This window comes from Streptomyces sp. NPDC053367, assembly GCF_044545925.1.
In the GTDB taxonomy this organism is placed as follows: Bacteria; Actinomycetota; Actinomycetes; order Streptomycetales; family Streptomycetaceae; genus Streptomyces.
Genome location: NZ_JBITYN010000008.1, coordinates 339,027 through 393,745, shown reverse-complemented (window position 1 = coordinate 393,745; position 54,719 = coordinate 339,027). Strand labels below are relative to the sequence as shown.

The window sequence follows — 54,719 nt, the reverse complement described above, 5'->3', positions numbered from 1 at the left end:
CCGGCCGGCACCGGCGCGCGCTGCTGTCGGCCGCGGAGGAGCTGGGTGCCCGGCTGCGTGCCGTCGGCAAGGTCTGCCGCTCCCTGACCCTCACCGTGCGGTACGCCGACCGGTCGGCCACCACGCGCGGTCGCACGCTGAAGGAGCCGACCGCGCATTCCGTGGAGCTGACCCGGGCCGCGTACGGCATGTACGAGGCGCTGGGCCTGCAGCGGGCCCGGGTGCGGGCGGTCGTGCTGCGCGCGGAGGGGCTCGCGCCCGCCGAGCAGGCCTCTCATCAGCTCACCTTCGACCCCGTGGACGAGAAGGTCCGGCGGATCGAGGAGGTGGCGGACCGGGTCCGGGCGAAGTTCGGGCCCCGGGCCGTGATGCCGGGGTCGCTGGCGGCGTAGGCGGGACGGCCGGGTCAGTTGGCCCACGGCGGCGTGATGACGCTGCCGTCGGCCATGGTCGCCTCCAGGCCGACGGACGTCGTGACCCAGGTGAGCGCCGTGTGGGCCGTCGGGTTCTCCACGGACAGGGTCGCGCCCGGGTTGATGATCACGGTGTCGCCCGCGGTGAGGCGCTCGGTGACGCCGTCGAGGGTGATCAGCAGCTCGCCGATCAGCAGATGGAGGATCTCCTCGCGGTTGACGGTGTGGGCGGGGGCCTTCGTCCCCGCGGGGATCTCGCCCCGCCATGCGCAGAGCTCCTTGCTGCCGCTGAGCGGGGTGGCGTACGAGACGAAACGGGCGCCGTGGATCTCGTGGGTGACGGCGTCGGACGAGCGGATGACGGGCATGGCGGCGGCCTCCGGGGCTCAGTTGGTCAAGCTGCTTGACTATATGGTCAAGCAGCTTGACCAACTCGTCAAGGGTGTTTCAATGGCGGACGTGCAGAACTCCGACGCCATGGCCCTGACCGCCGCCCTGCTCGCCGTCGCGGGTGAACTGACCCAGCGCATCAACGACGGGGTCGTCGCCCGCGGCTTCGAGGGGATGCGGCCCGCGCACGGGTTCGCCTTCGCCCGGCTCGCGCCCGGCGGTGCGACGGTCACCGAACTCGCCGCGCACCTCGGGGTCACCAAACAGGCCGCGAGCCAGCTGGTCGACGAGATCGTGCGCAAGGGCTACGCCGAGCGGCGGCCGCATCCCGGGGACGCGCGGGCCCGGCTGATCGTGCTCACCGAGCGGGGGCGGGAGTGCACCCGGGCCGCCGAGGAGGCCGCCGCGGAGGCGGTGCGGGCCTGGGCCGGGGTGCTCGGCGAGGAGGAACTGCGGGGGCTGTACGGCCGGCTGGTGCGGATCGCGCCCCAAGGGCCCGTCCGGCCCGCCTGGTGACGGCGCGTCAGTCCGCGCCGACAGTTTTTACCGACGCGTAACTTCCTTCTTCGACTACTCGTCCGTAACTTGACGAGTGAACAGCATCCCGTGATCCGGATCACAGGTGTAAGGCAGTCGCCCCACTTCCCGTGAGCCGCAAGGAGATCCCCCGATGCTGCCCTGGAAACGCCTGCTCAGATCCGTCTCCGCCCTGCTGATGGCCGCCGCGGTCGCCACCGTGCCCGCCGCCACCGCCCACGCCGAATCGAGCTCCAGCGGCTGGAACGACTGGACCTGCAAGCCGTCCGCCGCCCACCCCCGGCCCGTCGTGCTCGTACACGGCACGTTCGGCAACTCCGTCGACAACTGGCTGGGCCTCGCGCCCTATCTGACCGCGCGCGGCTACTGCGTCTTCTCCCTGGACTACGGCCAGTTGCCTGGCGTCCCCTTCTTCCACGGGCTCGGCCCGATCGACAAGTCCGCCGAGCAGCTCGACGCGTACGTCGACCGGGTGCTCGCCGCCACCGGCGCCGCCGAGGCCGACCTCGTCGGGCACTCGCAGGGCGGCATGATGCCCCGCTACTACCTCAAGTTCCTCGGCGGGGCCGCCGAGGTGAACGCCCTGGTCGGCATCGCCCCCGACAACCACGGCACCACCCTGGGCGGCCTGACCAGGCTGCTGCCCTACTTCCCGGGCGCCGAGGACCTGTTGTCCATGAACACCCCCGGCCTCGCCGACCAGATCGCCGGCTCCGCCTTCCTCGCCAAGCTCAACCAGGGCGGCGACACCGTGCCCGGCGTCCGCTACACCGTCATCGCCACCAAGTACGACGAGGTCGTGACGCCGTACAGCAGCGGGTGGCTGCAAGGTCCGGACGTACGCAACGTACTGCTGCAGAACCTGTGCGCGGTCGACCTGTCCGAGCACCTGGCCATCGGGCTGTTCGACCGGATCGTCTTCCACGAGGTGGCCAACGCGCTCGACCCGGCCCACGCCACCCCGTCCACCTGCGCGTCGGTCTTCAGCTGAGCCCCGTCAACCGGTGTACGCCGGGGCCCGACCGGCCTGAGCCGCCGGTCGGGCCCCGGAAGGCCGGCTGGTCAGCGACCGTGCCGTACGCCGCCCGCCGAGCGCCGCCGGGCCGTGGCGAACAGCACCGCCGAGCCCAGCGCGAGGGTGGCCGCGCCGCCCATCGCGACATACGCCGTGCGGGCGTCTCCGCCGGTCTCCGCGAGGCTCTGTCCGGCCCCGGCGGCCCTGGGCCGGTTGGCGCCGGCGGAAGCGTCGGCGGCGGCGACCGGCTCGGCGGCGGGTTCGGCCGAGGTGTGCGCGTCGGCGTCGCCGTGGCCGTGGTTCTCCACCGTCGACCTGTCGGCGCCGGCCTCGATCTGCTCCTCGGTGGGCGCGGAGGCGCTCGGCGCGGGGGAGGCGCCCCCGGCCGGGGCGCTTGCCGGGCTGGCCGAACCCTCCGTGCCGGCCGGGTCCCCAGAGCCGGCCGGGTCCGCCTGGGCGGCGCCGCCGAAGTCGACGTCCGAGCAGGAGTAGAACGCCTCGGGGCTGTCCGAGCGCTGCCACACCGCGTACAGCACATGCCGGCCCGAACGCTCGGGGAGCGTGCCGGGGAACGTGTAGAAACCGCCCTGCGCGGCCGGGTTCGTCACCGTGGCCACCGGGTTCGCCAGGTCCAGGTCGCCCCAGGCCAGCGGCTTCGCCGGGTCGAAGCCCGGCTTCGTGAGGTACACCTTGAAGGTGCCCCGGTGCGGGGCCGTCACCCGGTACTTGAAGGTGGACGACCCCGCGCGCACACTCGTCGCCGGCCAGTCGGCGCGGGCCAGGTCCAGCCCCTTGAACTCCTCGCTGCCGGCGCTGCACAGCTTCCCGTCGGGGATCAGCTCCTGGTGCCGGCCGGCCGCGTCGCCGATGCGGATGCCGTTCCAGTCGTAGAGCGCCTGGGTGCCGCCCGCGGCGACGGCCGCCTTGCAGGCAGCCGACCTCGGGTTCTCCGGGCCCTCCGCGTAACACTGCGACACCCGGCTGACCGGGTCGCCCATCGAGCCGTGCGCGGCCGCGGGCGCGGCGGACAGCGCGGTCAGGGCGAACGGGGCGAGACCGAGGGCGGTCACGGCGGCGGCGGCCTTCAGACGTGCGGCGGCCTTCTGGCGTACGGGCATCGCGGATCTCCTCATGTGGGGGTCGGCGATCAGAAGCTAGCCCCACCGCACCGCGGAAGGGCCTGCTGGAAGGCCCTTCCGGAGATCCTTATGCCGGCTTTAAGGCAGTGCTCAGACTGCGATCAGGTAGATAGCGTTCAGGCCATGACGCACGACGACATCCGGCCCGCGCAGGCCGCCGACACCGCCGCCGTGAAGGCGGTCACGGACGCGGCCTACCACCACTACATCGCGCGCATCGGCGTGGTGCCGCAGCCCATGGAGGCGGACCACGCGGCGGACGTGGCCGCGGGGCGGGTGTTCGTCACCGGCGAACCGGTCGTGGGAGTCGTCGTGCTGGACGCGTACGACGACCATCTGTTCCTCGACAGCATCGCCGTCCACCCCGACGCCCACGGGCAGGGCGTGGGGGGACGGCTGCTGCGGTTCGTCGAGGCACGCGCGCGTGCGCTGGGCCTGCGGGAGGTCAGGCTCTACACCAACGCGATGATGTGGGAGAACCAGAAGATCTACCCCAGGTACGGCTACGAGGTGGTCGAGCGGCGGGTGGACGGCCCCTACGACCGGATCCACTACCGCAGGCGTCTGGACTGACCGGGTCTCACGGGCCCTCCGGCCACCAGACGCGTGCGATGTCCTTGCGGACCTCGGGACGCTCCCCGGGCCGGTCGTCGGCCTCCTCGCGGATCCGGCGGGAGTTCGGCTTCTTCAGGGGCTTCTGCAGTGTCGCTCGGCGCATGGCTGCCTCCTTCAGTGCCTACCGTGTTCCGCGTTCTCACGGAGGTAGACGCTTTCGGTGAGAGTTCCTCATCACGCCTGGTCTGTCAGTGGCGCCCGTCACCCTCCGCACTGTCAGTGGCTGCTGACACTCTGGGGTCATGAGCGACGACGGTGACCGCGTGACTGCGGAACGTATGAGCGACGCCGACTGCCCGGACGACGTGGACGACGTGGGCGGCGTGGACGACGTGGCCGGCGCGGGCGGTGTGGACTGGGACGCCGAGGCCGCGTCCTTCGACGACCAACCCGACCACGGCCTGCGTGACCCCGAGGTACGCCGGGCCTGGGCCGGCCGGCTGCGCGGCTGGCTGCCCGGACACCCCTGCGACCTGCTCGACCTCGGCTGCGGCACCGGCAGCCTGTCGCTGCTCGCGGCCGAACAGGGACACCGGGTGACCGGCGTGGACGGCTCGCCGGCCATGGTGGCCCGCGCCCGCGCCAAACTCGCCGGACATGACGCGGTGTTCCTGCCAGGTGACGCCGCCGCACCACCGGTGGGGGAGCAGCGCTACGACGTGGTGCTCGTACGGCACGTCCTGTGGGCCCTGGCCGACCCCGGCCGCGCCCTGCGCCACTGGCGGGGGCTGCTGCGGCCGGGAGGCCGGCTGGTGCTGGTCGAGGGCGTGTGGGGGACCCTCGCGCCGGTCGGCATACCCGCGGACCGGCTCACCGCCCTCCTGGCGCCGCTCGCCGCGCAGGTCCGCGTGGAGCGGCTGTCTCAGGAGGCGGTGCTGTGGGGGAGGGCGGTGACGGACGAGCGGTACGCGGTGGTGGCGACGGTATGAGGGGCCCTCAGGCGAGCAGCGACTCCAGCCCGCCCTCGGCGGTGGCCAGCGCCTCCAGCTCGTCGAGGGCGGCCACCGCCGCGGCGGCCGCGGCCGGGTCCCGCTCGGCCAGGCCGCTGTCGGCGAACTCGTCCTCGTCCAGGCGGCGTACGTCGCTGCCGTCGGCCGAGCGCCACAGGTCCAGGTCGAGGTCCTCGACGACCAGCTCGCCGCCGGACAGGGTGGCCGGGCGGGTGACGTCGCAGTACCAGCCCTTCAGGGCGCCCTGCGCGTCGCGGACCTCCTTCACCGAGTACCAGCGGTCCCGCCAGTAGTACTCGGTGAAGACGTCGCCCGGCTCGAACCGCACGAACCCGAAATCGCGCACGCCCTCACCCGCCCACGGCGCGCGTACGGCGACCCGGGTGCCGTCGTCGGCCAGCAGGGCGGCCCCGTAGCGGATCTTCGTCCGGCCCGCCTTGACGAGGACCACGTCGACCCTGCGCACCTCGCCCGCCGTTTCAGCCGAGTTCACGGACATAGCGCACCTCCGTCGCGCAGACCTCGTACCCGAACCACTTGTTGATGGCCAGCATCGGACCGTTGCCGGTGTCGTTGCCGGTGAACGCCTCCGTGTACCCGGCCGCGCGGGCGCGATGCAGGGAGTGGTTCTTGACGAGCTTGGCCAGGCCCCGGCCGCGGAAGGCGCGGGCCGTGCCGGTCATGCCGCTGCCGTAGTGGCGGACGCCGTCCGTGCGGGCCGCGGTGAACGCGGCCGGCCGGCCGTCGACGACGGCCACGACGGTCAGGTCCAGATCGATGAGCGGGTGCCGCCACGTCTCCTCGAGCCAGGCCTCGTAGTCCGTCAGCTCCGCGCCCGCGTCGCTGGGTTCGTCCGCGGTCGTCTCCGCGTCCAGCGCGAACAGCGGGCGCGGGTCGTCCGCGAAGTCGGCGGCCGTGCGCAGCTCGACGCCGGGCGGCGGGTCCTGCAGCGGCGGCAGCGTGCCCTGGGCGAGGTCCAGGCGCAGGAAGTGCGCGGAACGGCTCGCGCGGTAGCCGTGCGCCTCCGCGAAGGCGCGGTTGCCGGGCGTGTCCAGGACCCAGGACAGCAGCCGGGTCGCCCCCTGCGCCGCCAGGTACTCCTCGGCGGCGCGCACCAGCAGCGTGCCCGCGCCGCGGCGGGTGGCGTCCGGGTGCACGTACACGTTGACGAAGGCCTGGCCCGGCTCGGGGGCCTCGTGGATGAGGCCGACCTGCGCGGAGCCGATGATCCCGCCCCTGCCCGCGCTCTCGCTGCTCTCGCCCTCGGCGTCCTCCCTGTCCTCCCTGTCCTCCCTGTCCTCCCTGTCGTCCCCGTCCTCCCCGTCCTCCACGTTCTCAGCGAGGAGCGGCCGGTAGCGGGCGTCCGGATGGAAGTGGGCCATGTCGTAGGCGAGGGAGTCCGCGGTGATGAGGTGGAACGGCAGGGCGCCGTGGCGTACGGCGGCGAAGCCCTCCAGGTCGGCACGGACGTCGGGCCGGATCTCCCGCACGATGACTGTCATGGGCCCGCACGTTACGTGCGCGGCCCTTCCTCCTGCCGCTCATTTTCTGGGCCCGTGCGGGACAATCGGCCTGTGACCTTGAAGATCCGGATCGACGACAGCGCCGTGCCGCCGTACGAGCAGGTGCGGGCGCAGATCTCCGAGCAGGCACGGTCGGGGGCGCTGCCGGTCGGTTACCGGCTGCCGACCGTGCGGGGGCTCGCCGAGTCGCTGGGCCTCGCCGCGAACACCGTCGCCAAGGCGTACCGGGTGCTGGAGGGCGACGGGGTGATCGAGACGCGGGGGCGCAACGGCACGTTCGTCGCCGCGGCGGGGTCGGCCGCGTCGAGGGAGCTGGCGTCCGAGGGGCGGGCCTACGCGCAGCGGGCGCGGCGGCTGGGGATGTCGCAGGAGGAGGCCCTGGCCGCCGTACGGGACGCGCTGCGGGCGGCGTACGAGGGCTGACGGACCGCCGGTGACGGCTGAGGGCTGAGGGACGGTCAGGGAGCGAGGGACGGGCCGGGTGAGGGACGGTCAGGGCGTGCGGGTCACCGGCAGGTCCCGGGCCCGGGCCGCCCCGGCGAAGACCTTGGCGTCCTCCACCGCGGCCCCGTTCGGGTCGTTGTTGAAGTACACGTACACGTCCTCGGCGTCCGGCCAGGTGTCCGCGATCCGGTCCGCCCACGTCCGCAGCGACTGCCTGCCGTAGCGCGGCCAGTCCTTGGCGCGTCCCTGGTGGAAGCGCACGTACCCCCAGTCCGCCGTGCGCCACAGCGGGGCGACCGGGCGGGCGCGGACGTCGGCCCAGCACAGGGCGGCGCGCCGGTGCTCCAGGATTTCGCGGACCTCGGGCGTCCACCAGGTGTCGTGGCGGGGTTCGACCGCGACCCGGGTGGAGGGCGGGAAGCAGGACAGACAGGCGTCCAGCAGGGCGGGGTCGGCCTTGAGGGTCGGCGGGAGCTGGAGCAGGACCGGGCCCAGGCGGTCGCCCAGTCCGGCCGCGTGGGTCATCAGGCGCCGCACCGGCTCCTCGGGGTCCTTCAGCCGCTTGATGTGGGTGAGGTAGCGGCTCGCCTTCACCGCGACCACGAAGTCCGGCGGGACGCGTTCCCGCCAGGCCTCGAAGGTCTCCCGGGACGGCAGCCGGTAGAAGGCGTTGTTGATCTCGACGGTGGCGAAACGGGCCGTGTACTCCTCCAGCCACCGCCGCACCGGCACGTCGGCCGGGTACAGGCGGCCGCGCCAGTCCTTGTACTGCCAGCCGGACGTGCCGACGTACAGGGTCATGCCTCCATGAAAGCACTCACAGGTAAAGGCCCGCGTCCGCGCCGTCCCGCGGCTCGGGCAGCGCGTTCGGGGACGTGCCCCGGCGCAGCGCGTACAGCTCGGCCAGGGTGGCCCCCTCGCGGCCGATGCCCTCCTCGGTGCCCAGCCAGGTCACGGCCTCCTCGCGGGTGAGCCGGCCCACCTCGATCCGGGCCAGGCAGCGGCCGGGCCGGACGACGGCGGGGTGCAGGCGCTCCAGGTCCTCGTTGGTGGTGACGCCGACCAGGACGTTGCGGCCCTGGCCGAGCAGGCCGTCGGTGAGGTTCAGCAGCCGGGACAGGGCCTGGCCCGCGGTGTGCTTGGCCTCGCCGCGGATCAGCTCGTCGCAGTCCTCCAGGAGCAGCAGCCGCCAGCGGCCCTTGCCGGTGGAGTCGTCCTCGCCGATCGCGATGTCCATGAGGTAGCCGACGTCGGAGAACAGCCGCTCGGGGTCGAGGACGCAGTCCACCTGGCACCAGTCGCGCCAGGAGCGGGCGAGGGTGCGCAGCGCGGAGGTCTTGCCGGTGCCGGGCGGGCCGTGCAGCAGCAGGAGCCGGCCGGCGATGTCCTCCGGGGTCGTCTTCATCAGCCGGTCCATCGCGTCCGCCACGGGCGCGGTGTAGTTGGGGCGGACCTCGTCCCAGGTGCCCGCGGAGATCTGCCGGGTGGTGCGGTGCGGGCCGCGCCGGGGGGAGACGTACCAGAACCCCATGGTCACGTTCTCCGGCTGCGGTTCGGGCTCGTCCTCGGCGCCGTCGGTGGCCTTGCCGAGGATCTCGGCGGCCAGTTCGGCGCTGGTCGCGGTGACCGTGACGTCGGCGCCGCGGTTCCAGCGGGAGACCAGCAGCGTCCAGCCGTCGCCCTCGGCGAGGGTCGCGCTGCGGTCGTCGTCGCGGGCCACGCGCAGCACCCGGGAGCCGGGGGGCAGCAGGGTCGCGCCGGACCGTACGCGGTCGATGTTCGCGGCGTGTGCGAACGGCTGCTCGCCCGTCGCGAAGCGGCCGAGGAACAGCGCGTCGACGACGTCGGACGGTGAGTCGGAGTCGTCGACGTTGAGCCGGATCGGCAGGGCGTCCTGCGGGTGAGCTGACATGCCGCCATGATCTGCCACAACTGTCCGCCGTGCACGCGGTTTCGGGCGTGGCGCGGTGGCTCAGGGCACCGTCGCGGCCCCCGGGACGGTGTGGCCGGCCGCCCCGGAAGAGCCGTGCGAGAGCCGCTGGAAGGGCCCCGGGGAAGCCCTGCGGGAACTCCGGGGGAGCCGTGGAAGGCGCGGGCGCGGACGTTCGACTACCGGAACTCCCACCGGGCACGGGCCGCCGCCAGGCCGTGCGGACGCGTGTTCCCCGGAGCAGTGGGGGCCCCGGGGAACACGCGGGTCATAGCCCTCGCGGGGAGGTCACGGGACGATCCTCAGCAGCCGGTTGGGCGATCCGGTCCCGGGGCTGGTGACCTTGCCGGTGGTGGCGCCGTTCACCAGGGCCGTGGCGACCTGGGCCGGGCTGGCCGAGGTGTGGTTCGCGAGGTAGACGCCCGCCGCGCCCGCGACGTGCGGGGTCGCCATCGAGGTGCCGGAGATGGTGTTCGTGGCGGTGTCGGAGGTGTTCCAGCCTGCCGTGACGGAGGAGCCGGGCGCGAAGACGTCCAGCACCGAGCCGTAGTTGGAGTAGCTCGCGCGGGCGTCGGTGCTGGTGGTGGCGCCGACGGTGAGGGCCTCCGTGACGCGGGCGGGGGAGAAGGAGGAGGCGTTGGAGTTGCTGTTGCCCGCCGCGACCGCGTAGGTCACGCCGCTGGCGATGGAGTTGCGTACGGCCGTGTCGAGCGCGGTGGACACGCCGCCGCCGAGGGACAGGTTGGCGACGGACGGGCCGCTGTGGTGCGCGGTGACCCAGTCGATTCCGGCGACGACGCCCGCGGTGGTGCCCGAGCCGTTGTTGTCCAGCACCCGGACGGCGACGACCCGGGCCCGCTTGGCGACGCCGTACGTCGATCCCGCGATGGTGGTGGCGACGTGCGTGCCGTGGCCGTTGCCGTCGGAGGCGGTGGTGTCCCCGTCCACGGCGTCGTAGCCGTAGGAGGCCCGGCCGCTGATCTGGGAGTGGGTGATGCGCACACCGGTGTCGATGACGTACGCCGTCACGCCGCTGCCCGCGGAGTCCGGGTAGGTGTACGTGCCGGACAGCGGCAGGGACGTCTGGTCGATCCGGTCCAGGCCCCAGGGCGGGTTGGTCTGCGTGGTGTCGGAGGCCCGCACGACCCGGTCCTGTTCCACGGAGGCCACCGAAGGGTCGGCCGCGAGCCGGCGCGCCTCGGCGGCGGAGAGGGTGGCGGCGTAGCCGTTGAGCGCGGCGCCGTAGGTCCGCTTCACGGTGCCGCCGTACTTCTTGATCAGGCCCTTGCCGGACGCCGAGGACGCGGCGAATCCGGCGTCCCTCTTGAGGGTGACGATGTAGCTGTTCCCGACGGCGTCGGGTGAGCCGGCCGCCAGCACTCTGCCCTCGGCCGGGGCGGCCTGGGCGGGAAGGGCGGCCGACGCGCCGACGAGTGCGGCCGTCGCCAGACCGGTGAGCGTGGCGAGCCGGGCCTTGTTGCTCCGCAGTCGTGCCATGACGAGGGAGTCCTCCTGGGTGGGGGGCGGTGGGGTCGCGCATTACGAGCGTTGACCAACAACCCGGTCCCCACAAGGGAGTTGACGACAAGTCAACAAGCCTGACATGAACACGCAATCGAACGCCCGCCGCACCCTGTTCGACACTCCCGTCCGGTTCTACTGAAAAGTCATCATCTTTTTTGGCATGGACACTTCCCGTCAACACGCGTAGTTGCTACGACAGATAAGGCAGAGATCCTGCTAAAGGGAGGTTGCATGAGACGTTCCCGAATTGTCGTCTTCGTCAGCTCGGTTCTCCTCGCCGTCGGCACCGCCCTCACCGGGGCCGCCGCGGCGCAGGCGTCCGAGACAGCCGCCACCTCGTACGTGGCGCTCGGCGACTCCTACTCCTCCGGCGTCGGCACCGGCAGCTACATCAGCTCCAGTGGCGACTGCAAGCGCAGCACCAAGGCCTACCCGTACCTGTGGGCGACCGCCAACTCCCCCTCGTCCTTCAGCTTCAACGCCTGCTCCGGCGCCCGCACGGGCGACGTCCTCGCCGGCCAGCTGGGTTCACTGAACTCCGGCACCGGCCTGGTCACGATCAGCATCGGAGGCAACGACGCCGGCTTCGCCGACGTCATGACGACCTGTGTGCTGTCGTCCGACAGCGGCTGCCTCGACCGCATCAACACCGCGCGTGCCTACGTCGACTCCACGCTGCCCGGCAAACTCGACAGCGTGTACTCGGCGATCCGTACCCGTGCCCCCTCTGCACGGGTCGTCGTCCTCGGCTACCCCCGCTTCTACAAGCTGGGCACCACCTGCCTCGGCCTGTCGGAGACCAAGCGGTCCGCCATCAACGCCGCCGCCGACCATCTGAACAGCGCCATCGCCACCCGCGCCGCCGCGCACGGCTTCGTCTTCGGCGACGTACGCACCACCTTCACCGGCCATGAGCTCTGCTCCGGCAGCGCCTGGCTGAACAGCGTCAACTGGCTCAACATGGGCGAGTCCTACCACCCGACGGCCTCCGGCCAGTCGGGCGGCTACCTGCCCGTCCTGAACAGCAACGACTGACCGTCAACCGGAGGGTGACGCAGTGGGGGAGGCCCCGTCCGTCGGGGTCTCCCGCACACAGGTGACCGAGAACGGCACGGAGCCGGACGAGGTCTCCACCGGTCCGCGCACCTCGACCCCGAGGGCGTCACGGATCGTCCCCTCCTGCGCGTACGTCGTCAGCACCACCGTGTCCCGCCCCGACCGCGGGCCGCCCTCGGGCAGCGACAGCGTCTTCCAACCGCCGTCCAGAACCTGCCCGTTCGCCGTCACCCAGCGGTAGTCCACCTCCGCCGGCAGTCGCCCCACCGTGAACGTCGCCGTGAACGAGGGCGCCTGATCCCGCGCCGGCGGACACGTGCCCGTGTAGTCCGTCCGGGTGCCCGCCACGCTCACCTCCACCGACTGCGGCGGCGTGCTCGACGGACTCGCGCCGCTCGTGCTCGGCGTGGGGGACGGCTCGTCGGTGTGCGACGGCTCGCGCGACTCGCTCGGCGTCGGTGTGGGCGTGGGAGCGGGAGTCGGGGTGGCGGCCGTCCGGCTTGGCGTGCCACCTCCCGCGGTGCCGCCGCCGTCGTCCCGGTTCAGCAGGGCGTACACCAGCCCCGCAAGCGCCAGCGCCAGCACGAGGAAGCCGGCGACCAGCGCCAGGGCGGCCCGCCGGTTGCCGCGCCGCGGCTCCTCGTCCCGCACGGCCGTCGCCGCCGTACCGGCCGGGGCGGCGTACACCCGGGTCGGCCCCTCGCCCCGCGGGTGCGCGACCGTCGGGGCGTAGGCGTCCGCCCGTACGGCGCCCGCGCGCGGGGCGCCCCCGGCGCTCACCAGCCGCAGCTCCCGCTCCGCCTCCTCGGCCGGCAGCCGCTCGGCCGGGTCCTTGCGCAGCAGCCCCGCGATCACGGGCGCCAGCGGCCCGGCCCGGCGCGGCGGCGGCAGCTCGTCGTCCACGATCGCGCGCAGCGTGCTCAGCGGCGTGTCCCGGCGGAACGGCGAGCCGCCCTCGACCGCCGCGTACAGCAGCACGCCCAGCGACCACAGGTCGGACGCCGGCCCCGGGGTCCGGCCCAGCGCCCGCTCGGGTGCCAGGAACTCGGGCGACCCGACGACCTCACCGGTCATGGTCAGCGCGGAGCTGCCCTCCACCATGGCGATCCCGAAGTCGGTCAGCACCACCCGGTTGTCGTTCGCCAGCAGCACATTGCCCGGCTTCACGTCCCGGTGCAGCACCCCCACCTCGTGCGCGGCGCGCAGCGCGGACAGCACCTCCGCACCGATGTGCGCCGCCCGCTGCGGCGACAACGGGCCCTCCGCGTCGAGGAGTTCGGCGAGCGTGATGCCCCGGATCAGCTCCATCACGATCCAGGGGCGGCCGTCCTGCGCCGCCACGTCGTACACCGTCACCACATTGCGGTTCGCCACCCGGGCGGCCGCCCACGCCTCGCGCTCCAGCCGGGCGTACAGCCGCTCCACGTCGGGGGCCGGCAGCCCGGCGGGCGCGCGCACCTCCTTGACGGCGACCTCGCGGCGCAGCACCTCGTCGAGGGCCCGCCACACCGTCCCCATCCCGCCCTCGCCGAGCGGGGACAGCAGCCGGTAGCGGCCCGCGATCACGCGCTCACCGCCCGGTGATCCAGACACGGGCACCTCCTCGTCGCAGCCGCGGGCGCCCTGCCCCGTCCGCTGTGGTCCCGTCCGCCGTGGTCCCGTCTGATTTCTCCCCAAAAGTAGCTCAGCCGAATGCCGATGCCGCCCCCTTGAGCAGCAGACCGGCCCCCAGCAGCACCACGACCCCGGCCGACACGAGCGGCAGCGCCCCGCGGGCCGCCACCACGAGCGGCCGGGCCGTCCAGCGCGGCCGCCGCTCCAGCGCCCGTACGGCCCTCCCGCCGAGCCGCACGACCGCGAACCCGGCCGCGGTGAGGGTCAGCGCGAGCCCCGCCCCGTAGGCGACGACCAGCAGCAGCCCGAACCACGCGTGCCCGAGCGCGGCCGCGCCGACCAGCACGACGACCGCCGAAGGACTGGGCACGAGGCCCCCGGCGAAGCCGAGGAGCAGGGTGCCGCGGAGGGTGGGGGCGGTGGGGTGGGAGTGGGTGACGCCGTTGTGCGCGTGGGAGTGGGTGTGGGTGTGCTCGTGTTCATGGTGATGGTGATGGTGATGGCCGTGCGCCCCCACCAGAGCCGGGACCCGCTCGGGCGCCTGGTGAGGCCGGTGCGTGTGCCGCCGGGCCCGCCACGCCTTGCGCACGAGGCTCAGGCCGGCGCCCGTCACCAGAGCGCCGCTCGCCAGGCCCAGCCAGGTGATGACCGAGGGCGCCGCGGCGGAGCCGGCCGTGACGAGGAGACCGAGGGCGACCACGCCGAGGGTGTGGGTGACGGTCACGGACGCGGCGAGGGGCAGGACGTCCCGAGGCCGGGCCCGGCCGCCGCGGGCCGCGGCCGTCGCGGCCATCAGCGTCTTGCCGTGACCCGGCGCGAGCGCGTGCAGCGCGCCGAGCGCCACGGCGACGAACAGCGCGAGCACGGCGAAACCGAACGTGAGGTCCTGCCGGGCCACCAGGGCCTCCAGCGCGCGGGTGAACCGGTCGGCCCCGCGCGGCAGAACCGAGGCGCCGGGCGCGTCCTGCCGCGCGTCCGTCAGGGCCGGACCGCCCGGCCGGACGGACAGGGAGGCGGCGGAGGTGTCGGCGGGGGAGGACAGCAACTCCCCGGGATACTCGGTGAGTTCCCTCGACAGGGAGGCGCTCGGCACGTCCGAGGCCGTGAGCGTCATCCGGTCGCCCCGCGCGGTCACCTCCCGCCACCCCGGCCCGGACGAGGCCGCCGCCGCCCGGAACCCGACGCGGAACGGCTTGTTCTCCGGCAGCGGCGCCGTCAGCCGGCACTCCACCCGCAGGGTGCTCAGCCCCGCCTGTCCGGGCAGCACGCGCGCACGGCTCGCGGCCACCGTGAGGCCGACCGTACGGCCGTCCACCCGGACCTCGCTGTCCCGCCCGGCCCGCGCACAGCGCTGCCGGGCCCACCGCGCCGGGCCGCCCGCCCGGGCGATCTCCGGCCGCGCCTGGGTCGCCGGGATCTCCGCGAGGTCCTCCACATGGCCGACCCGCAGCTCGCCGGGGGCCACGACGAGCCCGTCGTAGCGGTTGACGGTGAAGTTGCCCAGCGGGTGCGCGCCCGCCGTACCGGCGGGCAGAAGGGCGAGGGCGCAGGCGGCGGTGAGGACGGCGGCCGAGGAGGCGAGCGCGCGGCGCGGGGTCATCGGGCCGCCTCCAGTGCCGCACGGGCCTCGCGGGCGCCGAGAGGGGAGAAGCCGGGGTTCAGCCTCAGCGCCGCCGCCAGACGTGTACGGCCCTCCCGCCCATGGCCCGTGGCCAGCTCGATCACACCCCTGTGGTGGAGGAAGGCGGCGTTGCGGTAGCCGGTGGAGGTGGCGCGGCGGGCGTACGGCAGGGCCTCGGTGTCGCGGCCGTTGACGTGCAGTGCCCAGGCGAGGGCGTCCGCCGTGTGCACGGTGCGGCGGCGGGCCCACTCGGCGCGGGCCGCGCGCAGTGCGAGGGCCCGGTCCCCGTGGTCGGCAGCTGCGAGGGCGGTGTCGAGGTCGACGTCGACCCCGCCCGCCCGCGCGAGGGCCGTCCACGCCTCCACCAGGGCGTACTGCTCCCGCGCCCGGGCCCGGTCGCCCCGTGCCTCGTACAGCTCGCCCAGCGCGACGAGCGGCCCGGGCAGCGCGGCCCTGGCGACGACCTGCTCCAGGCCCCGCACCGCGGCCGCGCCGTCACCCTTCGCGGCCTGGGCGCGGGCCCTCCCCTCCAGCGCGGGGAGGTACCCGTCGTCCGCGGCCAGGGCCCGCCCGTAGTGCCGCAGGGCACTGTCGTACCGCCCCTGGTTCCAGGCGAGCCGGCCCAGCTGCGTGGCGACGTACGCCACGTCTCCCGGGGAGGTCGCCCCGTGCAGGGCCTGCTCCAGCACCCGGCGTGCCGTGCGCACGTCCCCGCGCAGCTCCCGGACATAGGCGTACCGAGTGAACACCGGAATGCCGGGCCGCCGTTCGTCGGCCGTGTCGGCGGCCTTCGCGGCCTCGCCGTACCGGCCGAGCTCGACGAGCGCGTCGATCCGTGTGCACAGCGCCCGCTCGCTGTAGGGGTTCGCCCGCAGTGCCCGGTCCGCGTCGGCGAGGGCCCCCGCGAAGTCGTGCCGGGCGGCGGCGAGCGCGGCCCGCCCGGCGAGGGCCTGGTCGTTGCCGGGCGCCAGCTTCAGCGAGCGTGCCAGCGCTTCCCCGGCCTTCGGGTAGAGCGACGGGTCGCCGTCGACCCTGGCCTGCTCGACATAGGCCAGACCGAGGGTGGCCCAGCCGCTGAAGTCCGCCGGCTGGGAGCGCAGATGAGCCTGCAGCCCGCCGACGCCCGCCGCTCGCGGAGCCGTGGCGACATCGACGCGCGGCGACTCCCGTACGGAGCCGAGAGCGATGGACCCCGCGGTGAGGGCGACCGCCAACAGGACGGAGCTGAGCCCGAGATGCAACTTGCTGGAGGACATCGCCCTCTCCTAGATCAGTGGGTGCAGGGAAGTTCCCCGTGGGCGCGGGCTGTACCGGCGTGCGGCTCCGCCGCGGGGGCGCGACGGGCCGCGTACGGCCGCGGCACCAGTACGTACGCGCCCCGCCCGATGCTCAGTAGGCCCGCCCCCTCATCCGCCGCCACCACACGAGCCCCCCGCCGATCAGCAGGATCCCGAGCGCCCCGGCCCCGGCTGACGCGGCGATCAGCGAGGTGTCGCCGGACGAGCCCCCCGAGCCCACCGGCTGCAGCGCGTCCCCGAGCTGGCTGCGCACGTCGGCGGAGCCGGACGTCCCCTTGGCGAGCGGCCCGCGCGACCCCTCCGTCGGCAGGGCGACATACGGGAACGCCTTCTCGAACGCCTTGTCGTTCTTGTCGACCGCGTCCCCCAAGTCGTTCTTCGCACCGAGCAGTTCGCCCTCGACGACCTGGAGCGAGGCGTCGATCACGTCGTCGGTGAGCCGGCGCCCGTTGGGGAAGCCGGCCTTGTCGCCGTCGAGCACGCCCAGCCGCTTGGGACTGTGGGCGGGCGGGATGGACGTGTTGAGGCGCAGCACCTCGGCGGGACGCACGTGCGGGGGCTGGTTGAGGCCGTCGACCCCCTTGAGGAACACGTCGACGAGGTCGTTGCGCGGCTCGGCGGGTGCCTTGATCTTGTAGATCGCCTCGATGAGCTTGGGCAGCTCCGGGTTGGTGACGTTCTTCAGGAACCGGGCGTCGTCCCAGGGCGCGCTCGCGTTGAACACGTCCTTGTCGCCGACCGGGTTGACGACCTCGTTGACGAGCGGGTTGCCCAGCCGGGACACCTGCATGAAGTGGCCCTGGGCGTTCTTGCGCTGGGTCGTGGACCAGATGCCGACGACGGGCTGGTGGGCGGACTGCCGGATCATGTGGTTCGGCACCTGGAGGGCGATGGAGTTGACGTTGTAGCCCTTGAGGGTGTCGTTGCCGACCTCGGAGAGGTTCCCGCCGTACAGCAGGTCGAAGACGCGCAGGTCCAGGAAGAACGGGTCGTCGGCCTGCCCGGCGAACGACGTGGCCCCGCCCGCCAGCCGGTGCACGGCCTCGGCGCGCAGCTTGGCGTAGTCGGGCATGGACGCCTTGCCGACGTTCGACGGCGCCACCGGCACGTCGTCGGCGATCTTCGTGCGGGACAGCGCGTGCTGGTCCTTCAGCCGCAGCAGCTCGATGTCGTAGGTCTGGGTGATGTTGAGGTCCGGGTCGTGGAGGCTGTCCACGGGGCCGGTGTTGTAGAGGAAGGTCCGCTTGTTCTTCACGTGCGTCGAGAAGGTGAAGCGGTAGAGCAGGTCGCCCTGGGCGTCGCCGTCGTTGTCGATGTGGATGTCGTACTGGGCGTCGTCGGCGAACGGGAAGAAGTTGGGTCCGCCGGCGGGTTCCTCGAAAGGGATCCAGTTGGCGATGACGGTGGTCGTGTCCGGCTTGTCCGGGCTGACGAACGCGTACACGTCCGTGTTGTCGTACTGCGGCTGCCCCGAGATCAGCGGGGCCTCCCGGTGGCTGGAGGCGGAGGCCGCCTCCGGTTCCAGCGCGGTCACACCGGCGGCTGCGAGCCCCCCGGCGGCCAGCGCACCACATATGAGGGTCGTGAGGCCCTTGCGTCCCGACCCGTTCCTGGAGATAGCTGTCATGCCGTCCGTCCTCCGTGCCTTCTTGCCTGACGCCGGGGGATTCGGAGCGCGGCGCGGACCGGATTGGTGGATCCGCAGAACTTCTTTCGCTGCCGCCGGACCCGCGTTTTCGCCGCCGTGATCCGTATCCACTCCGGAGGTGTGTGCGGTGCGAGTGCCTGGTGTGGCGGGTCGGGGCGGGTGCCGTCGGCGAGAGGGGGACCGGATGCAGGCGGACGAGCTGCTGCTGCGCGTCGCGCGAGGCGACCAGCTGGCGTTCGAGGAGTTGTACGCGGTGGTGGCCGGGCCGGTGTTCGGACTGGTCCGGCGGGTGGTGCGGGACCCGGCCCAGTCGGAGGAGGTGGCGCAGGAGGTGCTGCTCGAACTGTGGCGCTCCGCGGGCCGGTTCGACCCCGGCCGGGGCAGCGCGCTGGCCTGGGTGCTCACCCTCGCCCACCGCCGGGCCGTGGACCGGGTGCGCAGCGCCCGCGCGGCCGGCGAACGCGAGCAGCGCGAGGCCCTGCGCTCCGGCGGGCCCGCCTTCGACCAGGTCGCCGAGGAGGTGGAGGCGGGCCTGGAGCGCGAGTGGGTGCGCCGCTGCCTGGACCGGCTGACCGCGCTGCAACGCCAGTCCGTCACCCTCGCCTACTACGACGGGTACACCTACCGCGAGGTCGCCGAGCGGCTGAGACTCCCGCTCGGCACGGTGAAGACCCGTATGCGCGACGGCCTCACCCGCCTCCGCCACTGCCTGGGAGGCGCCGCATGAGCCTGTTCCGCCGACTGCTGCGCGGCGAGGACCCGCACTCGCTCGCCGCCCCCTACGCGCTCGACGCCCTCGACCCCGGGGAGCGGCGGCGGTTCGAGAGGCATCTGGCGGGCTGCGACCGCTGCACGGCCGAGGTGCGGGACCTCGCCGAGGACGCGGTGCGGCTCGCCTGGTCCACGGCGGCGCCGCCGCCCGCCGCGCTGCGCGACCGGGTCCTGGCCGCCGTACGGACGACCGCGCAGGAGCCCGCCGGGCCGGCGCCGGAGCGGGCGCGGCGGCTGCCCGCCCATGTCTGGGGCACCGAGCCTCCGCCGCGCCGCTCCCGTGCGACCCGGCCGCGCCCCCTGCTGGTGCCGTTCGCCACCGTGACGGCCGCCGCCGCGCTCGTCGTGGCCGCGCTGTTCGGCGTCCAGGCGGACCGCAGCGCGGACCGGCTCGCCGCCGAGCGCGACCGGGCACGTGAGATCGCCCACGTTCTGGCCGCCCCGGACGTGCGGACGGCCGTCACACGGGACGCCGGCGGACGCAGTGTCGGAGTGATCGCTTCCGTAGCGGAGGGGCGCGCGGTGGTGACCCTGAGCGGATACCGCGAGCCGCCGGGCGACCGCGTGCACCAGCTCTGGCTCATGCGCCCCGACGAGCGGCCCCGCTCCCTGGGCCTGTTCGAGCGCGACACGCCCTTGGTCGCGGCCGGCCTGGAACGCTCCTCGACCTCACTCGCTGTAACCGTCGAACCCGACGGAGGCTCACCACAGCCCACTGGTCAGCCGATTGTCCAACTCGCCCTGGAATCGCTCGGATTCGGAGAGTGACGGCCTAGGTATCGTCAACCCCCTTACGGGGAAGGTGAATCACAGGACCGTGATACACGAGTGCCCCGTCGGGGCGATAGGGTTACCCTGCCCGTGGGCCGGGTGGACTCGTACGGGTGGGGAGTGACATGGAACAGATAACTGTGCGCAGGGCGAGGGTCCCTGCGATCACCTGCGGGAGCAGCGCGACCAGCTCGCGCCTCGACCGCCATCTCTCGGTGCTCGGCGGCCCCGCCGTGCCGCAGCAGAAGACGGCCGAGGCGACCCTGCTGATGCGTGAGCTGACCGCCCGTGAGCCCGACCGCCACCTCAGCAGCCGTGTCTCGCGAGTGAGCCGCGTCTCGCTGTTCGCGCCGCTGCGCAGGCTGCGCCGCACGCTGTTCGGCGGTCACTGAGCCGGCCCACCCCGGGGTCCTCCCCGGGGCTCCCGCTCAGGCCGCGACACCGTCCCGGCGCAGTGCCGCGATCTCGCCGTCCGTCATCCCCACGGCGCGCAGCACTGCCTCGGTGTGCTGCCCGAGCGCGGGTACGTCGCCCATGCGCGCCTCGCCCCCACCCGGCAGCGTGATCGGCGGCAGCAGCGCCCGCAGCGGGCCCACCGGCGAACCCACCTCACGCCACCGCCCCCGCGCCGCCAGCTGCGGATGCTCCGCCACCTCGGTCACGTCCCTGAGCCGCGCGCAGGCGATGCCCGCCGCCTCCAGGCGGGCCATGGCCTCGTCGCCGGACAGCGCCCCCAGCGCCTTCGCCACCTCGGCGTCCGTACGCTCCCGGTGCGCCACCCGCGCCGCGTTCGTCCCGAAGTCCGGGTCCGTGCCCAACTCCGGCCGCCCGATGACCTGTTCGGCAAGTCTCCGCCACTCCCGGTCGTTCTGCACCGACAGCAGCACCCGGCCGCCGTCGGCCGTGGCGTAGGCGTCGTAGGGGGCGATGACGGCGTGACCCAGGCCGGTGCGCGCCGGTGGAGTGCCCCCGTGCATCGAGTGGTGCAGCGGATGGCCCATCCACTCCGCGAGCGCGTCCAGCATCGACACCTCCACCGGCCCGCCCCGCCCGGTCGTGCCGCGTCGCACCAGCGCCGCGAGCACCCCCGAGAAGGCGTACATCGCCGCCGCGATGTCGGCCGCCGGAACGCCCGCCTTCACCGGCTGCTCCGGCGTCCCGGTCACCGACACCAGCCCCGCCTCGCACTGCACGAGCATGTCGTAGGCCCGCTTGTCCGCGTACGGCCCCGACGGCCCGTAGCCCGAGATGTCCACGGCGATCAGCCGCGGGTGCGCCGCGCACAGCGTGGCCGCGTCCAGGCCGAGCCGCGCCGCCGCGCCCCGGGCGAGGTTCTGCACGAACACGTCCGCGTCCGCCACCAGTCGCCGTACGGCGTCCAGGCCGCGCGGGTCCTTCAGGTCCAGCGCGACCGACTCCTTGCCCCGGTTGCACCACACGAAGTGCGAGGCGAGGCCCCGCGCCGCGGTGTCGTAGCCGCGGGCGAAGTCGCCGCCGTCGACCCGCTCCACCTTGATCACACGGGCACCGAGGTCGGCGAGCTGACGGGTGGCGAAGGGGGCCGCGACGGCCTGCTCGACGGCGACGACGGTGATGCCCTCCAGGGGCAGGGGGAGTCGGTCCATGAGGTGGATCATCACCCGCGGCCACCGGCCCTGTCAGCACCGCTCAGTGTGAGAACCGGCGCACGGCGAGGGGCGCGCACACCGCGATCAGCACCGCGCACCAGGCCAGGGACCCGGCGACCGGGTGCGCCACCGGCCAGGCGGCCCCGTCGGGCACGGGCGCGTTGCCGAACAGGTCGCGCAGGGCGGTGGTCACCGCGCTGATCGGGTTCCACTCGGCGACCGTGCGCAGCCGGCCCGGCATGCCGTCCGTCGGGATGTAGGCGCTGGACAGCAGCGGCAGCACGAAGGTCATGCTGGCCAGCTGCCCGCCGGTCTCCTCGTCGCGGGTCAGCATGCCCAGCAGGATGCCGACCCAGGTGCAGGCGAACCGGAAGAGCAGCAGCAGCGCGAGCGCCCCGGCCGCCTCCACGGCCGAGCCCTCGATCCGCCAGCCCACCGCGAGCCCGACCAGCAGCAGCGGCACCGTGCCGATCGCGGTGACCACCAGATCGGCCACCGCCTGCCCCAGCGGCACCGCCGCCCGGCTCACCGGCATCGTGCGGAAGCGGTCCATCACGCCCCGGTGGGTGTCCTGCGCCGCCTGGAGCATGCCGGTGGTGACGCCGCCCGCGGCCGTCGCCACCAGCAGGCCCGGCACCAGGAACGACCGGTACGCCTCCCCGGGCATCGTGACCGCGCTGCCGAAGACGTACCCGAAGAACAGCAGCATGGTGATCGGGGCGGTCTGGGTGAGCACCGCCAGGCCCGGGTTGTTGCGGATCCGCCGCAGCTGCCGGCCCAGCATGGCCGTGCCGTCGTAGGCCAACGCGCTCATGCCGCACGCTCCTCGGTCTCGACGGGGCCGCCGGTCAGCCGCAGGAAGACGTCGTCCAGGGTCGGCGGCCGGATGCTCGCGTCCAGCAACGGCACGCCTGCCGCGTCCAGTTCGCGCACCAGGCGCGGCAGGGTGAGCGTGGTGTCGCGGGTGACCGCACCGACGGCCCGCCGGTCGTGGTCCAGGGCCGGCTCGCCGCCGGTCAGCCGGTCGAGGACCGCGGCGGCCTCCGCCATCGCCTCCGGCCCCGCCACCACGGCCTCGGCGTACGCCCCGACGACGGACTTCAGCTCGTCGGGCGACCCGGTGTGCGCGACCCGCCCCCGCTCGATCAGCACGATGTCGTCGGCGAGCCGGTCGGCCTCCTCCAGGTACTGCGTGGTCAGCAGCACGGTCGTGCCCTCGGCCGCCAGCTCCCGCACCGCCTCCCAGATCCGGCTCCGGCTCGCCGGGTCCAGACCGGTCGTCGGCTCGTCGAGGAACAGCACCTCGGGACGGCGTACGAGACTCGCCGCGAGGTCGAGCCTGCGGCGCATGCCGCCCGAGTAGGTGCTCGCGGCCCGGCCCGCCGCGTCGGTCAGGCCGAACCGCTCCAGCAGCTCGTCGGCCACCGCGCCCGGGCCGCGCACCCGGTGCAGCCGGGCGAACAGGCGGAGGTTCTCGCGGCCGGTGAGGTCGCCGTCGACCGAGGCGTACTGCCCGGTGACGCCGATCCGCGCCCGGACCTCGGCGGCCTCCCGCACCAGGTCGTGCCCGGCGATCCGGGCCGAGCCCGCGTCGGGGCGCAGCAGCGTGGTCAGCAGCCGTACGGCCGTCGTCTTGCCCGCGCCGTTGGGGCCGAGGACCCCGCAGACCGTGCCCCGGGCGACCGCCAGATCGAGCCCGCGCAGGGCGTGGACCGCGCCGAAACGCTTCTCCAGACCTTCACTAAGTACAGCGTACGTAGAAGTCATGGCCCGACCATAGCGCACTACGTACGGTGTACGTAACTACGATGGTGGGCGAGGTGATGACCGATGGCGGGCCGAGCGGCCGAACCGCATGTGATCTGGACCCGGCCCGAGCGCACCGGGCGGGGGCCGAAGCCCGCGTACACCCGCGCCGACATCGCCGCCGCCGCGGTGCGTATCGCCGACGCCGAGGGGCTGGACGCGGTGTCCATGCGCCGGATCGCCGCCGAGCTGGGCTGCGGGACGATGTCGCTGTACAACTACGTGCCGCGCAAGGAAGACCTGTTCGAGCTGATGATGGATCTGGCGGCGGCCGAGCACGAGTTGTGGGAGCCGTCGGGCGACTGGCGCGCGGACATGCTCCGCATGGCGCGGCAGGCCCGTGCGCTGGTGCACCGGCATCCCTGGATGACCCGGCTCATCTCGGGCGTGTACGGCTTCTCGCCGAACTCCCTGCGGTATCTGGAGTGGTGCCTGACCTGCCTCGACCCGCTGGACGCGCCCTCCGGCACCAAGGTCGAGCTGATCGCCATGGTCAACGGGGTCGTGGCGACCTCGGTCGCCAACGAGCTGGCCGTCGCCGAGCGGGTGCGGACGCTGCCGTGGTCGGAGGAGCAGGAGAACGCGGTGCGCGCCGCCTATGTCGGGGGGAAGTTGGCGAGCGGGGCGTTCCCCCGGCTGGCCGCGGCGTTCGCGGAGGGTGGCGCGGGCGGCGAGGACCTGGAGGCCGTCTTCGAGCGGGTGGTGGGGCGGGTGCTGGACGCCTACGCGCCGCGCTGAGCCCTGCCGGCGGGCGGGTGCGGCGCCGTCGTTGTCGCTCGCGCAGTTCCCCGCGCCCCTGGGGTCGTCCGGATCAGGCCGGCCGAAAGGGCTGCGCTTCTCGGCCGGTCCCCCTGACGCCGACATGATCCGAGCGGCGGGCCCCCAGGTGTCTCACACCAAGGTGAACTGCCCCTCCGGGCCCTCCTCCTCGTGGTCCAGGACGGAGGCCGGTCGGCGGGTCCACGCCGGGACCGGCAGGACGCCTGCCTCGCGTAGGTCCTTCGTGGTGAGCACGGACTTGGCCTCAGGGCGCTGAACCTCCGCCAGCAGCGCCAGTACGGTGATCAGTTCGAGGAGTTCGGACGTCCAGGCTTGGGGCCAGGCGGAGGGGCGGACGGCGTCCAGGGTGCCCGGAGCCGGCTCGGCGGTGCGGGACGCGAACCAGGACTCCAGGACGCGCGCCCCCTCCGCCTCGAAGTCCCAGGCCGCGGGCGGTACGGGGGAGATGCGGCCCTCGTCGAGAGCCAGGGCCTCCTCCTCGCGGTCGTAGGCGAGGGAGACCGGGCGGGTGGGCAGGGGGGCGCGGACGTACGGGCGGCGGCCGCCCGGGAGTCTGGGGCGTTCGCCGTCCCGGCGCATCAGCCAGAGCAGGCGGTGGCCCGTGCGCACACCCCGTTCCCAGGCTTCGGGGTCGTCGGTCAGCGGGACGGTGAGGTCGGCGCGGGTCGCCGCCATGATCCAGGCCAGGACGTCCGCGGGAGCGACGGGCAGGTCCAGGCGGGCGGACAGGTGGTCGGTGAGGCCGGGGGCGAGGTTGGGTTCCTCGGCACCCGGGCGGCGGTACAGCGGGCGGACGCGGCCGCGGCGGACGAAGGGCAGCAGCGAAGTGGCCAGCAGGGGCAGGCCGGGGGTGTCGGGGCTCTCCATGACGAAGACCTGGCGTTCGTCCGCGACCCGCCACAGCTCCGGGCGGGCCGTGTCGATCAGCCGGTGGTCGGGGATCAGCCACTGCTCGTCGAAGGGGGCGTGCAGCACACGGACCGGCTCGGGGCAGGGCCCGGACGCGCGCGCCAGCCGCTCCGTCCCGCCGCGCCGGCCCGGCAGTTGCCCGACGGCCGTGTGCAGGGTGCGGGAGCGGGTCGGGGCGAACAGGGCCTCGCGGTCCGGGCCCTCGGCCCCGAGCAGGGTCGCCCAGCGCGACCTCAGCGTGCCCGGGTCCGGCGCCACCGGCCAGGTGCGGCCGGGCCGCGGCGGTGCGACGGACCACGGCATGAGGTCCGCGAGCGGCGGAGCGTCGTCGTGCGTCACGCCCGGCATGGTACGACGCCCCCGGTACGCCTCATGTGTGGCTCAGTGCGCTTCGAGCGTGACCGTGAAGGAGAAGCGGTCGCCCCGGTAGTGGATCACCGCCACGTCCAGCACCCGCCCCGAGGTGTCGTACGTGATGCCCGTGTAGTGCAGGATCGGGCTGAGCAGCGGGACGTTGAGCAGCCGGGCCGTCTCCGGGTCCGCGAGGCGGGCCTCCACCGTGTCGGTGATCCGGCTGATGTCCGCCTTGACGACGTCCCGCAGCACCTTGGTCATCGGCCAGCGCGCCAGATCCGCCGGATCGATGCGGTCGGCCAGCTCCGGACGGACGTAGTTGCGGGCGTGGTTGGTCGGCTCACCGGTCTTTTCGTCGCTGCGCAGCCGGTGGTACGTCGCCACCTCGGCCAGATCCGGGAAGTGCTCGGCGAGTTCGGCCGGCGGGGCGGACCGGCCCTGGTCCAGCAGCTCGGCGGCCATGCCGGACTGCTGGGCCACGATCGCGTCGACCGAGCCCAGCAGCCGTACCGGAGCGCCCCGCTTGACCCCCGGCTCGATGAACGTGCCCCGCCGGCGGTGCCGGCTGATCAGCCCCTCGTCCTCCAGCTCCTTCAGCGCCTGCCGCATGGTCAGCACGCTCACGCCGTAGTGCCCCGCCAGCTGCTCCTCGGTGGGCAGCCGCAGCGGGTCCTGCGGCGAGCGGCCGAGTATCGAGGCGCGCAGCGACTGCGACACCTGGTACCACAGCGGCAGCTTGCGGTTCAGGACGATGGAGTCCGGGGCGAAGGAGGTCACGGGGCCATCCGTACCCTTTCGGGAATCTTCCGTGCAACCGGTCGAGCGCGCGGATCGGGCCGAAGCCGCCCGGACCGGGCGGAAGTGCCGCTCAGGCCGGGCGGAAGTGCCGCTCCAGGCCCTGCCACACGTCGTCGTAGCGCTGCTGGAGGTGCTCGGCGCGGGCCGCGTGCGGGGTGAGGATGACCGGCCAGCGCGTCTCGAACATGAACGCCAGACCGTCGTCGATCTTCTGCGGCCTCAGCTCCGCCGCGCTGGCCCTGTCGAAGGTCTCCCGGTCCGGTCCGTGCGCCGACATCATGTTGTGCAGCGAGCCGCCGCCCGGCACGAAGCCCTCCGCCTTGGCGTCGTACGCGCCCTCGATCAGGCCCATGTACTCGCTCATCACATTGCGGTGGAAGTAGGGCGGCCGGAACGTGTCCTCGCCCACCAGCCAGCGCGGGGCGAACACCACGAAGTCGACGCCCGCCAGGCCCGGGGTGTCCGACGGCGAGGTCAGCACCGTGAAGATCGACGGGTCCGGGTGGTCGTAGGAGATCGTGCCGATGACGTTGAAGCGGCGCAGGTCGTAGACGTACGGCACGTAGTTGCCGTGCCAGGCGACGACATCCAGCGGCGAGTGGTCGTACGTCGCCCTCCAGAGGTTGCCGCAGAACTTGTTGACCACCTCCACCGGTCCCTCGACGTCCTCGTAGGCGGCGGCGGGTGCCTTGAAGTCCCGGGCGTTGGCCAGGCCGTTGGCGCCGATCGGGCCGAGGTCGGGCAGGCGGAAGGGGGCGCCGTAGTTCTCGCAGACGTAGCCGCGGGCCGACTCGTCGAGCAGTTCGACGCGGAAGCGGACGCCGCGCGGGATCAGGGCGACATGGCCAGGCTCGGCGTGCAGCAGGCCGAACTCCGTGCGCAGCAGCAGTCCGCCGCGCTCCGGGACGATCAGCAGCTCGCCGTCGGCGTCGCTGAACACCCGCTCCATCGACGCGTCGGCGTGGTAGAGGTGCACGGCCATGCCGGAGCGCTGGGTCACGTCGCCGTTGCCGCCGAGCGTCCACAGGCCGGCCAGGAAGTCGGTGCCCTCCTCGGGCTCGGGAAGCGGGTTCCAGCGCAGCCGGTTGGGGTCCGGGACGGTCTGGGTGAACGGGCCGGTGCGCAGGGTGCCGTTGCCCGTGCGGGTGAACGCCGGATGCGCGGCCGACGGGTGGATCCGGTACAGCCACGAGCGGCGGTTGTGCGCCCTGGGCTCGGTGAACGCCGTGCCGCTGAGCTGCTCCGCGTAGAGGCCGAGCGGAGCCCGCTGCGGCGAGTTGCGGCCCTCGGGCAGTGCGCCCGGCACGGCCTCGGAGCTGTGCTCGTTGCCGAAACCGGAGAGATAGGTCTCCGTCAGCCCTTCGGCGGTCTTCCGCGCGTCCGCGCCCATGCTCGCTGCTCCCTGCCGTCTCGATGTGCCGTCTCGGTGCCGTGCGTACTCATTCCTATGGTTCACCGTAGGATTCGCTCCGGGCGGGCGCAAGAGGGCCGCGCGATCTCGTCGGGTCCTCCTCTGTGGGGATGACGAGAACCAGACTCCAGGGGGATTCGAGGTGTCGGACCGGTGTTCTACGCTCGCGGCCATGTCGTGGACGCGGAGAAATTCGGCCGCGCTCGCGGTCTGTGTCCTGCTGCTGACCGGATCCGCGGGCTGCGGGACCGGTGACCCCGGAGGGGGCAAGAACGGCGACTCGCCCGCGCCGGTGGGGCAGGTGCTGGACGACCGGGACGAGCGGGGCCGGCCCTATCGGCAGGTGGACGAGGAGGACGCCCCCCGGGTCGGCATCGAGGTGCAGCCGGACACCGGCGGCAGCTGGGACGTCCGCCTGGCCCTGAGCAACTTCCGCTTCTCGCCGCCCGGCGCCCCGGAGCGGGCGGCCGCCGGCCGCGGCTACGCCCGCCTCTACCTGGACGGCCGGCCCCTCGCCGAGCTGCGCGACCCCGACCACCGGCTCGCCGCCCGCCTGGTGCCGCGCGGCACCCACCAGGTCACCGCCCGCCTCTACGCCGACGACGGCACGGTGTGGGCCGTGGACGGCGAGCCGGTGGAGTGCACGGCGGACATCACGGCCTCGGGGGAGGAGTCGGCGCCCGCGCGGACCCCGGCGCGCTCCGCCGCGGGCGCGGCCCAGGACTCCCCGGCGTCCGGCGCCCTGAGTTCACCCGCGCCATCCCTCCGTATCCAGGGACGTGTTCCACCCGACCCCGGCGGAAGGGCATCATGACGTCCGTGTCCCACGCGACCTCGCTCCGCCGTGCCCCCGTGCAGCGGCGCAGTGCCGAACGGCTGACCAGAATCCTGGACGCCTGCGCCGACCTCCTCGACGAGGTCGGCTACGACGCCCTGAGCACCCGCGCGGTGGCGCTGCGCGCGGGTGTCCCCATCGGCTCCGTCTACCGCTTCTTCGGCAACAAGCGGGCCATGGCCGACGCCCTCGCCCAGCGCAACCTGGAGCGGTTCACCGAGCGCGTCCGCGAGCGGCTGCAGGGCATCGCGGACGGCGGCGACTGGCGCGCGGCCGTGGACGCCGTGCTCGACGAGTACCTGGCCATGAAGCGCACCGCGCCCGGCTTCTCGCTCGTCGACTTCGGCAACCAGATCCCGGTCGGCTCCCGCGACGCCGAACCCAACCACCGGGTCGCCGACCGGCTCACCGAGCTGCTCGCCGCCTTCCTCGCCCGGGAGCCCGACGAGGACATGCGGCGCAGCTTCCTGGTCGCCGTGGAGACCGCCGACACCCTCGTCCACCTGGCCTTCCGGGTGGACGCCGAGGGCGACGAGCGGATCATCGCGGAGATGCGGCAGCTGCTGCGCGGCTACCTGGCGCGGCTGCTGGACTGAGCCGGCGCCTAGAGGGGCCTCCCCACCATGCCTACCGGTCGGTATGCTCGGCGTCCTGGCGTGCGCCAACGCTGCCGCGACCCTTCCGGGAGGACCCGTGTCCCGCACCGCCCTGCGAATCTGCCCCCTGTGCGAGGCCACCTGCGGGCTGACCCTCACGATCGACGGAACCCGGGTCACCGGGGCCCGCGGCGACCGCGAGGACGTCTTCAGCCATGGCTTCATCTGCCCCAAGGGCGCCTCCTTCGGCGCCGTGGACGGCGACCCCGACCGGCTGCGCGCCCCGCTCGTGCGCCGCGACGGCGAACTCGTCGAGGCCACCTGGGAGGAGGCATTCGACGCGGTGGCCGCCGGACTGCGCCCGGTCGTCGAACGCCACGGCCCGCACGCGGTCGGCGTCGTGCTCGGCAACCCCAACGTCCACACCATGGCCGGCGCCCTCTACCCGCCGGTCCTGCTGGCCGCCCTCGGCACCCGCAGCCTGTTCACCGCCTCCACGGTCGACCAGATGCCCAAGCACGTCTCCAGCGGACTGCTCTTCGGCGACGCCAACGCCATCCCGGTCCCCGACCTGGACCACACCGACCACCTGCTGCTGATCGGGGCCAACCCCCTGGAGTCCAACGGCAGTCTGTGCACCGCCCCCGACTTCCCCGGCAAGCTCAAGGCCCTCAAGGCCCGCGGGGGCACCCTCACCGTCGTCGACCCGCGCACCACCCGCACGGCCAGGCTGGCCGACCGGCACCTCGCGATCCGGCCCGGCACGGACGCCCTGCTGCTCGCGGCGATGGCGTACGTCCTCTTCGAGGAGGACCTCACCGACCTGGGCGCACTGGGTCAGCATGTGCGGGGACTCGGCGAACTCCGGGACGCCGTACAGGACTTCACCCCCGAGGCGGTCGCCGGGGCCTGTGACGTCGAGGCCCGGCTCATCCGCACCCTCGCCCGTGAGCTCGCCGCCGCCCCCACCGCCGCCGTCTACGCCCGCATCGGCAGCTGCACGGTCGCCCACGGCACCCTCGCCAGCTGGCTCGTCGACGTCCTCAACATCCTCACCGGCAACCTCGACCGCCCCGGCGGCGCCCTCTTCCCGCAGGCCGCCACCGACAAGGCACCCCGGCCCGCCGGACCGGGCCGCGGGTTCGCGCTCGGCCGGTGGCACTCCCGGGTGAGCGGACACCCCGAGGCGAAGGGCGAGCTGCCGCTGTCCGCGCTGGCCGAGGAGATCGACACCGCGACCGAGGAGGGCGAGCCGGTGCGCGCGCTGATCTGCGTCGCCGCGAACCCGGTGCTGTCCGCGCCCGACGGCGACCGCCTCGACAAGGCGCTGGACTCGCTGGACTTCATGGTCAGCGTCGACCCCTACCTCAACGAGACCTCCCGGCACGCCCATGTCGTCCTGCCGCCGCCCCCGCCGTCGCAGAGCCCGCACCACGACTTCGCCTTCAACACCCTCGCCGTGCGCAACCAGGTCCGCTACACCCGCCCCGCCGTCCCGCTGGAGGACGGCCGCATGGCCGAGACGGAGATCCTCGCCCGGCTGACGCTGGCCGCCACCGGCATGCACGGCGCCGACCCGTCCGCCGTGGACGCCATGGTCATCGACCAGACCCTCGCCAAGGCGGTCCGCGAGGCGCACTCGCCGGTCCACGGCCGCGACCCGCGGGAGCTCGCCGCGCGGCTCACCGGCGACACCGGCCCCGAACGCCGGCTCGACATGATGCTCCGCCTCGGCCCCTACGGCGACGGCTTCGGCGTACGGCCGGACGGTCTTACCCTGGCCAGGCTGCTCGACCACCCGCACGGCATCGACCTCGGCCCCCTCCGGCCGCGCCTGCCGCAGCCGCTGAAGACGGTCAGCGGCAAGGTCGAGCTGCTGCCCGGCCCGATCGCCGCCGACCTGCCCCGCCTGAAGCGGGCCATGGCCGAGCGCCCCGCCGGGCTGCTCCTGGTCGGCCGCCGCCATCTGCGCTCCAACAACAGCTGGATGCACAACGTGCCCGCCCTCACCGGCGGCTCCAACCGCTGCACCCTCCACCTGCACCCCGAGGACGCCGGACGCCTCGGCGTCCGCGACGGGACGGACGTACGCGTCAAGGGCGCCGGGGGAGAGGTGACCGTGCCCGTCGAGGTCACCGACGCCGTGCGCCGGGGCGTGGTCAGCCTGCCGCACGGCTGGGGCCACGACCGCCCCGGCACCCGCCTCGGCCATGCCGCGAAGGACCCCGGCGTCAACGTCAACCAGCTCCTCGACGGCACCCTGCTGGACCCGCTGTCCGGCAACGCCGTCCTCAACGGAGTGCCCGTGGAGGTGTCCGCCGCAGTGCCCGTGTGAGCAGCGCAAAGCTGTGACCAGCAGTTTTGCGCTTATTGCTCGCAGGTCAACGTCTTGCTGACGCTGTTCGGCGGGACCTAACGTCGCTCGCACCGCCGGCCCTGGTGGGATGTTCAAGGGCGAACGTTAGGTATCCATTCATGCTGACCATCCTCGGCTTCGCCATGATCGCGACCTTCCTGGTCCTGATCATGCTGAAGAAGATGTCGCCCATCGCGGCGCTCGTGCTGATCCCAGCGCTCTTCTGCGTGTTCGTCGGCAAGGGCGCCGAGCTGGGCGACTACGTCATCGACGGCGTCTCCAGCCTGGCGCCCACCGCCGCGATGCTCATGTTCGCGATCGTCTACTTCGGTGTGATGATCGACGTCGGCCTCTTCGACCCGATCGTGCGGGCCATCCTCAGGTTCGCCAAGGCCGACCCGATGCGCATCGTCGTCGGCACGGCCCTGCTCGCGGCGATCGTCTCGCTCGACGGCGACGGCTCCACCACCTTCATGATCACCGTCTCGGCGATGTACCCGCTGTACAAGCGCCTGAAGATGAGCCTGGTCGTGATGACCGGTGTCGCCGCGATGGCCAACGGCGTGATGAACACCCTGCCCTGGGGCGGCCCCACCGCCCGCGCGGCCACCGCCCTGAAGGTCGACGCCAGCGACATCTTCGTCCCGATGATCCCGGCGCTCGCCGTCGGCCTGCTCTTCGTGATCGTCCTCGCGTACGTCCTCGGCCTGCGCGAGCGCAAGCGGCTCGGCGTGCTCACGCTGGAGGAGGTGCTGGAGGAGGAGACGGTCCTCGTGGGCGCGGGCTCGGGCGCGGGGACCTCCGACGCGCCCGCGGGCGGAGCGGGTTCGGCTGCGGGCGGCTCCGCGGGCGCATCCGCGCCGGCCTCCGCGGGCGCCTCCGGCGAGGACGACGACTTCAAGGGACTCGACCCCCACCGCCCCACCCTGCGGCCCAAGCTGCTGTGGTTCAACGCGCTGCTGACGCTCACCCTGCTCACCGCCATGATCATGGAGTGGCTGCCGATCCCGGTGCTGTTCCTGCTCGGCGCCGCGCTCGCGCTGACCGTCAACTTCCCCCGCATCCCCGACCAGAGGGCCCGCCTGGCCGCCCACGCCGACAACGTCCTGAACGTCTCCGGCATGGTCTTCGCCGCCGCCGTCTTCACCGGCGTGCTGCAGGGCACCGGCATGGTCGACCACATGGCCAAGTGGCTGGTCGACATCATCCCGGCCGGCATGGGCCCGCACATGGCCGTCGTCACCGGCTTCCTGAGCCTGCCGCTGACGTACTTCATGTCCAACGACGGCTTCTACTTCGGTGTCCTGCCGGTCCTCGCCGAGGCGGGTGCGGCGCACGGCGTGACCCCGCTGGAGATGGCCCGCGCCTCGCTCGTCGGCCAGCCGCTGCACATGTCCAGCCCGCTCGTCCCCGCCGTGTACGTCCTGGTCGGCATGGCGAAGGTGGAGTTCGGCGACCACACCCGGTTCGTGGTCAAGTGGGCGGCCGCGACCTGCCTGGTGATCCTCGCCGCCGGCCTGCTGTTCGGCATCGTCTGACACACCCCGGGGAGGGACGGGAACCATGAGGCCCGGTAAGGACCGCGGCTGGCTGCTCCGCCTCGTCATCGCCTTCGGTTTCGCCCAGGCGGCGGTGTCGATGGCCCGGCCCGCCGTGTCCTACCGGGCCCTGGCGCTGGGCGCGGACGAGACCGCGGTCGGCGTGATCGCGGGCGTCTACGCCCTGCTGCCGCTGTTCGCCGCGGTCCCGCTGGGCCGCCGCACCGACCACGGCCGCTGCGCGCCCCTGCTGCCCGTCGGCGTGGTCCTGATCGCCGGCGGCTGCGCGCTCAGCGGTCTCGCCGGGTCGCTGGGCATGATGGCGGTGTGGAGCGGGGTGATGGGCCTCGGCCATCTCTCCTTCGTCATCGGCGCCCAGTCGCTGGTCGCCCGCCAGTCCGCGCCGCACGAACAGGACCGCAACTTCGGCCACTTCACCATCGGCGCCTCCCTCGGCCAGCTGATCGGCCCGGTCGCGGCCGGCGCGCTGATCGGCGGCCCGGACATGGCGGGCAGCAGCGCGCTGGCCCTGCTCGTCGCGGGCGCGGGCGCCGCTGCCGCGTTCACCTCGCTGTGGCGGATCGAGCACCCGGGTACGACGCCCAGGTCCCGGTCCGCGCAAAGTGTTCCCGTGCACCGGATCCTGCGCGCCAGGGGCGTACCGGCCGGCATCCTGATCAGCCTCTCCGTGCTGTCAGCGACCGACATCCTCACCGCCTACCTGCCGGTGGTGGGCGAGCACCGGGGCATCGCCCCGTCGGTGATCGGCCTGCTGCTCAGCCTGCGGGCGGCCGCCTCGATCGCCTGCCGCCTCGTGCTGACGCCCCTGCTGCGGCTGCTGGGCCGCAGGGCGCTGCTGACGGTGACGTGCCTGCCGGCGGCGGCGCTGTGCGCGGGCGTGGCGCTGCCGGTGCCGGTGTGGGCGCTGGCCGCGATGCTGGCCGTGCTGGGCTTCTGCCTGGGCGTCGGCCAGCCGCTGTCCATGACGACGGTCGTGCAGGCCGCACCCGACGGCGCCCGCTCCACCGCGCTCGCCCTGCGCCTGACCGGCAACCGCCTGGGCCAGGTCGCCACACCGGCCGCGGCGGGCCTGATCGCCGGGGTCGCGGGCGTGGCTGCGCCGTTCGTGATGCTCGGCGTGCTGCTGCTGCTCTCCTCGGGCGTCGCCCTGCGCTCACCGGTGAAGCGCGCCGAGGGGGACTCGGGCGGGCCCGCGGAGCCCCGCCGGGCCGGGGCCTCCTTGGGCCGGACGGGGGACAACTGACGGGTCGTAGGGCGAGGGTCCCCCCACACGCGCCCGACATGTGACAAAGAGTCAGAACACGAGTGATTCGTACGACAATCATCCTGACTCGGAGGACCCTGTATGCCCGCCCTGCCCACCATGCACCAGCCACGCCGTGCCGTGGCGCGCACCGCCGCCCTGGCGGCCCTCGTCCTCGCCGGGAGCGGTGTCGCCGGAGCGACCCCCGCTTTCGCCCAGGACAACGGGGACGTCAAGATCCACGCGGTGGGCACGCCCTTCAACGACCAGCGCAACGAGCCGAGGGTCTGCGACTTCTACCTCGCGGCCTTCAACTTCGACCCGGGCGAGCAGGTCACCTGGACCATCAGGACCCAGCCTCCGGTGCCGGGCGGGGCGCAGCTGCCCAACGCGAACTACCCCGACAACACGGTCACCGTGGACGCGAGCGGCAGGGCCCAGACCATCCCGCTGGCCCTGCCCAACGGGCAGTACAAGCTCACCTGGCGGACGAACCTGGGTCACGGGGCGGGCAAGTTCAAGGTGTTCAGGGTCGACTGCGCCGCGCCCAAGCCCACCGCGCCCCCGACCGGTCCCGGGGTCCCGCCGCACGGCGGTCCGCCCGCCGGCGGTGGCGGGCTCGCCCGTGACGCGGCCTTCGCACCGGTCGCCGGTGCCGCCACCGTGGGCCTGGCCGCGGTCGGCGGGGTGATGTGGTTCCGGCTCCGCCGCCGCCCGCATGGCGCGTAGGCGAACTCGCAGGCCCTGGTACCGGACGCGCGCCTACCGCCTGACGAGGACGGTCGTGATGACCGCCTCGCTGGTGGCGGGCGGCGTCTGGTGGGCGCAGGGCGAGGAGCCCGGCGGGGCGGTCGACACCGCCCGGCCGGGCTCCCCGGCCATGTCCGCCACGGGTGACCGCACGGACGCCCGCGGCGCGCCGCGACACGGCGACGGGGGCCCCGACGACGCGGCCCGCCGCGCCCCGGCCGCGCCCCCGCACCGCGCCGGCGACCCGGCCCCGCGCCGCTCGGCCGCACAGGAGCGCGGCGCCGGGACGCGGGATGCCCGGGGTGCCGGGAAGCGGGATGCCCGGGATGCCCGGGGTGCCGGGAGACCGGGTGTCCGTGAGGCCGGGAAGCCGTCTGCCCGAGGTGCCGGGAAGCGGGACGCCCGAGGTGCCGGGAAGCGGGACGCCCAGGGTGCCGAGAAGCAGAACGCTCGGCGTTCCGGAAGACCTGAGGCCGGGAAACCCCCTGGCCGTGGCCCCGGGAAGCCGCACGGGCGAGGCGCCGCCGAGCCGCACGCGAGCCGGCCGGCCGCGCAGCCCCCGCGGGGTTCGAGGACCCCGCCGCCGCGGAGCCCGAAGGCCGGCCCGTCCCCGTCGCGGTCCCGGAAGGCCGCGCCGCCCCTCCCGAGGCCGCATCCCCTGCCCCGCTCCCGCGCGACCCGCCTCACCATCGACTACATCGGTGTCGACGCCCCGGTCATGAGCCTCCGCCTCGACAGCCGGCGGCGGCTGCCCGCGCCGCCCGCCGACGACGCCAACCTGGTCGGCTGGTACGCGGACGGCCCGTCCCCGGGCGAGCAGGGCACCGCCGTGGCCGTCGGCCACCTGGACACCGACACCGGTCCCGCCGTCTTCACCGGCCTCACCGAGCTCGAGCGCGGCCGCCTCGTCGAGGTGACGCGCGCGGACGGCCGTACGGCCGTCTACGCGGTCGACGCCGTCAGGACGTACGAGAAGGACCGGTTCCCCAACGGGGAGGTGTACGGCGCCCGGGGCCGGCCCGAACTGCGGCTGATCACCTGCGGCGGCGACTACGACCGCAGGAACGGCTACTCGGGCAATGTCGTCGTCTTCGCCCACCTCGTCGACACGCACGGGCCCAGCCCGGCCGCCGCCCGTCGCTGAACCGGCCGGCCAGGATCGCCGAACCGACCGGCCGGCGCCGCTGGTACGGACCGTTTCCCGCCGCCGACCCGGCCGACCCGTGCGACTGGACCGGTCCGGCGCCCGTCGCCGACCCTTGCCGCCCGTCGGTTCGCCGCCCGTACCGAAGCGGCCGTTCCGTGCCGCGAATCGGTCGGTCGGGACGCCGTTGCATCGGCCGGTCAGAACGCGGTCGTATCGGTCGGTCGGCCCCGCGAGGGCCCGCTCCGCCGCTGAAGGCGAGCATCCGCTTTCTCACCTGGTGGACCACCGCGTCCGATCCTGCCCGATCTCTTCCCCCGGCCGCTCCGCTTCCGTTAACTTCCGGGACCCACAGGCCCCGTACGACCCGCACGGGGCGTCCGACCGCGGAGCACCAGCGCCCGAATGAGCCCCCGGGGGCACCCCTCATGACACGCGCCATCTCCTTGCACGACGTCAGCAAGAGCTACACCAAGGGCAACCTCGTGGTGGACAGGCTGACACTGGACATCGCCTCCGGCGAATTCCTCGTTCTGCTCGGCCCGTCCGGATGCGGAAAGTCGACGGTCCTGCGCATGATCGCCGGCCTGGAGGAGATCGACGAGGGAAGCCTGCTGCTGGACGGCGAGTACGCCAACGACCTGCCGCCGGCCGGCCGGGACATGGCGATGGTCTTCCAGAACTTCGCCCTCTACCCGAACATGACCAGCCGCGACAACATCGGCTTCCCGCTGCGCATCGAGTCCCCCGGCCAGGACCACCGCCCGCGCGTGGACGCCACCGCCCGCATGCTCGGCATCGAGGACCTCCTCGACCGCTTCCCCCGCCAGCTCTCCGGCGGCGAGCGCCAGCGGGTGGCGATGGGCCGCGCGGTCGCCCGCCAGCCCTCGGCCTTCCTGATGGACGAGCCGCTGTCCAACCTGGACGCCAAGCTCCGCAACCATCTGCGTGCGGAGATCGCCCGGCTGACCCGCGAGGTGGGTGCCACCACGATCTACGTCACCCACGACCAGGCCGAGGCCATGTCGCTCGGCGACCGGGTCGCGGTGATGCGCGGCGGCGTCCTGCAGCAGGTGGGCACGCCCCGCGAGGTCTACGCGCTGCCCCGCAACGTGTTCACCGCCGCGTTCATCGGCACGCCCCGGATCAACCTGCTGCGCGGCCTGGTGCGGGCGCCGATCGGCGGGGCCATGACCATCAGCCTCGGCAAGCAGTTCCTGCGGCTGCCCGAACCGCTGTCCCTGGACCACCAGATGCTGCGCGTGCAGCAGGGCCGTGAGGTCATCGTCGGTCTGCGCTCGGAGGCCCTGCGCTTCGGCGCGGCCTCGGCCGCCCGGCCCGGCGAGGTGCCGCTGATCGGCCTCGTCGAGCATGTGGAGTTCCAGGGCCACGAGGTGCTCGTCCACGTCAACACCGGCTCCCACCCCGCCGTCGTACCGGACCTGGAGGCCCCGCGCCCGGTCCGCCGCGCCCGGCGCCGGCGGGAGGGCGGCACGGTGGTGGAGCGGCTCCGCCGCGAGGGCGGCACGGTCGTGGACCGGCTCCGGGAACGGGCGGGCGCCCTGCGGGCGGGCCCGGTCGTGGTCCTGGACGAGCCGCCGGAGCGGCCCGCCGAGCCGGCCGTCACCGCCCCGCAGGGCCGTATCCCGGGCGACCTCATCGTCCGCACCACCCCCGACCTCCACCTCCGCCACGGCATGCAGGTGCCGCTCCTGGTCGACCTGGCCCATCTGTTCGTCTTCGACCAGGACGGCGAGCGCATCTGCCCGGCCCCGGCGCGCGTCCCCGACCTGGAGGAGTGGGCGGACCGGACGTCCTGAACGCCCGGGTGAGGGGCCCGGCTCACAGCCGTGGCGGGGCCGAGCTCACACCCGTGCGCCTCCGATCGCGGCGGCCCCCTGGCGTAGCCTCTCGCGGGGACGTCTCCCGTGCGGGCGTGACCCCTGCGCGGGGAATGCCTCTGGCGCGAGAAAACTATCGCCGCTAGTTTGGCTGGCGGACGTCGCCGCGATCTCGGGAGGTAGGCCGATGAAGGCCCAGGACGGCATGTACATCGACGGCGCCTGGCGCCCCGCCGCGGGGCAGGGCGTGATCGACGTGGTCGACCCGGCGGACGAGCAGGTCGTCGCCCGGGTGCCCGCGGGTGACGCCGAGGACGTGGAGGCCGCCGTACGGGCCGCCCGCGCCGCGCTGCCCGGCTGGGCCGCGACGTCGCCGGCCGCCCGCGCGGAGCGGCTCGCCGCGCTGCGGGACGTGCTGATCGCCCGCAAGGACGAGATCGCCGAGACGGTCACCGCCGAGCTGGGCTCGCCCCTGCCTTTCTCGCAGAGCGTCCACGTCGGTGCCCCGATCGCCGTCGCGAGCTCCTACGCCGAGCTGGCCGCGACGTACCCCTTCGAGGAGAAGGTGGGCAACTCCACCGTCTACAGCGAGCCGGTCGGCGTGGTCGCCGCGATCACCCCCTGGAACTATCCGCTCCACCAGATCGTCGCCAAGGTCGCCCCCGCCCTCGCGGCCGGCTGCACGGTCGTCCTCAAGCCCGCCGAGGACACCCCGCTGACCGCCCAGCTCTTCGCCGAGGCCGTCCACGAGGCGGAGGTCCCGGCGGGCGTGTTCAACCTCGTCACCGGCCTCGGCCCGGTCGCCGGTCAGGCCCTCGCCGAGCACCCGGACGTCGACCTGGTCTCCTTCACCGGCTCCACGGCCGTCGGCCGGCGCATCGGCGCCCTCGCCGGCGGCGCCGTCAAGCGGGTCGCGCTGGAACTGGGCGGCAAGTCCGCCAACGTCATCCTGCCGAGCGCCGACCTGGCCAAGGCGGTCAACGTCGGCGTCGCCAACGTCATGTCCAACTCCGGCCAGACGTGCAGCGCCTGGACCCGCATGCTCGTGCACACCTCCCGCTACGACGAGGCCGTCGAGCTCGCCGCGGCCGCCGCCGCCAAGTACGGCGACCGCATCGGCCCGCTCGTCAACGCCAAGCAGCAGGAGCGGGTGCGCGGTTACATCGACAAGGGTGTCGCCGAGGGCGCGCGCCTGGTCGCGGGCGGCTCCGAACCGCCGCGCGAGCGGGGCTACTTCGTCAGCCCGACCGTCTTCGCCGACGTCACGGAGGACATGACCATCGCCCAGGAGGAGATCTTCGGCCCGGTCCTGTCGATCATCCGCTACGAGGACGAGGCGGACGCCCTGCGCATCGCCAACGGCACCGTCTACGGCCTCGCCGGCGCCGTCTGGGCCGGCGACGAGGCCGAGGCCGTCGCCTTCGCCCGCCGCATGGACACCGGCCAGGTCGACATCAACGGCGGACGCTTCAACCCCCTCGCCCCGTTCGGCGGTTACAAGCAGTCGGGCGTCGGCCGTGAGCTCGGCGCACACGGCCTCGCCGAGTACCTCCAGACCAAGTCCCTGCAGTTCTAGGAGAGTTGCCCGTCATGGCCGTCCGTGCCGCCGTACTGCCCGCCGTCGGTGCCCCGCTGGAGATCACCGACATCGACCTGCCCGAGCCCGGCCCCGGCCAGGTCCGCGTCCGCCTCGCCGCGGCAGGTGTCTGCCACTCCGACCTGTCCCTGACCAACGGCACCATGCGCGTCCCCGTCCCGGCCGTCCTCGGGCACGAGGGTGCGGGCCTGGTCGTCTCCGTCGGCGAGGGCGTCACCCATGTCGCCCCCGGCGACGGTGTCGTCCTCAACTGGGCGCCGTCCTGCGGTCGTTGCCACGCCTGCTCGCTCGGCGAGGTCTGGCTGTGCGCCAACGCGCTCAACGGCGTCGCCGACGTCTACGCCCGCACCGCCGACGGCACCGACCTGCACCCCGGCCTGAACGTCGCCGCGTTCGCCGAGGAGACCGTCGTCCCCGCCGCCTGCGCCCTGCCCGCCCCGCAGGGTGTCCCGCTCACCGACGCGGCCCTCCTCGGCTGCGCGGTCCTCACCGGCTACGGCGCCGTCCACCACTCCGCCCGGGTCCGCGAGGGCGAGACGGTCGCGGTCTTCGGCGTCGGGGGAGTGGGCCTGGCCGCGCTCCAGGCCGCCCGGATCGCCGGCGCGTCGAAGATCGTCGCCGTCGACGTCTCCCCGGCCAAGGAGGAACTGGCCCGCGCCGCGGGCGCCACCGACTACGTCGTCGCCTCCGAGGACACCCCGCGCGCGATCCGCGCCCTCACCGGCAAGCAGGGCGTGGACGTGGCCGTCGAGTGCGTCGGCCGCGCGGTCACCATCCGGGCCGCCTGGGAGTCCACCCGGCGCGGCGGCCGCACCACCGTCGTCGGCATCGGCGGCAAGGACCAGCAGGTCACCTTCAACGCCCTGGAGATCTTCCACTGGGGCCGCACCCTCTCCGGCTGCGTCTACGGCAACACCGACCCGGCCCGCGACCTGCCGGTGCTCGCCGACCACGTCCGCACCGGCCGCCTCGACCTCTCGTCGCTGGTGACCGAGCGGATCACCCTGGACGGCATCCCCGCCGCCTTCGACAACATGCTCGCGGGCAAGGGCGGCCGCGCCCTGGTCGTCTTCTGACCTGCGACACCCCGCACCCCGGCCTCGTACCGACGCCGGGGTGCGCGGCACATCCGCACACCGTCCGGGGTCACGCGGAGGCGTCGGCGCCCGTGGTCCGCGGCTCCGGCGCCGAATCCGGTTCCGGTTGCGGCGCCGAGTCCGGTTCCGGTTGCGGCGCCGCGGCCCGTGGGCGGGACCTCGACACCGCCACGCCCGCCAGGCACAGCGCCCCGCCCGCCAGCGTGAGCACCCCCGGCACCTCGCCGAGCAGCAACCACGACATCACCACGACCAGCGCGGGCACCGCGTACGTGGTCGCACCCATCCGCCCGGCGCTCGTCCGGGCGAGGGCGTAGGCCCAGGTGGTGAAGGCCAGCGCGGTCGGGAACACCCCGAGATAGACCATGTTGAGCGTGGCCCCGACGGGGGCCTCGCCCACCTCCCGCACCAGCTGCCCCGCGAACGGCAGGCACATCACCGCCCCGACGGCGCACCCGTACGTCGTCACCTGCAGCGCGCTCGCACGGCCCAGCGCCGGCTTCTGCGCGACGACACCGGCGGCGTACGCGACCGCGGCGAGCAGACACAGCGCCACCCCGAGCACCGAGGACCCTCCGCCGCCCGACATCGACAGCCCGACGGCCACCGCGCCGGCGAACGACACCGCCATCCCGGCGACCAGCCGCGGCGGCATCGCGTCCCCGAGCACCCGGGAAGCCAGCAGGGCGATGAGGATCGGCCCGATGTTCACCACCAGCGCCGCGGTTCCGGCGTCCACCCGCTGCTCGCCCCAGTTGAGGGCGACCATGTAGAACCCGAACCACAACACCCCCGACACGGCGATGCCCCGCCAGGCGTCCCGGGGCGGCAGCCCTTCACGCCGTACGGCACACAGGGTCCCGAGGACCAGCGCCCCGGCGAGCAGCCGCCCGAGCGCGAGCGCGCCGGGGGAGTAGGACGTCCCCGCACTGCGGATGGACACGAAGGCGGACGCCCACAGCACGACGGTCACCCCGGCGGCCCCGGCCGCCAGAAGGCCGTCACGACGAATTCGGTTCACCGAAGCATCCCGCTCTCCACTCCCAGCAGGTCGCTGAACGCCTGCTCCCCGGTATCGGTCACTTTCACGGCCCGTCCGGACCCGATCCGCACGCACCACCCCGCCGCCAGCGCGTGCCGGCACAGCGCGGCCCCGGCGACCCCGGCGAGGTGCGGCCGGCGCTCGGTCCAGTCGAGGCACCCCCGCGCCAACGCCCGCCGCCCACCCCGCTCCAGGGCGACCCCGGCCGCGCCGAACCACGCCAGCCCGGCGTCGGTGAGCGCGAACCCGGCGTCCCGGCTCAGCAGCCCGCGCGACGCGAACGCGTCGGTGAGCACGATGCCGAGCCGCCCCGCGAAGTGGTCGTAGCAGGTACGGCCCCGAGCCATGGCGGCCCCGGCGCTCGACTCGCGCAGCGTACGCGGCCGCCGCGCCCGGTCCGGCCCGACGCGGGCGGCCAGCTCCTCCACGAGCTGCGCGACCTCGGCCGAGGCCAGCCGTACGTACCGGTGCCGGCCCTGCCGCTCCTCGGCCAGCAGCCCCCCGGCGACCAGCTTCCCGAGGTGCTCGCTCAGCGTCGAAGGGGCCACCCCCGCGTGCCGCGCCAGCTCACCGGCGGTCCAGGCCCGCCCGTCCAGCAGCGCCAGCAGACACGCGGCCCGCGTCTCGTCGGCGATCAGCGAGGCGAACGCGGCCAGCCCGGCCGCCTGAGGATCCCTCATGGTCATGGGCTCCAGCATGCGCCAGGGACGCTTCGGCCCCCACCGAAATAACCGGCGCGGTTCCCCCGAGGCGTCAGACGGCCCCGGCCACCTGCTCGTACTGCCGCTCCAGCCCGTCCAGCAGCGCGGTCAGCCCCGTCTCGAAGGCCCGCTCGTCGATCTTCTCCTGGAGCTCGGCCAGCAGATGGGCCTGCCCGAGGTGGGGATAGTCGGCGGGGTCGTACGCGCTCTCGTCGTCGACGAAGCCGCCCGCGAAGGAGCCGAGCGCGGAGCCCATGATGAAGTACCGCATCAGCGCGCCGATGGAGGTGGCCTGCGGCGGCGGCCACCCCGCCTCGACCATCGCGCCGTAGACGGCGTCGGCGAGCCGCAGCGCGGCCGGGCGGCGGCCGGGGCCGCGGGCGAGGACCGGGACGATGTTGGGGTGGTCGCGCAGGGCGGCCCGGTAGGAGACGGCCCAGTCGTGCAGCGCGGTCCGCCAGTTCCGGCCGTCCTCGAACATCGACAGGTCGACCTGGGCGCTCACCGAGTCGGCGACGGCCTCCAGGATCTCGTCCTTGGTGCGGAAGTGGTTGTAGAGGGAGGGCCCGCTCACCCCCAGCTCGGCGGCGAGGCGCCGCGTGGAGACGGCCGCCAGGCCCTCGGCGTCGACGAGCTCCCGCGCCGCTTCCACGATGCGGTCGGTGCTCAGCAGGGGCTTGCGCGGTCGGGCCATGGCGCACATAGTAGGGCTGCACCGGGAAACTAGCGGTGCTAATTTAAATGTGCAGCTTTCAAGGTCCTTTGTCTCTGTGACCTCCGTCCTCTTCTCAGTGGGGTGATCGCGTGGTGAACCTGGCGCTCAGCGAGGAGCAGACCGCCGTCAGGCAGCTGGCCCGGGACTTCGTGGAGCGCGAGATCGCCCCGCACGCGGTCGTCTGGGACCGCGCCGAGGAGGTCGACCGCGGCATCGTGAAGAAGCTCGGCGAGGTCGGCTTCCTCGGCCTGACCGTCGACGAGGAGTACGGCGGCTCCGGCGGCGACCACCTGGCGTACTGCCTGGTCACCGAGGAACTGGGCCGCGGCGACTCCTCGGTGCGCGGCATCGTCTCCGTCTCCCTCGGCCTGGTCGCCAAGACGATCGCCGCGTGGGGGAACGAGGAGCAGAAACGCCACTGGCTGCCGGGGCTGACCTCCGGCGCCTACGTCGGCTGCTTCGCCCTCACCGAACCCGGCACCGGCTCCGACGCGGGGAACCTCACCACCCGCGCGGTCCGCGACGGCGACGACTACGTCGTCAACGGCACCAAGATGTTCATCACCAACGGCACCTGGGCCGACGTCGTCCTGCTGTTCGCCCGCTCCACCGACGCCCCCGGCCACAAGGGCGTCACCGCCTTCCTCGTCCCCACCGACTCCCCCGGCCTGACCCGCCGTACGATCCACGGCAAGCTCGGTCTGCGCGGCCAGGCCACCGCCGAGCTGGTCCTGGAGGACGTCCGGGTCCCCGCCTCCGCCATGCTCGGAGAGGAGGGCAAGGGCTTCTCCGTCGCCATGTCCGCGCTCGCCAAGGGCCGGATGTCGGTGGCGGCCGGGTGCGTCGGCATCGCCCAGGCCGCCCTGGACGCGGCGGTGCGCTACGCGGGCGAACGCGAGCAGTTCGGCACGCCCATCGCCCGGCACCAGCTGGTGCAGGAGCTGATCAGCGACATCGCCCTCGACGTCGACGCGGCCCGGCTGCTGACCTGGCGGGTCGCCGACCTGATCGACCGGGGGCAGCCCTTCGCCGTGGAGTCCTCCAAGGCCAAGCTGTTCGCCTCCGAGGCCGCCGTGCGCGCCGCCAACAACGCGCTGCAGGTCTTCGGCGGCTACGGCTACATCGACGAGTACCCGGCCGGCAAACTCCTGCGCGACGCCCGGGTGATGACCCTGTACGAGGGCACCAGCCAGATCCAGAAGCTGCTCATCGGCCGTGCGCTGACGGGGGTCTCGGCGTTCTGAGGCTTTCCGGGGCGCTGTCGGGCTTCTGAGTACGCGGCTGAGTAGCCGAGCGGATGTGGCGCGAGCCGCCTCTCATGGATGCTCCTGCCATGAGTGACTCCGCAGACAAGCCGCAGAACACGGCCGCCTTCTACGGCCAGGCCGTCGCCTCCTTCGCCGTCGCCATGGCCGCCACCGCCGTCGGGATCTTCAAGCTGGAGGCCGACGCCTGGGTGCGGGGCTTCCTGGCGATCGCCGTGCTGTACCTCGTCACCTCGGCCTTCACCCTGGCCAAGGTCATCCGTGACCGTCAGGAGGCCGAGCGCAGGCCCTATCATCCCCTGGAGCGGCTCTGAGATCCGTTCGGCCCAGCGCCCACCGGCTGCTCTAAGCGCCCGCTCACCCACAGGGGTATGGTGGTGTCCCTGTCAGCGAGAGGGGCGAACCAGCGATGAGTACGGCGGAGGAGACGACCGGCGGCGAGCCGCAGGCGTGGGACGAGGTCACGCCCGACGCGGCCCGGCGACTGCTCGTGGCCGCGGTGGAGGCCTTCGCCGAGCGCGGCTACCACGCCACGACCACCCGCGACATCGCCGGCCGCGCGGGCATGAGCCCGGCCGCGCTGTACATCCACTACAAGACCAAGGAAGAGCTGCTCCACCGGATCAGCCGGATCGGCCACGAGAAGGCCCTGGAGATCCTGCGCACGGCCTCCGCCCGTGAGGGCACCGCCACCGAGCGGCTCGCCGGCGCCGTCAGCTCCTTCGTCCGCTGGCACGCCGGCGGCCGGACGACCGCCCGGGTCGTCCAGTACGAACTGGACTCGCTCGGCCCCGACGCCCGCGCCGAGATCCTTGCCCTGCGCCGCCAGGTCGACGGCGAGGTCCGCGGCATCATCGAGGACGGCGTCGCCTCCGGCGAGTTCGACGTCCTCGACGTCCACGCCACCACCCTCGCCGTCCTCTCCCTCTGCATCGACGTCGCCCGCTGGTTCAACGTGGACGGCCCGCGCACCCCCGACGAGGTCGGCGCCCTGTACGCCGACCTGGTCCTGCGGATGGTGGGCGCGGGCAAGTAGCCCACGGGGCCGCGGGGGACCTGCTCGTCGCTCGCGCCGGCCGGGGACGCCCTGGCTCCTTCGCCCCGCCCCCGGCCTGCTCGGGCCGCCCGGCATCTTCACCGTCGGCTTGCCGGGGCCGCTCGGCCTGCCGGGCCGGACCTGCTCGACTCGGCCGCCACTCCCAGCCTGCCCGACTCGGCCCATCCTCCGAGCCCGGCCGCTCAGCCGGCTCTCCGGGGCCGGGCCGCCGCGCAGGCTCGGTGTGGCTCACCCGCCCCGCCGGCCCCCGGCGTCAGAGGTAGTACCGGGCCACCGACTCCGCCACGCACACCGGCTTGTCGCCTCCGTCGCGTTCCACGACGAAGGCGGTGGTCACCTGTACGCCGCCCGGCACGTCCTCGACGCCGGCGATCGTGGCGGTGGCGCGCAGGCGGGAGCCGACCGGTACGGGCGCGGGGAAGCGGACCTTGTTCGTGCCGTAGTTGACGCCCATCTTCACGCCCTCGACGCCGATCAGCTGCGGTCCGAACAGCGGCAGCAGCGACAGCGTGAGGTAGCCGTGCGCGATGGTCGTACCGAAGGGGCCCGCGGCGGCCTTCTCCGGGTCGACGTGGATCCACTGGTGGTCCCCGGTGGCCTCGGCGAACAGATCGATCCGCTTCTGGTCGATCTCCAGCCAGTCCGTGTACCCCAGCTGCTCGCCCACCGCCGCCTTGAGCTCGTCGACGGAGGTGAAGATCCTCGGCTCTGCCATGTCGTCCCGGCCTTCCCTGTGCATCACGCGGTCACCATGTCTAAGCAACTGCTTAGCATGGTCGCGTCGAAGGCCCCTGTCAACGGACGGTCCGCCTGCCGGGCTCTGTAGGCTTCGAGGGGTGCCCCAGATTCCCGAGAAGATCCACGAGCTCACGGTCGGCCAGCTCTCCGCACGCAGCGGCGCCGCCGTCTCCGCCCTGCACTTCTATGAGTCCAAGGGCCTGATCAGCAGCCGCCGCACAGCGGGCAACCAGCGCCGATACACCCGTGACGCACTGCGCCGCGTCGCCTTCGTCCGGGCCGCCCAGCGGGTCGGCATCCCGCTGGCCACGATCAGGGACGCCCTCGCCGAGCTCCCCGAGGAGCGCACACCCACCCGTGAGGACTGGGCCCGGCTGTCCGAGGCGTGGCGCTCCGAGCTGGACGAGCGCATCAAGCAGCTCAACCGGCTGCGCGACCACCTCACCGACTGCATCGGCTGCGGCTGTCTCTCCCTGGACACCTGCGCCCTCTCCAACCCCGACGACGCCTTCGGCGACCGCCTCACCGGCTCCCGCCTAATGTCGGAACGCCCGGGCGGCCCCCGCCCCCGCCACTCCGGTGGAGCGCGGACCACGGCACAGCAGGACCAGTGCTGCTAGCCCGTCGTCTGGGAGACGCCGGCGTCGCGCAGCTCAGGCGAAAGGCCCTGAGTCGCCGTCCGGACCGCCTGGACAGGGGGGTGCGGCATCCCCGGCGCACCCCCGAGTCTCCGAGCCCCGTGCCCCCGTCGGCCGGCCCCCGGAGCCCGGTGGCCGAGCGCCCCGTCACCTCATGCGTCGCCCCGAGCCTCCGTGCCCCCGTCGGCCTTGACCTGTACCCCCGTACCGCACTGTTCCTCGTAGCCGTCAGCGCCTTCAGCGCCTTCAGCGCCTTCAGCGCCTCCAGGGTCTCCGCGGCCGGGCCGCGAACTCAGGCGGAGATCAGCTGCCGTCCTCGCCGAGCGCCCGCCAGGGCCTCCGCTGTGAGGACGGGCCGGGGCACGAGGATGCCGCACTCGACGCAGACCGGCCCGGAGGACGGCTCGTGGGACAGCCCGTCCTTCCACACCAGCCGCTCGCCGTCGCACACCGGGCACGAGACGCCCGGCTCGCGCTCCAGCGCGGCGATCAGCCGCCGCAGCACCTCGGCCAGCGGCTCGCGCGGGTGGACCCGCGGGTCGTCGCACCAGGCGACACCGAAGCCGCCCCAGGTCAGCCGGTGCCAGTCGTCCACGCTGCCCGGCCGGCGCAGCCCGTCGTGCTTCTCCTTCTTGCGGCGCTCGGCGAACTCGACCTCATAGGCCAGCCACACCGACCGCGCCTCCTCCAGCTCCTCCAGCGCGGCCACGAGCCGCGCCGGGTCGGGCGACCTGTCCTCCGGACCGAAACCGGCCCGGAGGCACAGATGGTCCCAGGTCGCCCGGTGCCCGTAAGGGGCGAACCTCTCAAGGCACTTACGCAGCGAATAGCGCCGCAGCGCCAGATCGCACCGCGGGTCGCGCACCTGTCTCGCGAGACTTCGGAATCCGGCCATCGCCCTGCACCTCCGTCACACTGCACCTGTACTTCGGTCACTTCGGCGTCGTCGCACGAGCCGCCTCCGCCGCCGTCGTACGAGCCGCCGTACCGCCGTCGTACGGCCGCCGTACGAGTCGCCGCACGGGTGGTCGCACCGACGTCTCCGAATAGACGTCTCGACACCCCATTCGGCTCCCTCCGCGACCCGCTCCCACTCCGCCTTGTCGCAATCACGACCCCCGTATGGCTGCGCCCGGTCCGTAAATCTGACGCATGTTCATCTTCGAACCCGGGGATACCGCCGGTAACGTCCGGCCCCCGTCCCGTCGGTAGGAGCAGCCATGCCACGGCTCACCCCACGCAATCTGCTCGACAGAATGAGAACTCCCCGTGCTCTCCCCGGGTTCCTGAAGACGGCATCCGTATGCACCCTGATTGCGGGTCTTTTGTCTCCCCTCGCCCCGGCCGCCGCCGCGCCCGCGGCACAGAGCGCGGCCGTCGCCGACCACTGCGGCGGGCGCTGCTCGGACATCCTGCCGCCCGGCCAGAACGGCAGCGCCACCCTCGCCCAGATCCTGCTCAACCAGGCTTTCGGCAGCATGCCCGCGCACGCCTCCGACCAGCTCGGCCCCTACGCGAGGCTCGCCACCGGGTATCCCGCCCTCACCGAGGCGACCCTCGGCACCTTCTTCAACGACGCCTCCTTCGGCGTCCCCGCCGACCAGGTCGCCTCCACCGTCCGCCCCGCGGGACGCACCGACGTCACGATCGTCCGCGACAGGAAGACCGGTGTCCCGCACATCACCGGCACCACCCGTTACGGCACCGAGTTCGGAGCCGGCTATGCCGCGGCCGAGGACCGGCTGTGGCTGATGGACGTCTTCCGGCACGTCGGACGCGGCCAGTTGACCTCCTTCGCGGGCGGCGCCCCCGCCAACCAGGGCCTGGAGCAGGAGTTCTGGCGCAATGCCCCCTACACCGAGGCCGAACTCCAGGCCCAGATCGACGACGCCGTCGCCCGCAACGGCGACCGCGGCCGCCAGGCCATGGCCGACGTGACCGCCTACCTCGACGGCATCAACGCCTACATCGACGCCTCCGACAGCGGCCGCTACTTCCCCGGCGAGTACGTCCTGACCGGCCACAAGGACTCGATCACCAACGCCGGCACCATCGAGCACTTCAAGCCCACCGACCTGGTCGCCCTGGCCTCCGTCGTCGGTGCCCTGTTCGGCTCCGGAGGCGGCGGCGAGGTGAACAACGCGCTGTCCCTGCTGGCCGCCCAGCAGCGGTACGGCGTCGCCGAGGGCACCGCCGTGTGGGAGTCCTTCCGGATGCGCGACGACCCCGAGGCCGTGCTCACCCAGCGCACCGGCAGCTTCCCGTACGCCACCCGGCCCGCGAGCCCGCAGGGGATCGCCCTGCCCGACGCCGGGTCCGTGGTCCGTGAGCCGCTCGTGTACGACCGCACCGGCAGCGCGGCCGACGGCAGTGCCACGACCGCCTCCGCGACCGCCGCGCGCGAGGCCGTCGGCTCGGCCCGGCGCGGTATGTCCAACGCCCTCGTCGTCAGCGGCGAGCACACCGCGAGCGGCCACCCCATAGCCGTGTTCGGGCCGCAGACCGGCTACTTCGCGCCCCAGCTGCTGATGCTCCAGGAGATCCAGGGCCCGGGCCTGAGCGCCCGCGGCGCCTCCTTCGCGGGCCTGAGCATGTACGTCGAACTGGGCCGCGGCCAGGACTACGCCTGGAGCGCCACCACCTCGGGGCAGGACATCATCGACACCTACGCCGTGGAGCTGTGCCAGGACGACTACCACTACCTGCACCGCGGCGTCTGCACCCCGATGGAGAAGGTCGAGCGCAAGAACGCCTGGCAGCCCACCACCGCCGACTCCACACCGGCCGGTTCGTACACCATGCGGGTCTGGCGCACGAAGTACGGCCCCGTCGAGTACCGCGCGACCGTGGGCGGCAAGAAGGTCGCCTACACCACCCTGCGCACCTCCTTCCTGCACGAGGCCGACTCCATCATCGGCTTCCAGATGCTGAACGATCCGGACCACGTGAAAGATCCCGCGACGTTCCAGAGCGCGGTGCGGCACATCAACTACACGTTCAACTGGTTCTACGCCGACTCCCGGCACACCGCGTACTACAACAGCGGCGACAACCCCGTACGGGCCACGGACGTGGACGCCGAGTTCCCGGTCTGGGCGCGGCAGGCCCACGAATGGCAGGGCTGGGACCCGGCGGCCAACACCGCCGACTACACACCGGCCTCGGCCCACCCGAACTCCGTCGACCAGGACTACTACATCTCCTGGAACAACAGGCAGGCCGACGACTACGCCGCCGCGCCCTGGGGCGAGGGCTCCGTCCACCGCGGCGACCTGCTGGACGACCGGGTCCGGCGGCTGGTGGCCGCGGGCGGGGTGACCCGTACGGCACTGGTGAGGGCGATGGCCGAGGCCGCGCTCACCGATCTGCGCGCCGAGGACGTCCTGCCCGACCTGCTCGAAGTGATCGGCAGCGCGCCGGTGTCCGACCCGGCGGCCGCGGCGGCCGTCACCAAGCTCCAGGCATGGCTGTCCGCGGGCGGCCGGCGCACGGAGACCTCCGCCGGCTCGAAGACGTACGCGCACGCCGACGCGGTCCGCATCCTCGACGCCTGGTGGCCGCTGCTGGTCAGGGCCGAGTTCGAACCCGGCCTCGGCACCGGCCTCTACGCCGCCATGACCGCCAACCTGCCCGTCGACGAGTCACCCTCGGCCGCCCACGGCCCGACCGGCGCCCATGCGGGCAGCTCCTTCCAGTACGGCTGGTGGAGCTATGTCGACAAGGACATCCGCGCGGTGCTCGACAAGCCGGTCCAGGGGCCGCTGGCCCGCGAGTACTGCGGCGCCGGCAGCCGCACCGCCTGCCGTGACGCGCTCCTGAGCACCTTGAAGGAGGCCGCGGCCCGCACCGCCGCCCAGGTCTACCCCGGCGACGACCAGTGCGCGGCGGGCGACCAGTGGTGCGCCGACGCGATCGTCCACCGCACCCTCGGCGGCATCAAGCACGGCAAGATCGGCTGGCAGAACCGACCGACGTACCAGCAGGTCGTGGAGTTCATGTCGCACCGCTGAGCGGATGCGGGCACACGGCGGCGAGCCGCCCCCCGGTGCGGCCCGCCGCCGTGCGGCGACCGGCGGGGGTCACCGGTGCGGCCCGCCGCCGTGCGGCGACCGGCCGGGGTCACCCGATGCGGCCCGCCGTCAGCACCACCTGGGCCAGTTCTCGGTGTGCGATGTCGCTGTGTGCCCCGGCCGGCGGTCCCCCGCGGCGGACCACCGAGGCCACGTCCACGTTGACGCACCCGGACGCCGGGAGCCGGCCCCGCAGCACGTCGGACAGCGGGCACACGCGTGTGCCGTCCACCGCCTGGATGCCGTCGTAGCCGATCGCACCCCATCTCGGGCCGAGTGCGCGGCCGAGGCCGGACCCGGTGACGGCGCGGTCGTCGCCGGCCATGCGCGAGGCCAGGGGGTACATCGTGCCGAGGGCCGAGTCGTGCCGGGAGTGGCAGCACACCAGAGGGCCGTCGATCCGCCTCTGCCGACCGCGCAGGGCGCCGCCCGCGCTCGGGTCGTGCGGCAGCCGGGACGCGAACGCGTACTGCGAGAAGGCCCCTTGGAGCAGGGTCACGGACTTCACCGTGCGCACGCCCGGCGGCAGGCCGCGCAGTGCGAAGGCCACCAGCCGCGCGCCGAAGCTGTGTCCGACCAGATGCACCCGCACCTCGGGCGCCGCCGCGGCGAGTTGCCCGATCAGCTCGCCGAGCCCGCGCTCGCCGACCGTGCCCGCCCGCCGCTTCATCGCGTAGTACGTCGCCTGCCGCAGCAGTTCGTGCGCCCCGTCCCACGGGTTGGGGATCGAGAAGGCGGGCCCCCGGCCGAGGGCCCGCGCGAAGTCCTCGCAGACCTGGGCGACGGGCGCGGAGAACAGCGCGGGTTCGCCCTCGGCGTCCGTGTCGGCGGCGTACCCCTCCTGCGGCCCCGACACCTCCACCAGCAGCCGCACCAGCCGCCCGAACTCCTCGAGTCCGTCCGGCCCGTCGGGCTGCCGGTCCAGCAGCCGGGCGAGCCGGTCGACGACCGCGGCCCGCCCGGGGAACGTCTCCAGCAGGGCCTGCCGGGTATCCTTGTCCAGCACCGGGCGTGTCGGCTGCTCGGCGGCGAGGGCCCTGGGGAAGTCCGGGATCGGCTCGTCGGCGAACCGCATCGACGGCCAGACCACCCCCGCGTAGCCGAGGGCCGCCGCCGGCGCGAGGTCCGGGAACGGCTCGAAGAAGCGGCTGTACAGTCGGGTCGCGGCCGACCGGTCGTTGTTCCAGCCGTGCGCGAACACCACCAGGTCCCGCACCCCGCGCCGTACGGCTCCGGTGAGGCACCGCTCCCGGCGGCGCGGATCGGCGTCGCCGTCCGCGTCGAAGGTCAGCTCCCAGTACGGGGTGACGCTCATTGCCGTCTCTGCCATGACAAGCCCCCTCGTCCCGGTCCGGCGCGCGGTGTGGCGCATCGTCCTGCCGAGGGGGCCGCTTGGCCATACGTCGCGTCAGCGGTACAGCAGATACTCCTGCCGCGTCCGCCGGAACGCCGCGAGCTCCTCCTGCCAGCCCGCCACCACGTCGTCGACGCCGGCGCCCGAGTCGATCGCCGTCCGCACCCAGGTGGACCCGGTGAGCTTGTCGATCCAGTTGTCGGCCCGCCAGGCGAAGCCGCTCCAGGCCCGTCTGGCGGTCACCAGCAGCGCGATGCCCGTGCGGACGGGGTCGTAGGCGGTCCGGTCGTGGACGTGGATCTGCACCCCGCCGACGGTCCTGCCCTGGAACTTGGAGAACGTGGGCGCGAAGTACGCCTCCCTGAACCGCACGCCCGGCAGCCCGATTTCGTTCGCGGCGGCGGCCCAGCGCCCGTCCAGGCCCTCGGCGCCGAGCAGTTCGAACGGCCGGGTCGTCCCGCGCCCCTCGGAGAGGTTGGTGCCCTCGAACAGGCAGGTGCCCGAGTACACCAGCGCGGTGTCGGGCGTCGGCATGTTGGGGCTCGGCGGCACCCAGGGCAGCCCGGAGTCGTCGTGGAACTCCCACCGCCGCCAGCCGGTCATCCGCACGGTCTCCAGCGGTACGGGGGCCGTCAGGAACTCGCCGTTGAACAGCAGCGCCAGCTCCGCGACCGTCATCCCGTGGGCCTGCGAGATCGGCTGCCGCCCGACGAACGTCGCGAACTCCCTGTGCAGCACGGGCCCTTCGGCGGACCGCCCGCTCACCGGGTTGGGCCGGTCCAGGACGACGAACCGTTTCCCCGCGAGCCGGGCCGCGTCCATGCAGTCGTAGAGCGTCCAGATGTACGTGTAGAAGCGGGCGCCGACGTCCTGGATGTCGAAGACGACCGTGTCGACGCCGGAGGCGGTGAAGACGTCGGCCAGCGGCTGCCCGCTCTTGAGGTAGGTGTCGTAGACCGGGAGTCCGGTCGCCGGGTCGTCGTAGCGGCCCTCCGAGCCGCCCGCCTGGGCGGTGCCGCGGAAGCCGTGCTCGGGGCCGAAGACGGCCGTGACGTTCACGCGCGCGTCGGCGTGCATGACGTCGACGATGTGACGGGCGTCCCGGGTGATGCCGGTGGGGTTGGTGACGACGCCGACCTTCTGCCCGTCCAGCAGGGCGTACCCGTCCGCGACGAGCCGCTCGAACCCGGTCCGCAGCCGCCGTCCGCCGCCCGGCGGGGCCGCGGCGGCGGGGGTGGTGGTGGTCGCCGCCGCGACCGCGGCCGTCGTGGCGAGCAGGCTTCGTCGGGACAGCTTCATGCGGTGACCTCCGTGATCCCAGCGGGTGATCCCAGCGGGTGTCATGCCCACGCACGCTAGCGCGGGCCCGGGCCGCGGGGAACGAGGCCGACCGCGAACGTCCCCCGGAAGTCTTTCCCCGTGACATACCGACTGGTTAGTCTGACGCTGCGCGGAGCCGCGTGCCGCAGCCGCGTGCCGCAGTCCGCCGATGCCGTGGCATTGCCATGCCGGTGCCGTGCCGTTGCCGTGTCCACAAGGAGACCGATGGAAGCCGTACAGGATGCCCGAGTGGTCGTCACCGGGGCGGGAGGAGGCATCGGGGCCGCGCTCGCCCGCCGCTTCGCCGCCGAGGGCGCCCGGGTGGCCGTCAACGACCTCGACGCCGCGAAGGCCGAGGCCGTCGCGGCCGAGATCGGCGGCGTCGCGGTGCCCGGCGACGCCTCCGCGGTCGTCGAGGACGCCCGCGACGCTCTCGGCGGCACCGTCGACGTCTACTGCGCCAACGCCGGGGTCGGCTCGGGCGGCTCGGAGGCGGCCGGGGAAGACGTCTGGGCGCTCGCCTGGGACGTCAACGTCATGGCCCACGTCCGCGCGGCCCGCGCCCTGCTCCCGGACTGGCTGGAGCGCGGCGACGGCCGTTTCGTCTCCACCGTCTCCGCCGCCGGACTGCTCACCATGATCGGCGCCGCCCCCTACAGCGTCACCAAGCACGGTGCCTACGCCTTCGCCGAGTGGCTCTCCCTGACCTACCGCCACCGGGGTCTGAAGGTCCACGCCATCTGCCCCCAGGGCGTGCGCACGGACATGCTCGCCGCCACCGGCAGCGCCGGCGACCTGGTGCTCGCACCGACCGCGATCGAACCGGACGACGTGGCCGAGGCCCTGTTCAAGGGCATGGCGGACAACCGCTTCCTGATCCTGCCGCACCCCGAGGTGGCCCGCTACTACGAGGCCCGGGCCGCCGAGCCCGACCGCTGGCTGCGCGGGATGAACAAGGTCCAGCGCGCCTGGGAGTCCGGCTCCTGAGCCGTCCGTGGGAAGATCTCCCGTCAGGAACCGCTTCCCGCCCGACACAGACCGGGAAGCAACGAACGGAAGGGCAGGTGGCGCAGTGGCCAGGACGACGGACGGGGACGGCACGCCTGTGCCGCAGCGGCTCCTGGCCGCCGCCACCCGCCTCTTCGCCGAGCAGGGGTACGACCGCACCTCCGTGCAGGAGATCGTGGAGGCGGCGGGCGTCACCAAGGGCGCGCTCTACCACTACTTCGGCTCCAAGGACGACCTCCTGCACGAGGTGTACGCGCGTGTGCTGCGCCTCCAGCAGGAACGCCTCGACTTCTACGCCAACGCCGACGAACCGGTCGACAAGCGCCTCAGGGACGCCGCGGCCGACGTGGTCGTCACGACCATCGAGAACCTCGACGACGCGTCGATCTTCTTCCGGTCGATGCACCACCTCAGCCCGGAGAAGAACAAGCAGGTGCGCTCCGAGCGCCGGCGCTACCACGAACGCTTCCGCGCGCTGATCGAGGAGGGCCAGCAGGCGGGCGTCTTCTCCAAGGCCACCCCGGCCGACCTGGTGGTGGACTACCACTTCGGCTCCGTCCACCACCTGTCGACGTGGTACCGCCCGGACGGTCCGATGGGCGCGCAGGAGGTCGCCGACCACCTGGCCGACCTGCTGCTGCGCGCACTGCGTCCGTAAGCCGGCGCACGGAAAGAGCAGGCGTCGCACGGAAGGCACGTGTCGCACGGAAGAGCACGGGTGAGGGGCGGGCCCCCCCGGGGGGCGCCCCCCCCACCAGCACGCACCCGTTCATGGTGACCGCCCCCCCCCCCCCCGCCCCCCGGGGGCCCCCGGCGGGGGGGGCCCCGCCGCATAGCGGCCCCCCCGC

Annotated in this window: 53 protein-coding genes (1 of these 53 only partly in view); 28 read left to right on the top strand and 25 right to left on the bottom strand. The window is 73.5% G+C overall.

Annotation, left to right across the window (positions count from 1 at the left end; genetic code table 11):
- Window positions 1–392, top strand: partial view of a DNA polymerase thumb domain-containing protein gene (locus ACIGXJ_RS24200; RefSeq protein WP_399648941.1) — the 3' portion only. 583 nt of this gene lie to the left of the window's left edge; the window shows 392 of its 975 coding nt (coding positions 584–975); its start codon lies off the left edge, out of view; the stop codon is at window positions 390–392.
- 14 nt (window positions 393–406) lie between these two features.
- On the opposite strand, the gene ACIGXJ_RS24195 is transcribed toward ACIGXJ_RS24200, so the two are convergent.
- Complete coding sequence (locus tag ACIGXJ_RS24195; protein ID WP_399648938.1) at window positions 407–781, bottom strand: cupin domain-containing protein; 375 nt, start codon at window positions 779–781, stop codon at window positions 407–409.
- A gap of 91 nt (window positions 782–872) precedes the next feature.
- On the opposite strand from ACIGXJ_RS24195, the gene ACIGXJ_RS24190 reads away from it, so the two are divergent.
- The gene (locus ACIGXJ_RS24190) at window positions 873–1,319 is read left to right on the top strand and encodes a MarR family winged helix-turn-helix transcriptional regulator (RefSeq protein WP_399649119.1); all 447 of its coding nucleotides are present in this window, start codon (window positions 873–875) and stop codon (window positions 1,317–1,319) included.
- 154 nt (window positions 1,320–1,473) lie between these two features.
- Window positions 1,474–2,331: an esterase/lipase family protein gene (locus tag ACIGXJ_RS24185; RefSeq protein WP_399648936.1), complete on the top strand. Its 858-nt coding sequence runs from the start codon at window positions 1,474–1,476 to the stop codon at window positions 2,329–2,331.
- Window positions 2,332–2,402: 71 nt separating this feature from the next.
- Here ACIGXJ_RS24185 and ACIGXJ_RS24180 read toward each other — a convergent pair whose 3' ends face one another.
- Entirely contained in the window at window positions 2,403–3,473 is a 1,071-nt protein-coding gene (locus ACIGXJ_RS24180; RefSeq protein WP_399648933.1) for a lytic polysaccharide monooxygenase, read from the bottom strand.
- A 144-nt stretch (window positions 3,474–3,617) separates the two neighbouring features.
- Between ACIGXJ_RS24180 and ACIGXJ_RS24175 the strand changes: the two genes are divergently transcribed.
- Window positions 3,618–4,067, top strand: coding sequence for a GNAT family N-acetyltransferase (locus ACIGXJ_RS24175; RefSeq protein ID WP_399648931.1), 450 nt, complete (start codon window positions 3,618–3,620; stop codon window positions 4,065–4,067).
- Between the two features lie 7 nt (window positions 4,068–4,074).
- Here the strand turns inward: ACIGXJ_RS24175 and ACIGXJ_RS24170 are convergent, their stop codons facing one another.
- Window positions 4,075–4,212 (bottom strand): hypothetical protein, encoded by a 138-nt coding sequence (locus ACIGXJ_RS24170; protein WP_399648929.1) that lies wholly within the window; start codon window positions 4,210–4,212, stop codon window positions 4,075–4,077.
- 175 nt (window positions 4,213–4,387) lie between these two features.
- Here ACIGXJ_RS24170 and ACIGXJ_RS24165 point away from each other — a divergent pair, with 175 nt between their 5' ends.
- Window positions 4,388–5,038, top strand: coding sequence for a class I SAM-dependent methyltransferase (locus tag ACIGXJ_RS24165; protein ID WP_399649116.1), 651 nt, complete (start codon window positions 4,388–4,390; stop codon window positions 5,036–5,038).
- 7 nt (window positions 5,039–5,045) lie between these two features.
- On the opposite strand, the gene ACIGXJ_RS24160 is transcribed toward ACIGXJ_RS24165, so the two are convergent.
- Together ACIGXJ_RS24160 and ACIGXJ_RS24155 are read right to left on the bottom strand one after the other, a co-directional pair.
- On the bottom strand, window positions 5,046–5,558 hold the full coding sequence (locus ACIGXJ_RS24160; protein ID WP_399648927.1) for a DUF402 domain-containing protein: 513 nt from the start codon (window positions 5,556–5,558) through the stop codon (window positions 5,046–5,048).
- Window positions 5,539–6,561, bottom strand: coding sequence for a GNAT family N-acetyltransferase (locus ACIGXJ_RS24155; RefSeq protein ID WP_399648924.1), 1,023 nt, complete (start codon window positions 6,559–6,561; stop codon window positions 5,539–5,541). Before ACIGXJ_RS24155 ends, ACIGXJ_RS24160 begins: the two co-directional genes overlap by 20 nt.
- 72 nt (window positions 6,562–6,633) lie before the next feature.
- Between ACIGXJ_RS24155 and ACIGXJ_RS24150 the strand changes: the two genes are divergently transcribed.
- The gene (locus ACIGXJ_RS24150) at window positions 6,634–7,005 is read left to right on the top strand and encodes a GntR family transcriptional regulator (protein WP_399648922.1); all 372 of its coding nucleotides are present in this window, start codon (window positions 6,634–6,636) and stop codon (window positions 7,003–7,005) included.
- Between the two features lie 69 nt (window positions 7,006–7,074).
- Here ACIGXJ_RS24150 and ACIGXJ_RS24145 read toward each other — a convergent pair whose 3' ends face one another.
- The 3 genes from ACIGXJ_RS24145 to ACIGXJ_RS24135 all read right to left on the bottom strand — a co-directional run bounded on the left by ACIGXJ_RS24145 (window position 7,075) and on the right by ACIGXJ_RS24135 (window position 10,453).
- Window positions 7,075–7,827 carry a DUF72 domain-containing protein gene (locus ACIGXJ_RS24145; protein ID WP_399648919.1) on the bottom strand — a complete coding sequence of 251 codons (753 nt, stop codon included), beginning with the start codon at window positions 7,825–7,827 and terminating at the stop codon, window positions 7,075–7,077.
- Window positions 7,828–7,843: 16 nt separating this feature from the next.
- Window positions 7,844–8,938, bottom strand: a complete 1,095-nt coding sequence (locus ACIGXJ_RS24140) for a DUF5925 domain-containing protein (RefSeq protein WP_399648917.1) — start codon at window positions 8,936–8,938, stop codon at window positions 7,844–7,846.
- 306 nt (window positions 8,939–9,244) lie between these two features.
- Window positions 9,245–10,453 (bottom strand): S8 family peptidase, encoded by a 1,209-nt coding sequence (locus ACIGXJ_RS24135; RefSeq protein ID WP_399648914.1) that lies wholly within the window; start codon window positions 10,451–10,453, stop codon window positions 9,245–9,247.
- 258 nt (window positions 10,454–10,711) lie between these two features.
- Between ACIGXJ_RS24135 and ACIGXJ_RS24130 the strand changes: the two genes are divergently transcribed.
- Entirely contained in the window at window positions 10,712–11,515 is an 804-nt protein-coding gene (locus tag ACIGXJ_RS24130) for an SGNH/GDSL hydrolase family protein (RefSeq protein ID WP_399648910.1), read from the top strand.
- A 3-nt stretch (window positions 11,516–11,518) separates the two neighbouring features.
- Here ACIGXJ_RS24130 and ACIGXJ_RS24125 read toward each other — a convergent pair whose 3' ends face one another.
- The 4 genes from ACIGXJ_RS24125 to ACIGXJ_RS24110 form a co-directional block, all read right to left on the bottom strand.
- The gene (locus ACIGXJ_RS24125) at window positions 11,519–13,129 is read right to left on the bottom strand and encodes a serine/threonine-protein kinase (protein ID WP_399648907.1); all 1,611 of its coding nucleotides are present in this window, start codon (window positions 13,127–13,129) and stop codon (window positions 11,519–11,521) included.
- Window positions 13,130–13,220: 91 nt separating this feature from the next.
- Entirely contained in the window at window positions 13,221–14,750 is a 1,530-nt protein-coding gene (locus tag ACIGXJ_RS24120) for a nickel transporter (RefSeq protein WP_399648904.1), read from the bottom strand.
- A complete protein-coding gene (locus ACIGXJ_RS24115; protein ID WP_399648902.1) occupies window positions 14,747–16,027 on the bottom strand; it encodes a tetratricopeptide repeat protein in 1,281 nt (426 codons plus the stop codon). Before ACIGXJ_RS24115 ends, ACIGXJ_RS24120 begins: the two co-directional genes overlap by 4 nt.
- Before the next feature lie 133 nt (window positions 16,028–16,160).
- Window positions 16,161–17,696 carry a DUF4331 domain-containing protein gene (locus tag ACIGXJ_RS24110; RefSeq protein ID WP_399648900.1) on the bottom strand — a complete coding sequence of 512 codons (1,536 nt, stop codon included), beginning with the start codon at window positions 17,694–17,696 and terminating at the stop codon, window positions 16,161–16,163.
- A 205-nt stretch (window positions 17,697–17,901) separates the two neighbouring features.
- Here ACIGXJ_RS24110 and ACIGXJ_RS24105 point away from each other — a divergent pair, with 205 nt between their 5' ends.
- The 3 genes from ACIGXJ_RS24105 to ACIGXJ_RS24095 all read left to right on the top strand — a co-directional run bounded on the left by ACIGXJ_RS24105 (window position 17,902) and on the right by ACIGXJ_RS24095 (window position 19,651).
- Entirely contained in the window at window positions 17,902–18,444 is a 543-nt protein-coding gene (locus ACIGXJ_RS24105; RefSeq protein WP_399648897.1) for a sigma-70 family RNA polymerase sigma factor, read from the top strand.
- Window positions 18,441–19,256, top strand: coding sequence for an anti-sigma factor domain-containing protein (locus tag ACIGXJ_RS24100; RefSeq protein WP_399648895.1), 816 nt, complete (start codon window positions 18,441–18,443; stop codon window positions 19,254–19,256). The genes ACIGXJ_RS24105 and ACIGXJ_RS24100 overlap by 4 nt, the downstream gene beginning before the upstream one ends.
- A gap of 128 nt (window positions 19,257–19,384) precedes the next feature.
- Window positions 19,385–19,651, top strand: coding sequence for a hypothetical protein (locus ACIGXJ_RS24095; RefSeq protein WP_399648893.1), 267 nt, complete (start codon window positions 19,385–19,387; stop codon window positions 19,649–19,651).
- A 36-nt stretch (window positions 19,652–19,687) separates the two neighbouring features.
- Here the strand turns inward: ACIGXJ_RS24095 and ACIGXJ_RS24090 are convergent, their stop codons facing one another.
- The 3 genes from ACIGXJ_RS24090 to ACIGXJ_RS24080 are packed head-to-tail and all read right to left on the bottom strand — an operon-like array spanning window position 19,688 to window position 22,654.
- On the bottom strand, window positions 19,688–20,884 hold the full coding sequence (locus ACIGXJ_RS24090) for a CaiB/BaiF CoA transferase family protein (protein WP_399648891.1): 1,197 nt from the start codon (window positions 20,882–20,884) through the stop codon (window positions 19,688–19,690).
- Between the two features lie 43 nt (window positions 20,885–20,927).
- Complete coding sequence (locus ACIGXJ_RS24085; protein WP_399648887.1) at window positions 20,928–21,701, bottom strand: ABC transporter permease; 774 nt, start codon at window positions 21,699–21,701, stop codon at window positions 20,928–20,930.
- Window positions 21,698–22,654, bottom strand: coding sequence for an ATP-binding cassette domain-containing protein (locus tag ACIGXJ_RS24080; protein WP_399648884.1), 957 nt, complete (start codon window positions 22,652–22,654; stop codon window positions 21,698–21,700). The genes ACIGXJ_RS24085 and ACIGXJ_RS24080 overlap by 4 nt, the downstream gene beginning before the upstream one ends.
- A 63-nt stretch (window positions 22,655–22,717) precedes the next feature.
- Between ACIGXJ_RS24080 and ACIGXJ_RS24075 the strand changes: the two genes are divergently transcribed.
- Window positions 22,718–23,431 (top strand): TetR/AcrR family transcriptional regulator, encoded by a 714-nt coding sequence (locus tag ACIGXJ_RS24075; protein WP_399648882.1) that lies wholly within the window; start codon window positions 22,718–22,720, stop codon window positions 23,429–23,431.
- A 153-nt stretch (window positions 23,432–23,584) separates the two neighbouring features.
- On the opposite strand, the gene ACIGXJ_RS24070 is transcribed toward ACIGXJ_RS24075, so the two are convergent.
- From ACIGXJ_RS24070 to hmgA, 3 genes are all read right to left on the bottom strand, one after another.
- The gene (locus ACIGXJ_RS24070) at window positions 23,585–24,730 is read right to left on the bottom strand and encodes a type ISP restriction/modification enzyme (RefSeq protein ID WP_399648879.1); all 1,146 of its coding nucleotides are present in this window, start codon (window positions 24,728–24,730) and stop codon (window positions 23,585–23,587) included.
- Window positions 24,731–24,763: 33 nt separating this feature from the next.
- Window positions 24,764–25,513, bottom strand: coding sequence for a GntR family transcriptional regulator (locus tag ACIGXJ_RS24065; RefSeq protein ID WP_399648876.1), 750 nt, complete (start codon window positions 25,511–25,513; stop codon window positions 24,764–24,766).
- A 91-nt stretch (window positions 25,514–25,604) separates the two neighbouring features.
- A complete protein-coding gene (hmgA, locus tag ACIGXJ_RS24060; RefSeq protein ID WP_399648874.1) occupies window positions 25,605–26,924 on the bottom strand; it encodes a homogentisate 1,2-dioxygenase in 1,320 nt (439 codons plus the stop codon).
- Between the two features lie 193 nt (window positions 26,925–27,117).
- Here hmgA and ACIGXJ_RS24055 point away from each other — a divergent pair, with 193 nt between their 5' ends.
- The 10 genes from ACIGXJ_RS24055 to ACIGXJ_RS24010 all read left to right on the top strand — a co-directional run bounded on the left by ACIGXJ_RS24055 (window position 27,118) and on the right by ACIGXJ_RS24010 (window position 39,942).
- Window positions 27,118–27,759 carry a hypothetical protein gene (locus ACIGXJ_RS24055; RefSeq protein WP_399648871.1) on the top strand — a complete coding sequence of 214 codons (642 nt, stop codon included), beginning with the start codon at window positions 27,118–27,120 and terminating at the stop codon, window positions 27,757–27,759.
- Window positions 27,756–28,376: a TetR family transcriptional regulator gene (locus ACIGXJ_RS24050; RefSeq protein WP_399648868.1), complete on the top strand. Its 621-nt coding sequence runs from the start codon at window positions 27,756–27,758 to the stop codon at window positions 28,374–28,376. Before ACIGXJ_RS24055 ends, ACIGXJ_RS24050 begins: the two co-directional genes overlap by 4 nt.
- 97 nt (window positions 28,377–28,473) lie before the next feature.
- The gene (locus ACIGXJ_RS24045; RefSeq protein ID WP_399648866.1) at window positions 28,474–30,711 is read left to right on the top strand and encodes a molybdopterin oxidoreductase family protein; all 2,238 of its coding nucleotides are present in this window, start codon (window positions 28,474–28,476) and stop codon (window positions 30,709–30,711) included.
- A 140-nt stretch (window positions 30,712–30,851) separates the two neighbouring features.
- Window positions 30,852–32,270, top strand: coding sequence for a CitMHS family transporter (locus tag ACIGXJ_RS24040; RefSeq protein WP_399648864.1), 1,419 nt, complete (start codon window positions 30,852–30,854; stop codon window positions 32,268–32,270).
- 25 nt (window positions 32,271–32,295) lie between these two features.
- A complete protein-coding gene (locus ACIGXJ_RS24035) occupies window positions 32,296–33,534 on the top strand; it encodes an MFS transporter (protein WP_399648862.1) in 1,239 nt (412 codons plus the stop codon).
- A 111-nt stretch (window positions 33,535–33,645) separates the two neighbouring features.
- The gene (locus ACIGXJ_RS24030; RefSeq protein WP_399649114.1) at window positions 33,646–34,263 is read left to right on the top strand and encodes a hypothetical protein; all 618 of its coding nucleotides are present in this window, start codon (window positions 33,646–33,648) and stop codon (window positions 34,261–34,263) included.
- A 151-nt stretch (window positions 34,264–34,414) separates the two neighbouring features.
- Window positions 34,415–35,428, top strand: coding sequence for a class F sortase (locus ACIGXJ_RS24025; protein WP_399649112.1), 1,014 nt, complete (start codon window positions 34,415–34,417; stop codon window positions 35,426–35,428).
- A 428-nt stretch (window positions 35,429–35,856) separates the two neighbouring features.
- Entirely contained in the window at window positions 35,857–37,248 is a 1,392-nt protein-coding gene (locus tag ACIGXJ_RS24020; protein WP_399648859.1) for an ABC transporter ATP-binding protein, read from the top strand.
- Window positions 37,249–37,456: 208 nt separating this feature from the next.
- A complete protein-coding gene (locus tag ACIGXJ_RS24015; RefSeq protein WP_399648855.1) occupies window positions 37,457–38,845 on the top strand; it encodes an aldehyde dehydrogenase family protein in 1,389 nt (462 codons plus the stop codon).
- A gap of 14 nt (window positions 38,846–38,859) precedes the next feature.
- A complete protein-coding gene (locus ACIGXJ_RS24010; protein ID WP_399648852.1) occupies window positions 38,860–39,942 on the top strand; it encodes a Zn-dependent alcohol dehydrogenase in 1,083 nt (360 codons plus the stop codon).
- A 70-nt stretch (window positions 39,943–40,012) separates the two neighbouring features.
- Here the strand turns inward: ACIGXJ_RS24010 and ACIGXJ_RS24005 are convergent, their stop codons facing one another.
- From ACIGXJ_RS24005 to ACIGXJ_RS23995, 3 genes are read right to left on the bottom strand one after another with little or no spacing between them, the layout of a single operon-like run.
- Window positions 40,013–40,984 carry an EamA family transporter gene (locus ACIGXJ_RS24005; RefSeq protein WP_399648849.1) on the bottom strand — a complete coding sequence of 324 codons (972 nt, stop codon included), beginning with the start codon at window positions 40,982–40,984 and terminating at the stop codon, window positions 40,013–40,015.
- Window positions 40,981–41,703, bottom strand: coding sequence for an ArsR/SmtB family transcription factor (locus ACIGXJ_RS24000; RefSeq protein WP_399648846.1), 723 nt, complete (start codon window positions 41,701–41,703; stop codon window positions 40,981–40,983). Before ACIGXJ_RS24000 ends, ACIGXJ_RS24005 begins: the two co-directional genes overlap by 4 nt.
- Before the next feature lie 55 nt (window positions 41,704–41,758).
- The gene (locus ACIGXJ_RS23995) at window positions 41,759–42,400 is read right to left on the bottom strand and encodes a TetR/AcrR family transcriptional regulator (protein WP_399648843.1); all 642 of its coding nucleotides are present in this window, start codon (window positions 42,398–42,400) and stop codon (window positions 41,759–41,761) included.
- A 113-nt stretch (window positions 42,401–42,513) separates the two neighbouring features.
- On the opposite strand from ACIGXJ_RS23995, the gene ACIGXJ_RS23990 reads away from it, so the two are divergent.
- The 3 genes from ACIGXJ_RS23990 (at window position 42,514) to ACIGXJ_RS23980 (ending at window position 44,722) form a co-directional block, all read left to right on the top strand.
- A complete protein-coding gene (locus tag ACIGXJ_RS23990; protein WP_399649109.1) occupies window positions 42,514–43,665 on the top strand; it encodes an acyl-CoA dehydrogenase family protein in 1,152 nt (383 codons plus the stop codon).
- An 89-nt stretch (window positions 43,666–43,754) separates the two neighbouring features.
- The gene (locus ACIGXJ_RS23985) at window positions 43,755–44,000 is read left to right on the top strand and encodes a YiaA/YiaB family inner membrane protein (protein ID WP_399648840.1); all 246 of its coding nucleotides are present in this window, start codon (window positions 43,755–43,757) and stop codon (window positions 43,998–44,000) included.
- A 95-nt stretch (window positions 44,001–44,095) separates the two neighbouring features.
- Window positions 44,096–44,722 carry a TetR/AcrR family transcriptional regulator gene (locus ACIGXJ_RS23980; protein WP_399648836.1) on the top strand — a complete coding sequence of 209 codons (627 nt, stop codon included), beginning with the start codon at window positions 44,096–44,098 and terminating at the stop codon, window positions 44,720–44,722.
- 274 nt (window positions 44,723–44,996) lie between these two features.
- Here ACIGXJ_RS23980 and ACIGXJ_RS23975 read toward each other — a convergent pair whose 3' ends face one another.
- Entirely contained in the window at window positions 44,997–45,458 is a 462-nt protein-coding gene (locus ACIGXJ_RS23975) for a MaoC family dehydratase (RefSeq protein ID WP_399649106.1), read from the bottom strand.
- Window positions 45,459–45,579: 121 nt separating this feature from the next.
- Between ACIGXJ_RS23975 and soxR the strand changes: the two genes are divergently transcribed.
- Entirely contained in the window at window positions 45,580–46,101 is a 522-nt protein-coding gene (soxR, locus tag ACIGXJ_RS23970) for a redox-sensitive transcriptional activator SoxR (RefSeq protein ID WP_399648834.1), read from the top strand.
- 310 nt (window positions 46,102–46,411) lie between these two features.
- On the opposite strand, the gene ACIGXJ_RS23965 is transcribed toward soxR, so the two are convergent.
- The gene (locus tag ACIGXJ_RS23965) at window positions 46,412–47,014 is read right to left on the bottom strand and encodes a hypothetical protein (RefSeq protein ID WP_399648831.1); all 603 of its coding nucleotides are present in this window, start codon (window positions 47,012–47,014) and stop codon (window positions 46,412–46,414) included.
- Between the two features lie 325 nt (window positions 47,015–47,339).
- On the opposite strand from ACIGXJ_RS23965, the gene ACIGXJ_RS23960 reads away from it, so the two are divergent.
- Complete coding sequence (locus ACIGXJ_RS23960) at window positions 47,340–50,129, top strand: penicillin acylase family protein (RefSeq protein WP_399648828.1); 2,790 nt, start codon at window positions 47,340–47,342, stop codon at window positions 50,127–50,129.
- Between the two features lie 109 nt (window positions 50,130–50,238).
- Here ACIGXJ_RS23960 and ACIGXJ_RS23955 read toward each other — a convergent pair whose 3' ends face one another.
- Both ACIGXJ_RS23955 and ACIGXJ_RS23950 read right to left on the bottom strand, forming a co-directional pair.
- Complete coding sequence (locus ACIGXJ_RS23955) at window positions 50,239–51,519, bottom strand: serine-threonine protein kinase (protein ID WP_399648825.1); 1,281 nt, start codon at window positions 51,517–51,519, stop codon at window positions 50,239–50,241.
- Window positions 51,520–51,597: 78 nt separating this feature from the next.
- Window positions 51,598–52,842 (bottom strand): exo-beta-N-acetylmuramidase NamZ domain-containing protein, encoded by a 1,245-nt coding sequence (locus ACIGXJ_RS23950; RefSeq protein ID WP_399648823.1) that lies wholly within the window; start codon window positions 52,840–52,842, stop codon window positions 51,598–51,600.
- Window positions 52,843–53,088: 246 nt separating this feature from the next.
- Here ACIGXJ_RS23950 and ACIGXJ_RS23945 point away from each other — a divergent pair, with 246 nt between their 5' ends.
- Together ACIGXJ_RS23945 and ACIGXJ_RS23940 are read left to right on the top strand one after the other, a co-directional pair.
- A complete protein-coding gene (locus tag ACIGXJ_RS23945) occupies window positions 53,089–53,850 on the top strand; it encodes an SDR family oxidoreductase (protein ID WP_399648820.1) in 762 nt (253 codons plus the stop codon).
- Window positions 53,851–53,935: 85 nt separating this feature from the next.
- Complete coding sequence (locus ACIGXJ_RS23940) at window positions 53,936–54,529, top strand: TetR/AcrR family transcriptional regulator (protein WP_399648817.1); 594 nt, start codon at window positions 53,936–53,938, stop codon at window positions 54,527–54,529.
- Window positions 54,530–54,719 lie beyond the last annotated feature (190 nt).

Coding starts and splice junctions, on each gene's coding strand:
- ACIGXJ_RS24195 (WP_399648938.1), bottom strand. CDS start 781: ATGCCCGTCATCCGCTCGTCCGACGCCGTCACCCACGAGATCCACGGC.
- ACIGXJ_RS24185 (WP_399648936.1), top strand. CDS start 1,474: ATGCTGCCCTGGAAACGCCTGCTCAGATCCGTCTCCGCCCTGCTGATG.
- ACIGXJ_RS24180 (WP_399648933.1), bottom strand. CDS start 3,473: ATGCCCGTACGCCAGAAGGCCGCCGCACGTCTGAAGGCCGCCGCCGCC.
- ACIGXJ_RS24175 (WP_399648931.1), top strand. CDS start 3,618: ATGACGCACGACGACATCCGGCCCGCGCAGGCCGCCGACACCGCCGCC.
- ACIGXJ_RS24170 (WP_399648929.1), bottom strand. CDS start 4,212: ATGCGCCGAGCGACACTGCAGAAGCCCCTGAAGAAGCCGAACTCCCGC.
- ACIGXJ_RS24165 (WP_399649116.1), top strand. CDS start 4,388: ATGAGCGACGCCGACTGCCCGGACGACGTGGACGACGTGGGCGGCGTG.
- ACIGXJ_RS24160 (WP_399648927.1), bottom strand. CDS start 5,558: ATGTCCGTGAACTCGGCTGAAACGGCGGGCGAGGTGCGCAGGGTCGAC.
- ACIGXJ_RS24155 (WP_399648924.1), bottom strand. CDS start 6,561: ATGACAGTCATCGTGCGGGAGATCCGGCCCGACGTCCGTGCCGACCTG.
- ACIGXJ_RS24145 (WP_399648919.1), bottom strand. CDS start 7,827: ATGACCCTGTACGTCGGCACGTCCGGCTGGCAGTACAAGGACTGGCGC.
- ACIGXJ_RS24140 (WP_399648917.1), bottom strand. CDS start 8,938: ATGTCAGCTCACCCGCAGGACGCCCTGCCGATCCGGCTCAACGTCGAC.
- ACIGXJ_RS24135 (WP_399648914.1), bottom strand. CDS start 10,453: ATGGCACGACTGCGGAGCAACAAGGCCCGGCTCGCCACGCTCACCGGT.
- ACIGXJ_RS24130 (WP_399648910.1), top strand. CDS start 10,712: ATGAGACGTTCCCGAATTGTCGTCTTCGTCAGCTCGGTTCTCCTCGCC.
- ACIGXJ_RS24120 (WP_399648904.1), bottom strand. CDS start 14,750: ATGACCCCGCGCCGCGCGCTCGCCTCCTCGGCCGCCGTCCTCACCGCC.
- ACIGXJ_RS24115 (WP_399648902.1), bottom strand. CDS start 16,027: ATGTCCTCCAGCAAGTTGCATCTCGGGCTCAGCTCCGTCCTGTTGGCG.
- ACIGXJ_RS24110 (WP_399648900.1), bottom strand. CDS start 17,696: ATGACAGCTATCTCCAGGAACGGGTCGGGACGCAAGGGCCTCACGACC.
- ACIGXJ_RS24105 (WP_399648897.1), top strand. CDS start 17,902: ATGCAGGCGGACGAGCTGCTGCTGCGCGTCGCGCGAGGCGACCAGCTG.
- ACIGXJ_RS24100 (WP_399648895.1), top strand. CDS start 18,441: ATGAGCCTGTTCCGCCGACTGCTGCGCGGCGAGGACCCGCACTCGCTC.
- ACIGXJ_RS24095 (WP_399648893.1), top strand. CDS start 19,385: ATGGAACAGATAACTGTGCGCAGGGCGAGGGTCCCTGCGATCACCTGC.
- ACIGXJ_RS24090 (WP_399648891.1), bottom strand. CDS start 20,884: ATGGACCGACTCCCCCTGCCCCTGGAGGGCATCACCGTCGTCGCCGTC.
- ACIGXJ_RS24085 (WP_399648887.1), bottom strand. CDS start 21,701: ATGAGCGCGTTGGCCTACGACGGCACGGCCATGCTGGGCCGGCAGCTG.
- ACIGXJ_RS24080 (WP_399648884.1), bottom strand. CDS start 22,654: ATGACTTCTACGTACGCTGTACTTAGTGAAGGTCTGGAGAAGCGTTTC.
- ACIGXJ_RS24075 (WP_399648882.1), top strand. CDS start 22,718: ATGGCGGGCCGAGCGGCCGAACCGCATGTGATCTGGACCCGGCCCGAG.
- ACIGXJ_RS24070 (WP_399648879.1), bottom strand. CDS start 24,730: ATGCCGGGCGTGACGCACGACGACGCTCCGCCGCTCGCGGACCTCATG.
- hmgA (WP_399648874.1), bottom strand. CDS start 26,924: ATGGGCGCGGACGCGCGGAAGACCGCCGAAGGGCTGACGGAGACCTAT.
- ACIGXJ_RS24055 (WP_399648871.1), top strand. CDS start 27,118: ATGTCGTGGACGCGGAGAAATTCGGCCGCGCTCGCGGTCTGTGTCCTG.
- ACIGXJ_RS24050 (WP_399648868.1), top strand. CDS start 27,756: ATGACGTCCGTGTCCCACGCGACCTCGCTCCGCCGTGCCCCCGTGCAG.
- ACIGXJ_RS24040 (WP_399648864.1), top strand. CDS start 30,852: ATGCTGACCATCCTCGGCTTCGCCATGATCGCGACCTTCCTGGTCCTG.
- ACIGXJ_RS24035 (WP_399648862.1), top strand. CDS start 32,296: ATGAGGCCCGGTAAGGACCGCGGCTGGCTGCTCCGCCTCGTCATCGCC.
- ACIGXJ_RS24025 (WP_399649112.1), top strand. CDS start 34,415: ATGTCCGCCACGGGTGACCGCACGGACGCCCGCGGCGCGCCGCGACAC.
- ACIGXJ_RS24020 (WP_399648859.1), top strand. CDS start 35,857: ATGACACGCGCCATCTCCTTGCACGACGTCAGCAAGAGCTACACCAAG.
- ACIGXJ_RS24015 (WP_399648855.1), top strand. CDS start 37,457: ATGAAGGCCCAGGACGGCATGTACATCGACGGCGCCTGGCGCCCCGCC.
- ACIGXJ_RS24010 (WP_399648852.1), top strand. CDS start 38,860: ATGGCCGTCCGTGCCGCCGTACTGCCCGCCGTCGGTGCCCCGCTGGAG.
- ACIGXJ_RS24000 (WP_399648846.1), bottom strand. CDS start 41,703: ATGCTGGAGCCCATGACCATGAGGGATCCTCAGGCGGCCGGGCTGGCC.
- ACIGXJ_RS23995 (WP_399648843.1), bottom strand. CDS start 42,400: ATGGCCCGACCGCGCAAGCCCCTGCTGAGCACCGACCGCATCGTGGAA.
- ACIGXJ_RS23985 (WP_399648840.1), top strand. CDS start 43,755: ATGAGTGACTCCGCAGACAAGCCGCAGAACACGGCCGCCTTCTACGGC.
- ACIGXJ_RS23980 (WP_399648836.1), top strand. CDS start 44,096: ATGAGTACGGCGGAGGAGACGACCGGCGGCGAGCCGCAGGCGTGGGAC.
- ACIGXJ_RS23975 (WP_399649106.1), bottom strand. CDS start 45,458: ATGGCAGAGCCGAGGATCTTCACCTCCGTCGACGAGCTCAAGGCGGCG.
- ACIGXJ_RS23965 (WP_399648831.1), bottom strand. CDS start 47,014: ATGGCCGGATTCCGAAGTCTCGCGAGACAGGTGCGCGACCCGCGGTGC.
- ACIGXJ_RS23960 (WP_399648828.1), top strand. CDS start 47,340: ATGCCACGGCTCACCCCACGCAATCTGCTCGACAGAATGAGAACTCCC.
- ACIGXJ_RS23955 (WP_399648825.1), bottom strand. CDS start 51,519: ATGGCAGAGACGGCAATGAGCGTCACCCCGTACTGGGAGCTGACCTTC.
- ACIGXJ_RS23950 (WP_399648823.1), bottom strand. CDS start 52,842: ATGAAGCTGTCCCGACGAAGCCTGCTCGCCACGACGGCCGCGGTCGCG.
- ACIGXJ_RS23945 (WP_399648820.1), top strand. CDS start 53,089: ATGGAAGCCGTACAGGATGCCCGAGTGGTCGTCACCGGGGCGGGAGGA.